Source organism: Methanobrevibacter sp. YE315 (assembly GCF_001548675.1).
GTDB lineage: Archaea > Methanobacteriota > Methanobacteria > Methanobacteriales > Methanobacteriaceae > Methanocatella.
The window spans coordinates 2,159,290-2,216,960 of record NZ_CP010834.1 but is presented as its reverse complement, the minus strand read 5'-3'; the positions used below and the strand labels follow the sequence as shown (position 1 = coordinate 2,216,960).

56 protein-coding genes and 1 tRNA gene (2 of these 57 only partly in view) are annotated in these 57,671 nt (G+C 35.1%); 32 read left to right on the top strand and 25 right to left on the bottom strand.

Annotated elements, in window-relative coordinates:
* From TL18_RS10320 to TL18_RS10310, 3 genes are all read right to left on the bottom strand, one after another.
* A protein-coding gene (locus TL18_RS10320; protein ID WP_067045192.1) for a phosphoserine phosphatase crosses the window boundary here: on the bottom strand, positions 1–62 show its 5' end (the start). Its footprint begins 793 nt before the window's first position; 62 of the gene's 855 nt are visible here — the first part of the coding sequence; the start codon lies at positions 60–62; its stop codon lies off the left edge, out of view.
* 96 nt (positions 63–158) lie between these two features.
* The gene (locus tag TL18_RS10315; protein ID WP_067045190.1) at positions 159–647 is read right to left on the bottom strand and encodes a hypothetical protein; all 489 of its coding nucleotides are present in this window, start codon (positions 645–647) and stop codon (positions 159–161) included.
* An 8-nt stretch (positions 648–655) separates the two neighbouring features.
* Positions 656–1,279, bottom strand: coding sequence for an energy-coupling factor ABC transporter permease (locus tag TL18_RS10310; RefSeq protein ID WP_067045188.1), 624 nt, complete (start codon positions 1,277–1,279; stop codon positions 656–658).
* Between the two features lie 853 nt (positions 1,280–2,132).
* Here TL18_RS10310 and TL18_RS10305 point away from each other — a divergent pair.
* The 10 genes from TL18_RS10305 (at position 2,133) to hisB (ending at position 11,301) form a co-directional block, all read left to right on the top strand.
* Positions 2,133–5,135, top strand: coding sequence for an FmdE family protein (locus TL18_RS10305; RefSeq protein ID WP_067045185.1), 3,003 nt, complete (start codon positions 2,133–2,135; stop codon positions 5,133–5,135).
* Positions 5,136–5,258: 123 nt separating this feature from the next.
* Positions 5,259–5,768, top strand: coding sequence for a hypothetical protein (locus tag TL18_RS10300; RefSeq protein WP_067045183.1), 510 nt, complete (start codon positions 5,259–5,261; stop codon positions 5,766–5,768).
* Between the two features lie 11 nt (positions 5,769–5,779).
* Positions 5,780–6,454 (top strand): DUF2162 family putative transporter, encoded by a 675-nt coding sequence (locus TL18_RS10295; RefSeq protein WP_082706469.1) that lies wholly within the window; start codon positions 5,780–5,782, stop codon positions 6,452–6,454.
* Positions 6,455–6,467: 13 nt separating this feature from the next.
* On the top strand, positions 6,468–7,109 hold the full coding sequence (locus TL18_RS10290) for a MotA/TolQ/ExbB proton channel family protein (protein WP_067045178.1): 642 nt from the start codon (positions 6,468–6,470) through the stop codon (positions 7,107–7,109).
* 10 nt (positions 7,110–7,119) lie between these two features.
* Complete coding sequence (locus TL18_RS10285) at positions 7,120–7,458, top strand: DUF2149 domain-containing protein (protein WP_067045175.1); 339 nt, start codon at positions 7,120–7,122, stop codon at positions 7,456–7,458.
* Between the two features lie 62 nt (positions 7,459–7,520).
* A complete protein-coding gene (locus tag TL18_RS10280; RefSeq protein ID WP_067045172.1) occupies positions 7,521–8,105 on the top strand; it encodes a flavodoxin family protein in 585 nt (194 codons plus the stop codon).
* Positions 8,106–8,154: 49 nt separating this feature from the next.
* Positions 8,155–9,714, top strand: coding sequence for a flippase (locus TL18_RS10275; protein WP_067045170.1), 1,560 nt, complete (start codon positions 8,155–8,157; stop codon positions 9,712–9,714).
* A 61-nt stretch (positions 9,715–9,775) separates the two neighbouring features.
* Positions 9,776–10,468, top strand: a complete 693-nt coding sequence (locus TL18_RS10270) for a TOBE domain-containing protein (protein WP_067045168.1) — start codon at positions 9,776–9,778, stop codon at positions 10,466–10,468.
* Between the two features lie 14 nt (positions 10,469–10,482).
* Positions 10,483–10,683 (top strand): 4Fe-4S binding protein, encoded by a 201-nt coding sequence (locus TL18_RS10265; protein ID WP_067045165.1) that lies wholly within the window; start codon positions 10,483–10,485, stop codon positions 10,681–10,683.
* Between the two features lie 39 nt (positions 10,684–10,722).
* Positions 10,723–11,301 carry an imidazoleglycerol-phosphate dehydratase HisB gene (gene hisB / locus TL18_RS10260; RefSeq protein ID WP_067045162.1) on the top strand — a complete coding sequence of 193 codons (579 nt, stop codon included), beginning with the start codon at positions 10,723–10,725 and terminating at the stop codon, positions 11,299–11,301.
* A 128-nt stretch (positions 11,302–11,429) separates the two neighbouring features.
* On the opposite strand, the gene TL18_RS10255 is transcribed toward hisB, so the two are convergent.
* Both TL18_RS10255 and TL18_RS10250 read right to left on the bottom strand, forming a co-directional pair.
* A complete protein-coding gene (locus tag TL18_RS10255) occupies positions 11,430–12,260 on the bottom strand; it encodes a F420-dependent methylenetetrahydromethanopterin dehydrogenase (RefSeq protein WP_067045158.1) in 831 nt (276 codons plus the stop codon).
* Positions 12,261–12,526: 266 nt separating this feature from the next.
* Positions 12,527–12,598: transfer RNA gene (locus tag TL18_RS10250), tRNA-Val, on the bottom strand.
* A gap of 123 nt (positions 12,599–12,721) precedes the next feature.
* On the opposite strand from TL18_RS10250, the gene TL18_RS10245 reads away from it, so the two are divergent.
* Together TL18_RS10245 and uppP are read left to right on the top strand one after the other, a co-directional pair.
* Positions 12,722–13,645: a branched-chain amino acid transaminase gene (locus tag TL18_RS10245; protein WP_067045156.1), complete on the top strand. Its 924-nt coding sequence runs from the start codon at positions 12,722–12,724 to the stop codon at positions 13,643–13,645.
* A gap of 12 nt (positions 13,646–13,657) precedes the next feature.
* On the top strand, positions 13,658–14,491 hold the full coding sequence (gene uppP, locus TL18_RS10240; RefSeq protein WP_067045153.1) for an undecaprenyl-diphosphatase UppP: 834 nt from the start codon (positions 13,658–13,660) through the stop codon (positions 14,489–14,491).
* 29 nt (positions 14,492–14,520) lie between these two features.
* Here uppP and cobT read toward each other — a convergent pair whose 3' ends face one another.
* Both cobT and TL18_RS10230 read right to left on the bottom strand, forming a co-directional pair.
* On the bottom strand, positions 14,521–15,588 hold the full coding sequence (gene cobT, locus TL18_RS10235; protein ID WP_067045150.1) for a nicotinate mononucleotide-dependent phosphoribosyltransferase CobT: 1,068 nt from the start codon (positions 15,586–15,588) through the stop codon (positions 14,521–14,523).
* Positions 15,581–16,174 carry a hypothetical protein gene (locus TL18_RS10230; protein WP_156064681.1) on the bottom strand — a complete coding sequence of 198 codons (594 nt, stop codon included), beginning with the start codon at positions 16,172–16,174 and terminating at the stop codon, positions 15,581–15,583. Before TL18_RS10230 ends, cobT begins: the two co-directional genes overlap by 8 nt.
* 79 nt (positions 16,175–16,253) lie before the next feature.
* Here TL18_RS10230 and TL18_RS10225 point away from each other — a divergent pair, with 79 nt between their 5' ends.
* From TL18_RS10225 to TL18_RS10190, 8 genes are all read left to right on the top strand, one after another.
* The gene (locus tag TL18_RS10225; protein ID WP_082706468.1) at positions 16,254–17,852 is read left to right on the top strand and encodes a bifunctional N(6)-L-threonylcarbamoyladenine synthase/serine/threonine protein kinase; all 1,599 of its coding nucleotides are present in this window, start codon (positions 16,254–16,256) and stop codon (positions 17,850–17,852) included.
* A gap of 46 nt (positions 17,853–17,898) precedes the next feature.
* Complete coding sequence (locus TL18_RS10220; RefSeq protein ID WP_067045141.1) at positions 17,899–18,450, top strand: XTP/dITP diphosphatase; 552 nt, start codon at positions 17,899–17,901, stop codon at positions 18,448–18,450.
* A gap of 66 nt (positions 18,451–18,516) precedes the next feature.
* Complete coding sequence (locus TL18_RS10215; RefSeq protein WP_067045138.1) at positions 18,517–18,915, top strand: 30S ribosomal protein S15; 399 nt, start codon at positions 18,517–18,519, stop codon at positions 18,913–18,915.
* On the top strand, positions 18,905–20,239 hold the full coding sequence (locus TL18_RS10210; protein WP_067045135.1) for a DHH family phosphoesterase: 1,335 nt from the start codon (positions 18,905–18,907) through the stop codon (positions 20,237–20,239). The genes TL18_RS10215 and TL18_RS10210 overlap by 11 nt, the downstream gene beginning before the upstream one ends.
* Position 20,240: 1 nt before the next feature.
* Entirely contained in the window at positions 20,241–21,428 is a 1,188-nt protein-coding gene (locus TL18_RS10205) for an aconitase X catalytic domain-containing protein (protein ID WP_304438197.1), read from the top strand.
* 90 nt (positions 21,429–21,518) lie between these two features.
* Positions 21,519–22,904, top strand: a complete 1,386-nt coding sequence (locus tag TL18_RS10200) for a Mur ligase family protein (protein ID WP_067045129.1) — start codon at positions 21,519–21,521, stop codon at positions 22,902–22,904.
* Positions 22,897–24,405: a Mur ligase family protein gene (locus TL18_RS10195; RefSeq protein WP_067045126.1), complete on the top strand. Its 1,509-nt coding sequence runs from the start codon at positions 22,897–22,899 to the stop codon at positions 24,403–24,405. The genes TL18_RS10200 and TL18_RS10195 overlap by 8 nt, the downstream gene beginning before the upstream one ends.
* A 111-nt stretch (positions 24,406–24,516) precedes the next feature.
* Positions 24,517–26,838 carry a DEAD/DEAH box helicase gene (locus tag TL18_RS10190; RefSeq protein WP_067045123.1) on the top strand — a complete coding sequence of 774 codons (2,322 nt, stop codon included), beginning with the start codon at positions 24,517–24,519 and terminating at the stop codon, positions 26,836–26,838.
* On the opposite strand, the gene TL18_RS10185 is transcribed toward TL18_RS10190, so the two are convergent.
* From TL18_RS10185 to hisS, 4 genes are read right to left on the bottom strand one after another with little or no spacing between them, the layout of a single operon-like run.
* Positions 26,835–27,584, bottom strand: coding sequence for a sugar phosphate isomerase/epimerase (locus tag TL18_RS10185; RefSeq protein WP_067045120.1), 750 nt, complete (start codon positions 27,582–27,584; stop codon positions 26,835–26,837). The two genes, TL18_RS10190 and TL18_RS10185, sit on opposite strands and share 4 nt — an antisense overlap.
* 5 nt (positions 27,585–27,589) lie before the next feature.
* Entirely contained in the window at positions 27,590–29,434 is a 1,845-nt protein-coding gene (locus tag TL18_RS10180) for a PINc/VapC family ATPase (RefSeq protein WP_067045117.1), read from the bottom strand.
* Position 29,435: 1 nt separating this feature from the next.
* Positions 29,436–29,843, bottom strand: coding sequence for a phosphoribosyl-AMP cyclohydrolase (gene hisI / locus TL18_RS10175; protein ID WP_067045115.1), 408 nt, complete (start codon positions 29,841–29,843; stop codon positions 29,436–29,438).
* Between the two features lie 2 nt (positions 29,844–29,845).
* Entirely contained in the window at positions 29,846–31,141 is a 1,296-nt protein-coding gene (hisS, locus tag TL18_RS10170) for a histidine--tRNA ligase (protein WP_067045112.1), read from the bottom strand.
* Positions 31,142–31,226: 85 nt separating this feature from the next.
* Between hisS and TL18_RS10165 the strand changes: the two genes are divergently transcribed.
* The gene (locus tag TL18_RS10165) at positions 31,227–32,078 is read left to right on the top strand and encodes a shikimate dehydrogenase (protein WP_067045109.1); all 852 of its coding nucleotides are present in this window, start codon (positions 31,227–31,229) and stop codon (positions 32,076–32,078) included.
* A 4-nt stretch (positions 32,079–32,082) separates the two neighbouring features.
* The gene (locus TL18_RS10160; protein ID WP_067045106.1) at positions 32,083–32,769 is read left to right on the top strand and encodes an ATPase; all 687 of its coding nucleotides are present in this window, start codon (positions 32,083–32,085) and stop codon (positions 32,767–32,769) included.
* Here TL18_RS10160 and TL18_RS10155 read toward each other — a convergent pair.
* Together TL18_RS10155 and TL18_RS10150 are read right to left on the bottom strand one after the other, a co-directional pair.
* The gene (locus tag TL18_RS10155; protein ID WP_067045103.1) at positions 32,755–34,275 is read right to left on the bottom strand and encodes a replication factor C large subunit; all 1,521 of its coding nucleotides are present in this window, start codon (positions 34,273–34,275) and stop codon (positions 32,755–32,757) included. The genes TL18_RS10160 and TL18_RS10155 overlap by 15 nt on opposite strands.
* A 9-nt stretch (positions 34,276–34,284) precedes the next feature.
* Entirely contained in the window at positions 34,285–35,232 is a 948-nt protein-coding gene (locus TL18_RS10150) for a replication factor C small subunit (protein WP_067045100.1), read from the bottom strand.
* Between the two features lie 150 nt (positions 35,233–35,382).
* Here TL18_RS10150 and TL18_RS10145 point away from each other — a divergent pair, with 150 nt between their 5' ends.
* Positions 35,383–36,348: a zinc metalloprotease HtpX gene (locus TL18_RS10145; RefSeq protein ID WP_067045097.1), complete on the top strand. Its 966-nt coding sequence runs from the start codon at positions 35,383–35,385 to the stop codon at positions 36,346–36,348.
* Positions 36,349–36,350: 2 nt separating this feature from the next.
* Complete coding sequence (locus TL18_RS10140) at positions 36,351–37,082, top strand: tRNA (adenine-N1)-methyltransferase (RefSeq protein ID WP_067045094.1); 732 nt, start codon at positions 36,351–36,353, stop codon at positions 37,080–37,082.
* 74 nt (positions 37,083–37,156) lie between these two features.
* Here the strand turns inward: TL18_RS10140 and TL18_RS10135 are convergent, their stop codons facing one another.
* The 3 genes from TL18_RS10135 to TL18_RS10125 form a co-directional block, all read right to left on the bottom strand.
* Positions 37,157–37,999, bottom strand: a complete 843-nt coding sequence (locus TL18_RS10135; RefSeq protein WP_067045091.1) for an amino acid ABC transporter substrate-binding protein — start codon at positions 37,997–37,999, stop codon at positions 37,157–37,159.
* A 156-nt stretch (positions 38,000–38,155) separates the two neighbouring features.
* Entirely contained in the window at positions 38,156–41,011 is a 2,856-nt protein-coding gene (gene leuS / locus TL18_RS10130) for a leucine--tRNA ligase (protein WP_067045088.1), read from the bottom strand.
* A gap of 10 nt (positions 41,012–41,021) precedes the next feature.
* Complete coding sequence (locus tag TL18_RS10125; protein ID WP_067045085.1) at positions 41,022–41,810, bottom strand: NAD+ synthase; 789 nt, start codon at positions 41,808–41,810, stop codon at positions 41,022–41,024.
* A gap of 180 nt (positions 41,811–41,990) precedes the next feature.
* Between TL18_RS10125 and TL18_RS10120 the strand changes: the two genes are divergently transcribed.
* On the top strand, positions 41,991–42,821 hold the full coding sequence (locus TL18_RS10120; RefSeq protein WP_156064678.1) for a DUF389 domain-containing protein: 831 nt from the start codon (positions 41,991–41,993) through the stop codon (positions 42,819–42,821).
* A 112-nt stretch (positions 42,822–42,933) separates the two neighbouring features.
* The gene (locus TL18_RS10115) at positions 42,934–43,428 is read left to right on the top strand and encodes a dCMP deaminase family protein (protein WP_231483614.1); all 495 of its coding nucleotides are present in this window, start codon (positions 42,934–42,936) and stop codon (positions 43,426–43,428) included.
* A gap of 58 nt (positions 43,429–43,486) precedes the next feature.
* Here the strand turns inward: TL18_RS10115 and TL18_RS10110 are convergent, their stop codons facing one another.
* Together TL18_RS10110 and TL18_RS10105 are read right to left on the bottom strand one after the other, a co-directional pair.
* Entirely contained in the window at positions 43,487–43,942 is a 456-nt protein-coding gene (locus TL18_RS10110) for a hypothetical protein (protein WP_067045080.1), read from the bottom strand.
* 154 nt (positions 43,943–44,096) lie between these two features.
* Entirely contained in the window at positions 44,097–44,831 is a 735-nt protein-coding gene (locus TL18_RS10105; protein ID WP_067045077.1) for an ATP-grasp domain-containing protein, read from the bottom strand.
* Positions 44,832–45,377: 546 nt separating this feature from the next.
* On the opposite strand from TL18_RS10105, the gene TL18_RS10100 reads away from it, so the two are divergent.
* On the top strand, positions 45,378–46,391 hold the full coding sequence (locus tag TL18_RS10100; protein ID WP_067045075.1) for an ArsA family ATPase: 1,014 nt from the start codon (positions 45,378–45,380) through the stop codon (positions 46,389–46,391).
* A 37-nt stretch (positions 46,392–46,428) separates the two neighbouring features.
* Here TL18_RS10100 and TL18_RS10095 read toward each other — a convergent pair whose 3' ends face one another.
* The 5 genes from TL18_RS10095 to TL18_RS10075 all read right to left on the bottom strand — a co-directional run bounded on the left by TL18_RS10095 (position 46,429) and on the right by TL18_RS10075 (position 53,304).
* Positions 46,429–46,611 (bottom strand): hypothetical protein, encoded by a 183-nt coding sequence (locus TL18_RS10095; RefSeq protein ID WP_067045072.1) that lies wholly within the window; start codon positions 46,609–46,611, stop codon positions 46,429–46,431.
* Positions 46,611–49,484 carry an Ig-like domain-containing protein gene (locus TL18_RS10090; protein WP_067045069.1) on the bottom strand — a complete coding sequence of 958 codons (2,874 nt, stop codon included), beginning with the start codon at positions 49,482–49,484 and terminating at the stop codon, positions 46,611–46,613. The genes TL18_RS10095 and TL18_RS10090 overlap by 1 nt, the downstream gene beginning before the upstream one ends.
* A gap of 125 nt (positions 49,485–49,609) precedes the next feature.
* Positions 49,610–50,248: a cobalt-precorrin-7 (C(5))-methyltransferase gene (locus TL18_RS10085; RefSeq protein ID WP_067045065.1), complete on the bottom strand. Its 639-nt coding sequence runs from the start codon at positions 50,246–50,248 to the stop codon at positions 49,610–49,612.
* Between the two features lie 66 nt (positions 50,249–50,314).
* Positions 50,315–52,438, bottom strand: a complete 2,124-nt coding sequence (locus TL18_RS10080) for a phage holin family protein (RefSeq protein ID WP_067045062.1) — start codon at positions 52,436–52,438, stop codon at positions 50,315–50,317.
* The gene (locus tag TL18_RS10075) at positions 52,435–53,304 is read right to left on the bottom strand and encodes a metallophosphoesterase (RefSeq protein WP_067045058.1); all 870 of its coding nucleotides are present in this window, start codon (positions 53,302–53,304) and stop codon (positions 52,435–52,437) included. Before TL18_RS10075 ends, TL18_RS10080 begins: the two co-directional genes overlap by 4 nt.
* Before the next feature lie 79 nt (positions 53,305–53,383).
* On the opposite strand from TL18_RS10075, the gene TL18_RS10070 reads away from it, so the two are divergent.
* Genes TL18_RS10070 through TL18_RS10055 form a run of 4 tightly spaced genes read left to right on the top strand, consistent with a single transcriptional unit; the run spans position 53,384 to position 56,554 of the window.
* Positions 53,384–54,574 (top strand): redox-regulated ATPase YchF, encoded by a 1,191-nt coding sequence (locus TL18_RS10070; RefSeq protein WP_067045055.1) that lies wholly within the window; start codon positions 53,384–53,386, stop codon positions 54,572–54,574.
* A 32-nt stretch (positions 54,575–54,606) separates the two neighbouring features.
* Positions 54,607–55,164, top strand: coding sequence for a DUF6434 domain-containing protein (locus tag TL18_RS10065; protein ID WP_067045052.1), 558 nt, complete (start codon positions 54,607–54,609; stop codon positions 55,162–55,164).
* Positions 55,161–55,475, top strand: a complete 315-nt coding sequence (locus TL18_RS10060) for a TIGR04076 family protein (protein ID WP_067045049.1) — start codon at positions 55,161–55,163, stop codon at positions 55,473–55,475. Before TL18_RS10065 ends, TL18_RS10060 begins: the two co-directional genes overlap by 4 nt.
* Before the next feature lie 56 nt (positions 55,476–55,531).
* Positions 55,532–56,554, top strand: a complete 1,023-nt coding sequence (locus TL18_RS10055) for an SLC13 family permease (protein ID WP_067045046.1) — start codon at positions 55,532–55,534, stop codon at positions 56,552–56,554.
* Here the strand turns inward: TL18_RS10055 and TL18_RS10050 are convergent.
* A complete protein-coding gene (locus tag TL18_RS10050; protein WP_067045043.1) occupies positions 56,541–57,080 on the bottom strand; it encodes a zinc ribbon domain-containing protein in 540 nt (179 codons plus the stop codon). The genes TL18_RS10055 and TL18_RS10050 overlap by 14 nt on opposite strands.
* 27 nt (positions 57,081–57,107) lie before the next feature.
* Positions 57,108–57,506, bottom strand: a complete 399-nt coding sequence (locus TL18_RS10045) for a C-GCAxxG-C-C family protein (RefSeq protein ID WP_067045040.1) — start codon at positions 57,504–57,506, stop codon at positions 57,108–57,110.
* A 90-nt stretch (positions 57,507–57,596) separates the two neighbouring features.
* On the opposite strand from TL18_RS10045, the gene cfbD reads away from it, so the two are divergent.
* On the top strand, positions 57,597–57,671 hold the beginning of the coding sequence (cfbD, locus tag TL18_RS10040; protein WP_067045555.1) for a Ni-sirohydrochlorin a,c-diamide reductive cyclase catalytic subunit. It continues 999 nt past the right edge of the window; only the first 75 of its 1,074 coding nucleotides appear in the window; its start codon is at positions 57,597–57,599; its stop codon lies beyond the right edge, outside the window.

Below are 57,671 nucleotides of genomic sequence, written 5' to 3'. Positions count from 1 at the left end.
TTCTTTAATGTCCTATTATACTCCCTAGAATATTTTTTTACAATCCCTTTTCCAAATTTCATAATCATCCCGTTATTATACAATAATATTTGTATTTAGGTATTATAAATATTATGTAGTATTTTTAAAAAAAGAGTGGAAGAATTTAAGTAAAAAACTTAATTCTTCTTTTTCATTATATAGATTCCACAGCCGATTCCTATTAAGGTACCTATTATAATGCCTATTATCAGCGGTAATCCGAAGCTGTTTTCGTTAGATGCGTTTCCAATTGGCGCATCCATAATATTGTGAATCCCTTCTAGGATAGTGTCATTGTTCACGTCGTCAACAACGATTATTCTTTTTGACATGTCGGGATGTTCTTTTAGAAAATCGTTAGCAGTATTTTGATATGCAGTAAATAGTATTCTCTTGTTTGTGTTGTTTATGCTATGTTCTAGGATGTGTGCAACTTCATCTTCGGATGTGAATTTATAAACACTGATGTTGAGATTGTTTGTATCTGCGATATTTTTAACAATCTGTCCATTGGTGTCATTAGCAACAACCATTGTATCGGCAGTTACATCTACTCCATGTGAAGATACGGCTGTTATTCCTAAAAGGAAAATTAATAACAATATTGTAATTTTGAAATATTTCATTTTATCACCTAAATTTTATTTATTTCTATTATTTCCGGTTTTATTTTTTTAATAGCGGTTATAATGATTACATTTGCAAATCCCTCGATAAATGAGATGAATAGGTAAAATGGAACTAATGTTGATAATAATATATCGAAGTTCATTGCTCCTGAAATAACTAAGATGGCTACCTGTCCAAATGTAGCAAAGATAATGCCAATAATTGTTGATCCAAATATTGCAAGCTTTTCATTTATATTTAGGAACAGTTTATAAAATCCATATGTGACTATGGATAATATGAATCCCATTACTAAAAAATTTGCACCTAAGGAAGTTATTCCACCCATATTCAATGCCAATGCCTGCATAATTAAGGTGACAAAGGATACTATTGTGCTGGAAAGAGGTCCAAGCAATATGGCTATTAATGGTATCAAAAAGAAATGGATTGGCACGCCAAGAGGTGATGGAATCGATAATGAGGTAACCACTATTGTAAAAACGCTGAATAGGGCTATTGATATAATCCTCTTTTCTTTATTTTCATCTTTAGAGAATTTGTAGAAGAATATTGAAACGATTATTAATGTAATAATCCAGTAAATCATGGCTTGTTCAAAACTTATTATTCCGTCTGGCAAATGCATTTTATCACCTTATTTGGTTTCATCATAAGTTTTGAAGTAATACCATATAATATCATTTCGTATTACTTTTTTCATTATTTCTTGATAAAATTATTACTTATTGAACAGGCATCTTATTTTTATAATATTTTTTAGATATTTTTTAATCATTTTTTTTAGGTAATAATTTTATATTTCTTCTTAAATTAACTTTTTTGATTAAAGGGCTTTATTCTTATTTTTATATCAAAAAATAGCATAGGTATTACTTTTCAATTTTGTAATATTTCTATTAAAATAATATAACAGTGTTAATATACTTATTTTGTATCGATTGTTATTATTTTATCATATTTCAAAAAAAATAGGCCGGTAATTTTTATTATTGTGTTAAACTAGAATCTTCTGTTCTAATTTAACACTTTTCAAATTTTGAAGGCGATTTTTAGGTTTACCTAAAAAAAGCTTTCGTATTTATATTGTTCTTAAAATTATATAAATGTTTTTATGGGAGGTACCAGATTTTTTAGGGTTTGCTTTTTTTCGTATTTGATTCCCTTAATTTAATAATTATTTTGAAATGTCAGAACTGATTATATTGTATTATTTGTTAAAAAAATATGTCTTTACAGTAAAATTATATAACAATGTTAATTATTATGTTGCATATTATTAACATATTAATTTTAGTTTCCATTCGAATAGATGGTATAAAATTTGTTTTTAGCTTAATGGAGAATTAAAATAAAGTATATCCTATTTTTATAAAATTAATACTAATATAAAAAGTATTACTTTTTACTAATTTTTTATAATTATTGTAATAATTATATTTATATATGTATTACTAAATACTACTAATTGGTATTCTCACATGAATATCTTTTCAAATTTTGGAGGCGATATTATTAAAAAACAGGTTGTTTTGTTTATCACGCTAATTGCTTGTCTAATGCTTGTAATTGGTGCGGTATCTGCAAGCGATACAGATGCCCTTTTTGATTCTCAAAATGGTCTTCTTATAGGTAATGGTATCTCAGATATCCAAGCTGATGGTTCAAATGCAGTAGAGGCTGCTTCTAATTCTGCTTCAGTAAGTGTAAAAGTTAATTACGAATATGCTGATGATGCATATGAATTAGTTCCAGATTTCTATTTAATTTCAAATAATACCTATCTTAATTTTACTAAGACATACGATGTAAACAACAGAAATTATGTTCTTAGTTTAGATAACTTTAATGGGGGTAAATTGAATATTACCGCCATGACTGCAGGTTATGGCAGCCAAGCAAAAATCATTAATGGTGCTGATTTATCCAAAATCGTTACCTTTGATTTAAAAGCTAGTGAAGCTTATAAATTAGGAAGAACTGTTACTGAAATTGCTGATAACAAATTAGATTTTAAAAATGCAGATGATGTTCTTGCAATTACCACCGCAGGAGTTGCAAAATATAACGGTAAACTTAGTGAAGACGCGATGGAGGCAATTGTTAATTACGGAAGCATCCACAATTGCATAGCTTACAGCAATGTAATAATGCTACGTCAAAGTGCTACTGATCCGGTTGACTTTGCTTTTATTGCTAGAAATGGAAAAGAATTGAACGCTATTGTTTTCCAAAACGGATCTACTAGTTATTCCTATTTAGGAACTATATCTGAAGATATGTCCAAAGCAGATTGGAATAAGTATTATAATGCTGTTGTTGGTGAAAACGCATGGTCATTTGCAAGTTTGGCAAATGGTTGGTCTGCGGGTGTTTCTAGAGAAATTCTCCAAGAAGCTGCTTTCCATGGCCATATTTGTGAAGGTACTTTAGGCGGATACAGCATCATTCAAGCTTTATTGAAATACTACCCTCCTGAGCAAGAAACTAACCCTGGTGGAGTAGGTTCCCCTGCTGATGTTACTGCTTATAAAGTACTTGGTGTCCCTGGCGGGTCTGATGATGATGCAGCAATATTCTTTTTAGATGATACAATTGGTAAAACTGGTTATACTGGTATGAACACTACCAATACCGGTGCTACCGAAAACATGATTGGTTTTATTAGATGGTATAGTGCTACTAAAACAGGTGATCTAATCATCATGACCTTTAATTCAACCAATCTTAAAAACATGTTCACTAAAGAAACCGGAATCAATCCTGATGATGGTAGTTTAGAAGAATTAAAATACTGTTCCTGGTGGATTGACCAAATAAATAAGAATCCTGAAAAATTAGTCGATATATTATATGAATTTACAGGATTGAATCAAGAACAATACAATTGGTTAATGGGAACTACTGAAAACGTAACTTATGATGGTGAACCAGCAGAATATGGTCTTGACGGACATGGTCTAGATTTAGAATATATTTTATCTTTAGGTCTTGATAAAGCTACAAGAGCCACTCCTGCTGATACTCAAGCAAAATTATCCGATGCTGAAATAAAACAAATAGGTATCGATGCAGCAAACGAAGCTAAAAAAATATTCAACGAAGAATTGGGCATCGATATTGATAGAGACGATGTTGATTTCCTTGCTTTAACTGATGCAGGTTATGCTTTCTTAAACGGTCAAGATACTGTAATTGCACGTGATGGTCTTTATGAAGTATTCGGTGGAACATTATACAGTCAAAACGTATTAAGTCTTCACCAAGCCGTATGGAAACCATTATGGTTTGCATTTGCACTCCGTTATCCTGACTCTGATGCAGTAAATATGGTCTATTTAAGATATAATCCGGATACTAAAGACTTCTTTGTTGGAGAACTTGACGGTGATAGGGTTGTTGATATTGGATTTGATACATTAAATAACGCTACTAAATTAAGAGCTATTGAAAAATCATTTGTTCCTGATGGAAATTGGTTTAATGTACAGACTATTGTCAATGCATGGAATGAACACCCTATATTTGATCAAATGGCAACATTCCTATACCATGCACACGTATGTCCAGGTGTACAGCCAGGATTCTTCATAACTGATTATATCCAAGAAAAATATCCGTTAGGCGAAAATGAATCATACACATACATTGCATCCAACATCTTTTGTAAAGATGACAGTTTAACCTATTTATTAGATTTATCTCCAGGTTTAGGTACTTTTTATGTACAAAAATTACCTTCCAATGAGACAATATCTCCATATATTGAAGGTGGAAACTATCAAGGTGTTCTTGTTGTATGGGATGACAATCTTAAAGTAGGTAAAGCATCTACTGTTAGTTTCAAATGGGCAACTATCGACAACAGTATGTATAGTACCTCTGAAGCTGCACGTGCTAACCAAATCAGAGCATATATTAATATGTATGCTGGTATTGAAGATGAACATATTAAAGCAATGCCTGTTGTTTCAACAGATGATGAAAGATGGATTACTGAAGAACAATTTAACATGTTAAAACAAGGTGCTGGCGATGACTTTAATGCTATAACTTACTTGAAGAGTTTAGATGACATCTCTAAAGAAGATTTATTAAAATCCATGCAAGGAGATGCTAGTGGTGAATCTAACTCTAATTCCACTAATACTAACTCTAATAGCAATTCTAACTCTAATAGTAATTCCAATAGTAATTCATATGCTCCAGCATCCCGTTCAACAAGTAGTTATTCATCTTCCAGTAGTGTTGGAACTTCCAGTCCAGTAGTTGCTAGCGCTCAAACTGCTGAAGAGGCTGTTGATGAATCCGCTGATGATAAATCTAAAGATTCAAAAGATAGTCCAAGCGCTGCAAAATCATATGAAGTTTCAAAATCTCCTGCAACCAAATCTGCAGATTCTAACAGCTTAATTTATGCTTTAGTTGGTGTTTTAGCTATTGGTGCAGTACTTGGTGTTGGATATATGAAACGTAAAAAATAGTTTTGATTAATAACTCTTTTTGAGTTATTATTTTTTATTTTTTTAAGTTAAATTTAATTAAATAAGTTTCTAGTGATTTATTTAATTAAATTTAATTTATTAAAATGTTTTAATGGTGATTTGATGGAGTATAAAAAATTAGCTTTATTTATTTCAATAATTTTCATAATATCTTTTGCCGCTACGGCGGTATGTGCCCATCCGGGGCACGGTTCAGAATATGTTGAAGAAGTGACATCTGAAGTCCCATCTTCTTCAAGTGGTTCTGGTTCATCTGGTGGTTCAAGTTATTCTAGTGAATCTAGTTCCAGTTCTGGTTCCAGTTCCTCTGGTGGTTCAAGTTATTCTAGTGGTTCTGGTTCCACTTCGTCTAGTTCAGGATCTTCAGATTCATCTTCAGGTTCTGCTAGTGCAAATCCCTCTTCAGATTCATCTTCAGTATCTGAAGTAAGCGGCAATTCTACTAAAAATGTAAATAGTACAAATAGCAGCGTTAATAATACAAATGTTTCAGATGATGGGAATAATCAAAATGAGTTATTTAGCGTAAATAACATCATATTGTTATTGGTTGCATTGGCCTGCGGATTTTCCATACCTGTTGTTCTGTCAAAAATATTCTCTAAAAAATAAATGGCGATATCATGGCTTTTAGTTTATTGTGGTCTTTAGGATTTATTATTTCAATAATGATATTTTCTGTTGCAATCGGTTTAATCATCAGTTATGAAAATATTTCCAAAATTGATTTGGCTAAATTTTCCATTGTTTCCCTTATATTTACATTCATATTGATTTATGCGATTAATATTTTTAAGGTTCAATTAATTTCAGCTATAGGTAGTTATAGTTTTCTTTTATTGTTTGTGATTTCTCTGCTTTTGATGTTTAGCGGATATTTATTTAACAATGGGAAAAATAATACTAAAAAAGTTATTTTATTATCCTATTTGTCTTTCATGCTGTTGGCTTTGATTTGCATATGTTCAAAAGAATCTTTATTGGGACTAAATTCTTTATTTATCAGTTTATTTACAGCAATCTTATTCAATTTAATCATAATTGGAGTATTTTACTTTTGTAAAAGATCTAATTTGATAAATATTACCAATAACTCCTTAGGAAGCATGTATTTCATATTGGGAATTTATTCATTAATGGTTTCATTACTGCTTCCGAATATTATATCTTTGAACATGAAAGACATGAAACCGATTAATATCGTTTCAATTGAATATATTTTGGCAACTATTGCTTTGTTGATAGTAGTTATTGTTTTAGGTTTATTATATTATAAAAAAAATACTTTATTAAAATGATGTGGTGATATATGTGGTAGCTATTCCAGGTAGTGAGTTTTTAACTGCGGCTTTGAATGTTGTATCTCAGAGTTTGCAGATTCCCGTAATTATATTCTTGCTTATATTTGCGGTTTTCGCAGTATTTGCTTTTGGAGGTCTTATTTCAGATTATAAGACTCGTATTAAATTGACTAGGGATTACAAGGAAAAATTGATTTTTTCCCTGGTTAATGCCAATGGCGTTGGTGAACTTACAAATATTGTTAATGATTCAAAAATTTATGATAATCAAAAAGAAGTTTTGTTAAAGATAATTAATGCACATTCACTGTCCGGTGAATCTCGTGAAGCTTGGGCATTGAATTTAATTGAAGAGGAAGAAGTGGAGATGGCTAAATCTCTTGAAAAAGTTGATATTGTTACCCGTATAGGCCCTACTTTAGGATTGATGGGTACATTGATTCCGATGGGTCCTGGCCTTGCAGCATTAGGCGCAGGTGATGTCACAACTTTGGCTAATGCGATTATTGTAGCATTTGACACAACCGTTGTAGGGATTGGATCTGGCGCTGTTGCATATGTAATTTCTAAAGTCAGGCGCAGATGGTATGAGGAGTATTCTTCAAATCTCCAATTGTTTGTGAATGCTGTATTGGAGAACTTAGCTGAATAGGAGGTTTTTTATGATTCGCAGAAGAAAAGGAAAATTTCTTAATCAGGGTGAAGAAGACCCTATGGCCGGAACATCCAATTTGGTTGATGCAATGTTAGTGATTGCAGTGGGGTTATTGGTATTTCTAGTTATTTCATGGAATATGCAGAATATCGTATTTAATGAAAATATGGATGAACAACAAAGACAAAAAGTTAAAAATGCAATTAATGAAGTTTCACAGCTAGACCAAGGTCAGGAATTAAACGATACTCCGGATATAAGTCAGTCTTCAGGTAGCGGGTTCACTGAAATGGGTAAGGTGTATCGTGATACCGAGACGGGCAAATTGATTATGGTTGAAGGTTAATGCCTTCAATATTTTTTTTATTTTTCTAAAACTATTTTAATTAAAGCAAATATACTATTTTTATGAAAGTTTTTGGTATTTGTGCTAGCCCAAGAAACAATACAACAGAATATGTTTTGTCATATGCTCTTGATGAACTCAATAAGGATGGTTTTGAAACTGAAATTTTCACATGCCAAGGTAAGGATATTAAGCCGTGCATGCATTGTGACTATTGTTTGGAAAACAAAAGATGTATTATTGATGATGACATGGGATATGTTTATGAAGGTCTTCAAAGCGCTGATGGAATTATACTGGCAACTCCTATTCAAAGCGGAGGCATAAGCAGCAATTTATCATCTATTATGGATAGAACTAGAGCTTTGGAGGCAATAGATTATAATCTGTTAAGAGGTAAAATCGGAATGAGCATCGCCGTCGGTGGCGACAGAACCGGAGGTCAGGACTTCGCTCATCTGAAAAATGTAACATATTTCATGATTCATGGAATTATCCCTGTAAGTGGAGGGCCGTTCGGTTCTAATTTAGGAGCTTCTTTTTGGTCTAATGATTCTTTAGATGATATAAAAAATGATGATTATGGAATGGAGTCATTAAATAGGACTTTATTCGAATTTAAAAATTTCCTAAATAAATATATTTAAATATCAAAATCAAGTTAAATTAATAATAGTTAATTTTTAAGGGTATATTATGGCGAATAAGTTAGTAAGAGGTAGTTTGATAATATTCATTGGAAATATAATCTTCCGTATTGGAGGATATTTATATCGTTTTTTAATGGCTACCTTATTGGGTCCTACTGCAAATGGTATTCTTGGAACAACCTTATCATACCAAGGTATTTTCCAAACCCTTGCATCAGGAGGACTTCCGCCGGCTATAGCCAAATACATTGCTGAATATGAGGCTGTCGGTAATCATGATATGGCTAGGCAGACAATTTATACGGCTTTAAAAATCATGGTCTTTTTGGGATTGTTCTTAGGGGTCCTGATGATTTTTGTCATTGCTCCGTATATTGCTATCGAGTATATGGGAAAACCTGAAGTGATGGTTCCATTACAGATTATTGGTCTCATTACCCCTTTTAGTGTTGTTTTAGGCGCGTTTAGAGGGGCATTTCAGGGAGTATATAAAATGGAATATATCATCTATACCCGTGCTATTGAGCAGGTATTCATGATTTTATGTGCAACAGCATTTGTTTTAATGGGTTTGTCAGTTGTTGGTGCATTATGGGGTACTGTCATCGGTTATTCTCTTGCCGCATTTTCTGCGGTGTTGATATTCAAGTTTTTAATGCCGAAATACATTCCTGAACCTAGCGAAGACTTTGAATTTTCCCATCTCGATGAATTGAAATTGGCCGTAACTTTAGTAAGATTCTCCATTCCTGTAATTATAACAGCTATTGCGGAAATGCTCATATATAATATCTGTACTATTGTAATGGGTAAATTTTTAACATTGACTGATATTGGTTTTTTCACAGCGGCCGATCCGATTGCAAGGTTGCCTTTAATGATTTCCATTTCTGTTGCAACTACAATTTTGCCTGCTTCTTCTGAAGCTTTTAAGGTTAAGGACATTCCTACTCTTCAAAAATATGTAAGTCAGGCATATAAGATATCATTATTATTTGTAGTGCCGATGTGCATTGGACTTGCATTGTTTTCTGCACCTACTTTACGTTTACTTTATTTCAAGAATCCCGCTTATGTTGCAGGTGCTACAGCTTTGGCAATTTTATCCATAGGCATGACATTTTATTCAATATTTGCAATATCCACCAGTATCGTTCAAGGTATTGGAAATCCTAAGATTCCAATGTATATTTTGATACTCGGTTCCATTACTACCGCAAGTCTCTGTTGGTATCTTGTTCCTTTTTTAGGTATTGCAGGGGGAGCTACCGCAACCACCATTGCCTGCTTTTTAATGATGGTTCCGTGCGTTTATTTTGTATTTAAACTAACAAAAACTAAAGCTCCTAAGGTGCCGGTTTTAAAAATATTGGCTGCAACTGCAATAATGGGAGTATTCGGTTATTTCATACCAAAAACAACATTATGGCTATTTCCAGGAATCATACTCTGTATGATAGTCTATTTCTTTGCATTGATTTTACTTAAGTTCTTCACAAAAGAAGACATTGAAACATTGAGGGATTATGGTTCTAAATTAGGTCCTTTAGCAAAAATTGTAAACAAATTAATGGACTTTGTCGAAAAAATGGAATTTAGGAATTAATGGAAAAATTATTTAATATTAAACTATATAAATATGTATATTATAATTCGGGGGATTTATAATGGCTGATGTAAAAGCGGGTGTTGAATATAAAATCAATGTAGATGGCAACTCTTTTTTACTCGACAGTAAGAAATATCAATTGTTAGAATCAATTTTAGTTACTGGTTCTTTAACAAATGCCGCCAAAGAAATTAAGGTTTCATATAGAACCGCATTAAATTACATTGAAAAAATGGAATCAACACTTGATGTAAAAATTGTAAATACGACTAAAGGGGGAAAAGGTGGAGGCGGAGGAACTTCACTCACAGAAGAAGGTTACTCCATCTTGAAGGAATGTAAGAAAATAAATGCTATTATGGAGCTTCACAAAGACGTAAATGAAATTGAAGCCGAAATTGTCGACATTAATGATGTTAAAGGTGTAATGACAATTAAGATGAATCAATTTGAAATCAATGCTCCATTAAATAGGAAATATAAAATTGGAGATAGAATACTGGCTTTAATCAGTTATGATAATATCTTTTTAATGTTAGAACCTCAAACATCCAGCATTCGTAATATACTTAAAGGCCAAATCGTTGAAATGAAACTCAAAAACGAAATAATCCGCGTTAAGGTCAATGTTGGTAATGTTGTTTTATGTTCTGATATTACAGTATCTGCTGAAAAGGAATTAAATCTCAATATTGGCAAGGAAATATATGTTGGATTTAAGGCAATGTCTGTTGCAACATTGAAATTATAATTTGGAGTGATGATATGTTACAAATTTTAGTCGATGAGGATAAATGTATTGCTTGCGGTAACTGCTATGAGATTTGTCCAAAAGCAGCTAAAATTTGGAAGATAACCAATGTTGCACATATATTGGATTTAAGATATTGTCATGTCTGCACATTATGTGCAATGGAATGCCCTACACAATGTATTAAAATTATTCGTCCTGGCGAAGAAGGTTGAATACTTTAAGCTTAAATTAATTATTTTATAGGTTAAATCATGACTAGAAATGCAAACGTTTCAAGAAAAACAACAGAAACTGACATCAACATTAAAATGGATCTGGATGGAACAGGCAAATACGATATTTCCACCGGTGTGAATTTCTTTAATCACATGCTGGAATCATTTTCAAAGCACAGTATGGTTGACTTGGATGTTCAAGCTGCAGGGGATGTTGAAATTGACGACCACCACACAATTGAAGATGTTGGAATACTGCTTGGTGAAGCATTCAGCGAAGCTATCGGCGATAAGAAAGGAATAAAAAGAATGGCTCATGCAATCGTTCCTATGGACGAATCAGTAGCTACAGTCGCAATAGATATTGGCGGGCGTAGTTATTGTAATATGAATATTGATTTTAAAAATGAAAAGATAGGGGATATGACCTCTGATGTTGTCATTCACTTCTTCGAATCATTCTCTTCAAGCGCTAAACTAAACATTTATGCTACCGCTGAAGGTGCAAATGACCATCATAAATGTGAAGCTATTTTTAAGGCATTTGCCAAATCTTTAAAAGAAGCCGTTAAAATAGAGCACGATCAGATTCCTTCTACAAAAGGAGTATTATAGCTAATTATTAGCTATCTTATTTTATTTTTTTATAGTCATGTCGGGTTATATTTTATAAACTCTTGTAAAAAATATATTACATTATCTTCGTAAAAAAAAATAAAAAATGAAAGTAGCAATTAAGCTACTTATTGTGGTTTTGAGATTAATTCTGTTTTACAACCAGGGTTTCCTTCTTTCATGTGAGGGGTTCTTAAAACAGTATCATTTGCTTTTTCGATTTCTCTTGCTTCTTGTGCTAATTTAGCAGCACATGCAGCAATTTCGTGAGCAGCAGCTACTAATGGGATGAAGTTTTCGAAACCTTTGGTCATGAAACAACCTTTCATGTCTAAGTTTGCAACGGATCCAGCCATTTCGTATGCAGCAATAGCTTTTGCTTTTGCGTATGCGTTTGCGAATCCACCAGCTTCTGCAGCTTTTTCAGCGGTAACGATGAGTTTAGGTAATTCGATTTCTTCTCCAGCATCTGCTTGAGCGATTACACCGTCAATAGTTTTTTGTACTAATCTTAATGCTCCGGTTTCAGCTAATACTTTTAAGATGTCGGAGTTGAAAATAGCCATTTCAGTTGGGTCTAACCATTCTCTTTTTGCACCAATCATTGGGTCAGACATAACAATGATGTAACCTAAGCCTTGTTCATCCATTTCATCTTTCTTACCTTTACCAGGTGCGTCACCGATAATAATAGCAGGAACATCTTTTTCAGATAATAATTCTCTTGCTCTTGCTGGTCCAGGTGCTCCTGGGTTAGGGCTAATGAAGATTGCGAAGTCAGGTTCGAAAGCGTCTATTTTAGGTACGACGTCTTCTACTTGTTCAGGGTTCATTTTAGCTCCAGATCCAAAGGTTCTTACGTCGATGTTTGGTCTGTCTGCTCTTTCGTCTAACAATAGGTCAATTACTGGTGAAGTACCAATATTACCACTTTTAATAATAGCAATTTTTACTACCATAATTTAGTCTCCTTTTTCGATAGTTATAACTTTAATTAAGAAACTATTTAAATTTTATTATTTAAGGTTTTTAATCATCGATTAATAATTTATCTGAATGTCACTTCGAATTTCAATTTAATTATTAAAATGTTGTACAATTCACTATTAATCTGAATTTTTTTGAGAAAAAATAAAGTTAGATTTGCCAAAATTTAGCAAAAAATTGGTATTTAAATCATGAAAAAGTAGACTAAATCTAAAAAAAATTTTAAAATTAGAGTGAGTGGTTCCGACGAGATTCGAACTCGTGATCCCCTCCTTGTAAGGGAGGTATCATACCACTAGACCACGGAACCAACAAATATTGTTATGAATTTACTATTATATATATCTTTGCATTATTATGAATTTATGTAATGTAAATGTTATTATATAATAAAAACATATTATTTACCATAGAAAAATTTAGAAGTGATAAAATGGCTTGGGACGACACAGCTAGTAAAATATGGATAGATGGAAACATGGTAGATTGGAAAGATGCAAAAATTCACGTACTCTCACACGTAGTACATTATGGTACAAGTGTTTTTGAAGGTATACGTGCATATAAAAACGATAAAGGTGTTGCAGTTTTCCGTTTAAAAGAACATGTACAACGTTTATTTGATTCTGCAAAAATTTATAAAATCGATATTCCTTACACACAAGAAGAAATCGAAGAAGCAATCTTAGAAACAGTTCGTGTAAATGATTTAGATGGTTGTTACATCCGCCCTATCGCATATAGAGGATACGGCGAATTAGGTGTAAATCCTTTAAATTGTCCTGTTAATGTTGTTATTGCTGCTTGGGAATGGGGATCCTACTTAGGAGAAGAAGGAATGGCAAATGGTGTGGATATTGGTGTTTCTTCATGGAGAAAACCGGCTCCTGATACTTTCCCTGCACTTGCAAAATGTGGTGCTAACTATATGAATTCCCAATTAGCAAAACTTGAAGCTATCGACAACGGTTTTGATGAAGCTATCATGCTTGATTATGAAGGACACGTTTCTGAAGGTAGTGGGGAAAATATATTCTTAGTTGAAGGCGAAAAACTATTCACTCCTGCAATGTCATCATCCAACCTCAAAGGTATTACAAGAGATTCCGTAATGACCATTGCACGTGATTTAGGCTATGAGGTCGTTGAGGAAGTTATTTCAAGAGAAAGACTATATGCTGCTAACGAAGTATTCTTCACTGGAACTGCAGCTGAAGTAACTCCAATTCGTTCAATTGACCACAGAACCATCGGTATTGGTAAAAGAGGTCCAATTTCCGAAAAATTACAAACTGCTTTCTTTGACATCGTAGAAGCTAAAGTGGAAGACAAATACGGTTGGTTATCATACATCTAAGCGGTGTAAATTATGGATATACTTCAAGCAATCATAATTGGTATTGTTCAAGGTTTAACTGAATTTTTACCGGTTAGCAGTTCAGCACATTTAGTTTTTATTCAAAGGATATTGGGTGTTGAAAGCTCTCTTTCATTTAATGTTTTACTTCATTTGGGAACATTAATCGCTGTTTTATGGTTCTTTAGATGGGATATTCTAAAAATGCTTAAATCTTGGTGGTTAAGTATCGGTGATATCTTACAAGGAAGATTTAGGCAAGGATTCCTTGAAGACCCATACAAGAGACTTGCTTGGTATGTTATTTTAGCCACTATTCCTGTTGGTATTGTTGGAGTATTGTTTAATGATTCTGTAGAATCTTTGTTTGCAGGAGCATTATATGTTCCGGCATTCTTCTTATTTGTAACCGGTACAATCCTTTACCTATCCCAAAGAATGGCTAGCGGAAATGTCAATTTGCATAATATTTCTGCAAAGGAATCCCTGTGGATGGGGTTAGGTCAAGCATGTGCAATTCTGCCTGGTCTTTCACGTTCCGGTACAACAATTGCAGCAGGTTTAACAATCGGTCTTGAAAAAGAATTTGCAGCTAAATTCAGCTTTATATTATCCATTCCAGCAATATTTGGAGCATTCCTATTTGAACTTAAGGATATTGGCTCTGCCATGGATTCTAACTTTTTACCAATCTTTTTGGGGTTTGTCGCAGCAATCATAGCAGGATACTTTGCTATCAAATGGATGTTGGATTTAATTCAAAACAAGAGTTTGGACATCTTCGCTTATTATTGTTGGGCAATGGGTATATTGGTGTTCATGGGCTCAATAGCTCATTTATTCTAAAATTAAAAAATATAGAGATTATTAAATCTCTATTTACATACTTTTTCTATTTTTTTTCTTAGTTTTTCAACAGAACTTCCTAAAACGAGTGCTGTAAACATTGCACCTCCAGCTCCGGCGCCTTCCTTAACGAATCCTTTCAGATAATTTTTCAATCCTTCATGTTCGGAATCCTCAAATCTAGGATCCACCACATTAACAGTGATGTTGTCGTCAATTTGCTTTAAAATTCCGAATAGGTCTGCAGTTTCGTCGCCTGCAACGTATACTGTTGTAGCCAAGTTGATTCTTGAAAAATCGAAGTTTGGCTGTAATGATTTTATGATTGCACAGGCGGCAGCCATTTGTGTTCCTCCAGCTAGAATTATAGGAATTTCTGAGCCTAAAACTACTCCGGCTATTGCAGGCAGTGTCGGATCGCCTACGGCAGCTATTGCCTGGAACGCATCAATATCGTCTTTTTCAGGGTCAAGGCCTGCATTTTTCAATCCTTCGTCCACAACTTTTGTTTTCATGTCATGGGGATTGTGAGGCATGCTTCCGCTTACTTTTTCATTGGCATCATATCCGAGTGCTCTCAATACTCCTAAAGCGGTTGTAGTTCCTGCAGCTATGCTTTCACCTATAATGAGCATTTCATGCCTGTTTGATAATTCAGAACCCAAATCCTTTGCGTTTTCAAATATTTCAAGAGGATTCAAAACTCCTTTTCCGGTTCTGATGTCTCTTCCATAATCCTTTCCGAGGTTTACATATTTCACATCAGGTTTGATTTTAGAACCGGCATCAACAACGACAAAAGGGATGTTTGCAAGTTGAAGTGATGCTTTTGTAAGTCTTGCAGGTGTTGGTGCAGCCGCATCCCCCACTACGGTTTCAGCCGGTGCTTCACAGCATCTCACTTCGCCTAAAACCATAAATTCAACATCTGAAGCGGGAGTGTATTCAGTCAAATCCGCTGACGGACCGGCACCTGAAATTCCATCTATCAATGAGGTTTCGGTTGTTCCTATTGTAATCAAAAATACGGAATTGTCGCTTTCTTTTAATTTTTCCAGCAATTCAGTTGATCCGTATGTGGTTATTCCATCAATCATCTTTTTCACCTAATTTTTTCAACTGTTCTATTATGATTTTGTTTTGATTAATAATCTTTTTATTTTGAAGCATTATTTTCTTTAAGAGTTCCCTGTCCGGCAACTCATCATCTGTATAGAATTTTTTGCCGTCTCTTGCTCTTGGTGGAATTTTTATCTGATCTTTAGGTGGAAGAGGCATTACCTTTTCTTCTTCAGTTTCCTTTTGTGGAGATGGTGTTTTTTCCTCTTCTTTTGGAGTCATATTGATTTGATTTTGTGGAAGTGATGCTCCGCCATCGCTTCTTGGAGGGATTACGCCTCTTGAAGCACTGTCTTCATTTGATACAAAATCAACATATCTGTGTTGAACTTCAATTTTTCCTTTCTCATCAAGCAATTCCATTAGTCTTTCATCTACTTTATCGACACCAACCAGCTGTTCTTCCTCCACTTCATGAATCAATCTTTTTTGAATGTTGTACGCATTGTAAATAGCGATTCCTCTTATCTTACATTCGTTTTTAAACATGTCATGAATGTTGATGTCTCCTGTTAATTTTTTAATCCTTTTTTGTTCTGGAGTATTTGCACTATAAAATCCCATAATCATATTATGTTTTTCAAATTTAAAAAATATTTTTATATTTCCAAAATGTAATATAATAATTAATTAATTTTTTTGGTTGATTATTTTGATAAGCTTAGGAATTGAAGGAACTGCAGAAAAGACCGGTGTAGGCATTGTCGACAGCGAAGGAAATATTTTGGCCATGGCTGGAAAACAATTGTTTCCAGAAGAAGGAGGCATTCATCCTAGATTGGCTGCAGAACACCATGCCGAATGGATTCCTAAATTGATTCCACAAGCTATTGAAGAATCAGGCATTTCTTATGAGGACATTGATTTGATTTCATTTTCTCAGGGTCCCGGTTTGGGGCCTGCCTTGAGGATTGTTGCAACTTCAGCAAGGAGTCTGGCTTTATCACTTAAAAAGCCAATCATCGGTGTCAATCACTGCATTGGACATGTTGAAGTAGGTAAACTTGATACAGGTGCTGTAAATCCAGTATCTCTTTATGTAAGTGGAGGTAACAGTCAGGTTATAGCATATGAAAGCGGACGATATAGGATTTTTGGCGAAACATTGGACATAGCAATTGGAAACTGCCTTGATCACTTTGGCCGTGAAACCGGTCTGGGACATCCTGGAGGCCCTGTAATCGAAAAGCTGGCCAAGCAGGGAAGTTATATTGATTTGCCATATGTTGTAAAGGGAATGGACTTCTCATTTTCAGGATTGTTGTCTGCAGCACTAAGGCAAGCCGAAAAAGGAACTCCAATGGAGGATATTTGCTTTTCACTTCAGGAAACAGCTTTTGCAATGCTTGTTGAGGTTACTGAACGTGCACTCTCTCACACCCAAAAGGATGAGGTGATGTTGTGCGGCGGTGTTTCCGCCAATTCAAGACTGAGGGAAATGCTTAAGACAATGTCTGAAGAGCACGGAGCCAAATTTTACATGCCTGAAATGAGGCTCTGCGGAGATAATGGAGTGATGATTGCATGGTTAGGTCTTCTAATGTGTAAGGAATTCGGGCCGATGGACTTGTCCGAAACAGGCATTATACAGAAATTCAGGACTGACGAAGTTGACATCCCATGGATTGACAATATCAAATCCTATCTGAAGTTAAGCGATGATTTGATAGCAAAAGGTGCAGAATCCAACATTGTCAAATCCAGCTATCTGGGCGAAAAGGCGGTCTTGAAAGATAGGATTCCTAAAAATTACAGAATACCTGAAATCGACAACAAGATTAGAAAGGCAAGAACCAAAGAGGAAGCCAAACTTTTATCCGATGCCAAAAAGGCAGGCGTTAAAACTCCTGTGTTGTATGATGTTAATCTAGAGGACAAATCCATTCTAATGGAAGAGATTGAAGGTGAAATGGTCAAGGATATTCTTGACGAGGAATTGGCATTCAGAATCGGTGAGGAAATTGCCAAGCTTCACTCAGCCGATATAATTCATGGTGACATTACCACATCGAATATCATGCTTCAGGATGACAAGTTGGTTTTCATTGATTTCGGTCTTGGAAGATACTCTCATATGGATGAGGATAAGGCAGTTGATTTGCTAGTTCTTAAAAAGGCCCTTCAAAGCATTGACTATAATTTGGCCGTGAAATACTTTGATTGTGTCTTGAAAGGATATGGCGATGAATCTATCTTGAATAAAATATCCGACATTGAATCTAGGGGAAGGTATACCCACTAATTTTTTGGATTAAATTTATAATAAAAATGAAATCATAATTAAAAATATGATAACATTTATAACTGGTAACGAACATAAAGTTAAAGAAGCAGAGAATATTTTCAAGGATTATGACATTAACTTGGAGCATATTGATTTAGGTTACGAAGAACCCCAAGGAACTCTTGAGGAAGTGGCCATATCAGGCGCAAAATATGCTTGTCGTAAACTTGACAAACCTGTGATTGTTGAAGATGCTGGTTTATTCATTAAAGCTTTAAATGGATTTCCTGGAACATATTCACATTATGTTCAAGATACTATAGGTAATCAGGGAATTTTAAAGTTATTAGCAGATACTGATGACCGTTATGCCGAATTCAGGTCAGTTATTGGGTACTGTGCCCCCAATTCTGAGCCCAAGATCTTTTTAGGCAAGGTGTCAGGTGAAATCGCAGTTGAAGAAAAAGGAAATTTAGGATTTGCTTTTGATCCATTGTTTTATGTGCCTAGTTTAGGCAAGACATTCGGAGAACTTACAACTGATGAAAAAAACCAATTTTCACATAGAAAAAACTCTTTAGAAAAATTCATTAAATGGTATTCTAGTCAAGAGTAGCATTGTTTTTCTAATTATACTAATTGGGCTTATTTAAGATTTAAAAAATTTAAAGAGGTTTATATTATGGCAAGACCAGAATGGGTAACTTATAGTGACGAAGAAATTGAAGAAATGATTTTAAAATTTAACAAAGAAGGTAAAAGTACTTCTCAAATCGGTATTATTTTAAGAGACCAATACGGAATACCTTCCGTTAAAGACGTAACCGGTGAAAGAATCACCCAAATTTTAAAAAGAAACGGTCAAGCTGGAGAATACCCAGAAGACTTATTAAACTTAATCAGAAGAGCAGTTAATATCAGAGACCACTTAGAAGAAAATCCTAAAGATTTACACTCTAAAAGAGGTTTAACTATTATTGAATCAAGAATCAGAAAATTAGCATCTTACTATGTAAGTGAAGGTGTATTACCAGAAGGATGGAGATATAATCCAAAAGAAGCAGCACTCCTTGTTAAATAGAGCTAAGGAAGCTACTGATGTGCTTAAGGAGCACATCGAAAAGGACAGTGTTATAAGAATAATTTCTCATAACGATGCTGATGGAATTTCAGCAGCAGCTGTTATAGCGAATGCTTTGGCTGAAGAGAATGTTCAGTTCCACACTACAATTATCCCTCGCCTTAAGGAGGATATTGTAAATCAGCTAAGGCATGAAAAATATGACTTGTTCGTATTTTCAGATATGGGCAGTCCGTTCATTAAGCAATTCAATACCTACAAGCATGACGTAATTGTTGCAGACCACCATCAGGTGGACGATACTGCTTCCGAAAGCAATGTTGTCCATGTCAATCCGCATTTGTTTGGAATTGATGGAAGTAAGGATTTGTGTGGTGCAGGTTCAAGCTATCTGACTGTGCGTGAACTTGATAAAAAGCATTTGGCTTACTTTGCATTGATTGGTGCGTTTGGTGATATGCAAGGCCAAGATGGATTTACCGGTGTAAACAAGTTGATTGTTGATGATGCATTGGAAAGCGGTACTCTGGAAGTTCATGAGGACTTGAAAATTGTTTCAAAAGCTTCCGAACCGATTTTTAAATCTTTGGCTTACACTTTTTCACCACCACTTCCAAAAATCAGTGGAGATTTGGATGGTGCTCGTGAATTTTTAGAACGTAGGGATTTATCCTACGGAATCAAATTCACAGATATGGAAGACGAAGAAAAGGATTTGCTTAAAGAAGCTCTTATTTCCATTAACCCGGATATTTTCGGGGACTGTTATACTGTTCCTAAGGAAGTTCCGCTCTTGCGTGATTTGGAGGAATATTCCTATATTCTCGATGCATGTGGTAAAAACAAAAAGCAAGGTCTTGGATTAAGCATTGCACTTGGTGAAAGGGACAAGGCCCTTGATGCGGCATTAAAACTGCAACGCCAATACCGCGATCAAATAGTTAAAGGCCTTGAATGGGTTAAAAAGGAAGGTGCTCAACAATTGAATAGTATCCAATACTTGTATTCTGAAGATAAAGTTCTCAAATCAGTAATGGGAACTATTGCAAGCATTGGTTTATCAGTTGAGCTATTGGATGACTCCAAACCGGTACTTGGATTGTCAAGACTTCATAAGGATATTAAGATTTCCGGAAGAACCACTCGTGAAATGGTTGCAAAAGGCGTTAATTTAGGCAAGGCCTTACAGGATTCATCAAATAATTTTGGTGGAACCGGAGGCGGACATGACATTGCTGCAGGCGCTATGATTCCTTATGAAAGCAAAGACAATTTCTTGCACTTGGTTGATGAGATGGTTGAATATCAATTAGCAAATGATTAGTATGTTTTTAACAAAAGAAGAAGAACAAATGTGTGATGGGGAGTTCGGGGAAACCATCAGAAAAAGCATGGATATTCTCGTTGCATTAGGAGATATCTATGGTGCTTCTAAATTGGTTGACATAACTTCCGCACAGGTATCCGGTGTCTCATATAAGACTATTGGGGATGCTGGTTTAGAGTATCTTGAAGACTTGGCTCGTGATGGATCAGGTAAAGCTACTATTAATGCTTCTTTAAATCCACCGGGAACCGATTTGGACAATTGGGAGGAATTGGGATTTCCTCGTGAATTTGCAATAAAGCAAAACCAAATTGTTGACGCATATGCAAATCTCGGAATTTCTAAAACATGTACCTGCACTCCATATTTGGTAGGTAATGTTCCAAGATTTAGAGACCATGTATCCTGGTCTGAATCATCTGCAGTTGCATTTGTTAATTCTGTAATCGGCGCTAGAACCAATCGTGAAGGAGGTCCGGCAGCATTGGCCGCAGCTATTGTTGGAAAAACTCCATTGTACGGGTTCCACTTGGAACGCAATAGAAAAGCAAATTTAGTTGTCAATGTTGATTGTGAACTTAGGGGTGCTGATTTTGGTGCATTAGGTTATATTATTGGAAAATTTGTTGGTGGAGGTGTGCCTTACTTTAAGCTACAGAATACTCCTAACAACAATGATTTGAAGACCTTGGGCGCTGCACTTGCATCATCCGGTTCAGTTGCACTTTATCATATGGAGGATGTCACACCCGAATATGATGTCGCTGGAAAGGATGACGTTGAAGACATAATGATTATATCTGAAAATGAGATTTTAGAAACCCGCCAGAAATTATCCACTACTGGCAGGGAACCTGATTTGATATGTTTAGGTTGTCCTCATGCATCTTTAGAGGAAATTAAGCAGGTAGCTAATATTGTTCAAGGAAAAACTATTAAAAATAAATTATGGATTTGCACTTCAGTCAGCGTAAAGGCAACCGCTGACAGAATGGGCTACACTGAAGCCATTGAAAAGGCAGGCGGAAATGTCGTATGTGACACCTGCATGGTTGTGGCTCCTATTGAGGACATGGGCTTTGAAGTGATTGGTGTAAATTCAGCAAAAGCAGCAAATTACGTTCCATCAATGTGTGGACTTGATGTTGTTTATAACGATGTAGAAAATTTAATTCAATTTGAATGAATTTTCTAAAATTCTTTTTTTTATCCTATTAAGATTTAAATTTAATAAAATTCAAATATTAAACTAATTAAAAAATGAGGAAGACTTTTTATGAATTATTTAGTTGTTGGTGCTGGAAATGCAAGTAGGCCTGTTGCAAGATTATTGAATCATCTGGGTCATGATGTTGTTGTAACAGATTTAAAGGATATTTCAGAATTTAAAATAGAATTTCAAAGAAGTTTAAATCAAATGGAAGAAGAAGGTGTTGTCTTGGACATGCCTAACAAAGACCCTTCCGTAGATGGCTTTGATGCAGTCTATATGCCTCCTACTTTACCTAGTTCTGCTCCAATAGCTCAAAAAATAGCAAACTCTGATTTAAAGATTTTAACCAATGAAGAATTTTCCAAAATTGTCAACGATTTGATTCCAATTGATATCATTGGAATAACCGGAACTATGGGAAAGACCACAACAACATTCATTACAACCAGCCTATTCAAACAGGCGGGATATAAGGTATGGTCATGTTCTTCCCTTGTAAATAACCTGGTTTCAGAAGCAATCATTGATGGAATTGTTAAAGGAAAGGCTGATGAATCCGACATAGCAATATTTGAACTTCCTCATGGTACAATTGGCCTTTTGAATAGACTCGATGTCAAGATTGGACTTTTGACAAATATAGCCGAAGACCATTTATCAGAATTCGGAGGATCACTTGAAAAATACCAGCAAAGGAAATTGGTCCTGCAAGCTATGAGCGACAAATTCATAGCCAACAATTCCTGCAGGGAAATAATTGAAAAAGTCAGAGACGATGCAATATATTATGCATTGGATGAGGATGTTGACTTTAAGGGAACTGTTGGAGACAAGTCCCTGACTATCAAATATGATGATAACGAGTTTACCACTCCATTTTATATGATGAGCTATTTCTTTGAAAACTCTGTTGCGGCTTCCGCTGCAGCATTGACATATGGAGTTCAACCAAAAGACATTATTGATGCATTGACTGAATTCAAAGGCCTGCCAGCACACATGGAGGATGTCGGCGATTACAACGGCAGAAAAGTAATTTTGGATTCAGCGTTTCTGTATGATGGAATGAAGATTACATTGGATTACTTTAAAGATGAAAGTGTTGTCTTGTTCCTTGATCATTTTGATACATTATCCGTAAGGGATAAGGCAGAAGTCGGTCAACTAGTAAGTGGATATGACATTAAGGTTGTCATTGCCAGTGGATTTAATGAAGTCACACAAGAGGTGGAAATGGAAGCCGCCCAGGAGATTTTGGACGCGATTGACAATCCGAAAATCGAAAAAGTTGCCGTTGAAAATATTGAAAAGGCAGCAGAATTGACTTTTAAATATTCCGAACCTGGCGATATTATCTTACATATGGGTCCGCTCATAGCATATGACAGATTGACTACTGTAGAGAAAATTATGAAAGGATTAGAGATAGGGAGCAAAAAATATGAATAAGAACAAAACCTTCGGTGTTATAGGTGTTTGCGGACCAAACGGTAACTTGATAGCTAGAATCCTTAAGCAAAGAGGATATGACGTTATAGGAAACGATTTGTTATTTAAAAAAGACTGCAAATTTGCAAAGACCCTGGAAGGTTACGACATCGAAGTTTTTTATGGAAATCCTCCAGAAACATTCTTTAAAAAGGCCGATTATATAGTGCCTCCAGCTAGCCTATCCAAGGATTCAGATTTATTTAAGCAAATCGACAATCCCATTTTCGAATTATGCGATGTCATTGAATTGATTCAGCCTGAAAAACCTGTATTTGGAGTAACCGGTACAAATGGTAAAACAACTACAACCACACTGCTTAAGCACATTGCTTACGATAATGGAATTAAACCATGTGAACATGATCTCGAAGGAATGCAGGGAAATGCAGAATTCATTCCTATTCTTCAATCAAGATTGGATGGGGATGTTGGAATTCTTGAAGTTGGAACCTTTGGTGTTTCAGGCACAATCGGAAGAATTGTCAAGAATACTTCAATGTCTTCCGGAATAATAACAAATATCACTCCAGACCATTTGAATGACCTTGGAAGCTTCATGGATTACGCTCATGTTAAAGGTGAATTCATTTCTGAATTGGGTCTCGGACAGTTGATTGTCAACGGTCAGGATCCGACAATTATGGGTCTTCTAAGGGAACTTGACTTTAAAGGAGAAGTCATCACCTTTGGAGTTGATGAGCTTCCGGATTCAGTCGGTATGAAGGAATGCGTCTGCGGCAATGAAATTGCTGTTAAGGAAATCATTTCAGGTTGCGGCTATTATTTCTGCAAATGCGGTTTGACAACCCCTCAAGTTGATTATATTGCTACAAATGTCGATTTGAAAAACAGGACTTTTGATTTGCACACTCCTACCGAGAAATTGACAGTAAAAATGGGTGTTGATGGACTTCACAATGTTTATAATTTGACTGGTGTAATCATTGCAGCTCATAAATTCCTGGATCTTCCATATGATAAGATTTTACCTACAATCGCCAATTTCACTGGTGTAAGCGGAAGAATGGAAGAAGTGGCTAACATAAAGGGAAAAGACATCTTTGTTGATTATGCTCACAATCCCGGCGGTGTCGAAACTGTACTGAAAGAGTTCAATAAGTTATATGGTGATTTCACAACTGTTATTACAGTTTCATCCGAATCCGGCTATGTCGGTGATTTGGATATATTTAACAGCGTTTTAAAATTCTCCAAGTTTATAGTTCCTGCTTCTGTTGCATCCCAAAAGATAGCTGTAGAAAAATTAAGGGAAACTCCTGAGTTGAATGATAGGATATTTTTGAACCATATCGATGACTTTGAAAAAACCGGAACTCTTGGAGCTTCCAAAGAGGAAGTTATAGACGGATTGAAAAAAGCTTTAAACTTGGATTGTGAAATGGTAATAGCCATTGGAGAAGCGGCCATCAAATTCAAATCCGTAATATTCGATTTATGATTTTCGCTGATTTTTCAAATCAGCCATTAAATATTAATTTCACAAACTTATTTTACTTTTCAAATGCTCTCTTAAAACATTTATAAGTATTTAAATACAAAATTTGTAACTATGACTAGCTATATTAATCATCCTTTATTGAAAAAAGATGCAATTGAATCAAGGCTATATCAACAGATTCTTGCAGGGGATGTTTTAAAAAAAGGAAATACAATGGTTGTTGCACCTACAGCTTTAGGTAAGACAATCGTTGCTATTTTGGTTGCTGCTGATAGGTTGCATAAGGTTAAAAATTCAAAAGTACTTGTTTTAGCCCCATCCAAACCTTTGGCAATTCAGCATGAAGCTAGTTTTAAGGAATTCATCAATCTTCCCTGCACTTCAATAACAGGTGCAGTCAAAACCGATGAGCGTATCAAAAGATGGGAAGAATCCAGAATCATATCTGCAACACCCCAAACCATAGAATCAGACTTGTTAAATGGGCGTTATGATTTAAGTAGCGTTTCTTTAATTGTATTTGATGAATGCCACCATGCTGTCGGATCTTATTCCTATGTATATCTTGCTTCCCGTTATGTTCAGGAATCAAAATATAATTTAGTTTTAGGGCTTACCGCTTCACCGGGTTCAGACAAATTCAAGATTAAGGAAGTCTGTGAAAATCTATACATTCAGAATATCGTTGTTAAAACCGAAGACGATCCTGATGTGAAACCTTACTTTAATCCAGTAGAAATTGAATGGGTTAGGGTTAAAATGAGTTCCGAACTTGAAAAAATCAAAAAGCATGTTGATAAAGCTTTAAAAATAAGGCTTAAGGCATTGAAAAACATGGGCGTTATTAAAACGGTGTCCGTTGGAAAGGTGGATATTTTAAATGCAAGGGGAAGAATTCAAGGTGAAATTGCAAGGTCCGCCAATCCGGATAAGGATCTGTTCCAAGCCATTTCCATATTGAGTGCTGTTATTAACATTCAGCATGCGCAGGAATTAATTGAAACCCAAGGTGTTCAAACATTCAACAAGTATGTTGCAAGGCTTCGAAAAAAGAAAACCAAAGCAGCAAAATCATTGATGTGGGATGATAACTTTAGTCGAGCAGTTAAAATGGCTAGAGATGCTGAAAAGCATGGTTGGGAACACCCTAAACTTAGAGAAATCACAAAGATTCTTAAAAAGGAATTGGGTGAAAGCGATGGTCAAACCAAATTAAAAACATCTCGTTTCGATGATAAAAGTGATGAAAATTCTTCAAAAATCATGGTATTCACACAATATAGGGATACTTTGGAAATGATTCATCAGAAACTGGAAAAAGAAGGAATAAAATCTGCAAAATTCTTTGGCCAAGCACAGAAAGATGGTGAAAAAGGGTTAACTCAAAAAGAACAGAAAGCCATCATCAAATCCTTTAGAAAAGGCGAGTATGATGTGCTGATTTCAACAAGTGTTGCTGAAGAGGGTATTGACATACCTGCTGTTGATTTGGTTGTTTTATATGAACCTGTTCCGTCCGAAGTCAGAATGATTCAAAGGCGTGGAAGGACTGGCCGTAAAAGAACAGGTCGTGTTAAAGTTTTAGTCACTAATGGAACACGCGATGAGGCTTATTTCTGGTCATCAATTAGAAAAGAGGATAGAATGAAAAACCAACTTATTGATCCTGACGTATTGGAGGAGTTGAATGCATCTGCAACTGAGAGAATGGAGAATGAAAAACATATTAAGGTAATTGACAGGCCTAAACAGGAAAATGATTTCCCTATTGTTTATGCAGACTCTCGTGAAGGCAATTCAAAAGTCATAAGGCATTTGACTGAAATGGAGATTGATGTTAAAGTGCAGTCCATGGCGGTTGCCGATTATCAGGTCAGTGATGAAGTGGCTATTGAAAGAAAAACTGCAAAGGATTTTGTTGATTCAATAATTGATAAAAGATTATTCAAACAAGCCCAGGAGTTATCTGAAGAGTTCAAACGTCCTTTAATGATTCTGGAAGGTGATGATTTATACTCTGGAATGATTAATCCGAATGCGATTAGGGGATCACTAGCGTCAATTGCAATTGATTTTGGCATAAGCATCATTCCTACAAGAAATGCGCAGGATACTGCTGCTATGATTAAAAGAATTGCAGTGAGGGAACAAAACGGTGAAAGAACTCCTATTCAGATTAGGACTGATAAAAAACCTGTCAGCTTGCTGGAGCAGCAATTGTTCATTGTCGAATCATTGCCTAATATTGGTCCGGTCAATGCTAAAAATCTATTGCAGCATTTTGGATCTGTTGCCAATGTCTTCAATGCTTCTGAAAGCGAACTTCAGGAGGTTGAGGGAATCGGTAAAAAAACAGCTGAAAATATCAGGAAAGTAATAGATTCGAAATATTTGTATTTCCAAAAAGAAATTAAGGAGAAAAAACTTCTTTAGAAGTTCTTTTTCATATATTCATAACTTTTTTTGATAGAATCGTAGTCATTTACTTCAATGATGTAGATGCCATCATAATTTTTATTCTCTAAAGTGTCTACTATATGATTTAAATCAATAGAGCCTTCACCTAATGCAAGGTGTGCATCATCATCACCATAATTATCGTGGATATGTATGTGTTTAATGGAATCAAAAATCATGCCCTCTGCGGAATATCCTGCATGGTTTGCATGGCCGATGTCTAATGTCATTGCCATATCCAAAGATGTTAGAAGTTCATCTAAATCTTCAATATTCTGATAAATCATCCCATCAAATGTGGGCATATTTTCAATAGTGGTCAAAACCCCTAAATCTTTACCATACTCGCCAAGTTCCTTGATGGATTCATTTGATAATTCATAGACCTTATCTAAAAAATACTTATTGGCCAAAAAAGTAGCTAATCCCGGATGAACGACAACCGCTTCGGCGTTGATTTCATTGGCCAAATCAATAGAATCCTTAATCTGCCTTATTGAATTCAATCTGCTTTTGTCCTGTAGGGCTGCAATGTTAACATCCATAAATGGTGCATGGATGGAATATTTCAGATTAAAGCTTTCCAGCAAATCCGCATCAATGTCTTCACATGGAAATTGGTGGACTAGTTCAGCATATTCAATTCCCAGGTTTTCAATAAATTCCAATGTATGTTCCAACGTGTTGTCTATTCCTGCAAGTGTTGATGCTCCTATTTTCATAATTATCACATTTTCTGAACGGCAGTAATTGTCAATCCCATTTCAATAGCTTCAATAATGAGATCAGATAACTCTATTCCTCTTTTAATTTTTATTTCACCTTTTTTGGATGTGGTTGCTGTTAGCAAGTATTCGTTTTCAATATAAACATCAAAGTTTTTTCCGCCGTTGTCTTTTCCCAATTCTAAAATCAGCTGTTTTTTAGTATGGATTATATCCACTTCAAGGGGAGTTTTATTGATTGGTTTGTCTTCTATGACTTCAACTCCAAGACTTATTCCGATGGACTCTTCGATTTCCGCGATTCTTTTACCGTTTTTACCGATAATTTTCGCAACATATTCATCTGGGATGTAGATATTTGCTCTTTCGGGGGATATTACTTCAACCTCAACTTTAGCCTTTTTAGGAAGGATCTTTTTAATCTTTCTCAAGATTTCCTTTTCGGCAATCTTGTCAACGGATGATTTGTAATGTTCATCTTGGGAGCTTCCATTGACCAAATCCATGTCCATTACAATTGTTTGCTCACCATATGTGTAAATCTCATTTTTAAGCTCGCCAGTTTCAAAGTCCCTTACTTCTATAACCGGCCTTGCAAGGTCGGCTTCCTTCATTCCAGTCGGAACTTTAACGGTCATTTTAGTTTCATAAACGCTTGTGACTTTCCCGTCTTCAATGTAAATGCTTGTGTCTACAATTGAAGGTATTACACCCAATTCCACTCTTGAAGCAATCCTTTGTATTGCGTCTATCGGGCGTGTTGCGTGGACTACCCCTATCATTCCGACACCGGCCAATCTCATATCTGCAAATATATTGAAATCGCTGTTTTTTCTAAGCTCGTCATAGATTGTATAGTCTGGCCTTACAAGCAGCAGAACGTCAGCGGTATTTTCCATGCTTCCCTCTAATGGTGAGTATTGTGTAATTTCATCAGGCAGTTGCAAATCCCTAGGGGATTCCATGGTCTTTACAATTTTATTTAGTTTAGATGAGTAGTATTTTGCAATTGCTTGAACAAATGTGGATTTACCTGCTCCTGGAGAACCTGAAATCAATATTCCTTCTGCGCTGGTTCTGATTCTGTCGAGCAATTTATCAGATAAATGGTATTCGTTTAGATTGATGTTTGCCACAGGCCTTACAATTGTGATTTCCAAAGCCTCTGAAAATGGCGGATAAGCTATTGAAATTCTGTATTCTCTGGACTGGACAACAAATGAGCCTTCCTTTTCACTTTCGAGATATGTTTTTGGATCGCTTTTGGCTTTGTCAAGTATTTCATCAACAATCTCTTTAAGTTCCTTGTGGGAATAGCGCTTTTCATTCAAGACTTCAAAGTCAATGTGTCCGGGGGTTCCCTTTTTAGCCATTGGAACTACGTTTTCCTTTAAATGTATGGACATTGTGTTTTCATCAAAGAATTTTTCAATGGAAAGTGGCTTTTCCTGATATTCCTGTTTGAAATAGTAGACTGGAATGCCTTGAGCCTTAGCGGTTTCTGCCTGCACCTTGTCATTTGTAAGAAGTGTTCCCATTTCACTTCTGGCCAAGTCTCTTATAATGCTGTCGATTTCACCGCTTTTAGCATATCTGATGTCATAATTGGTAGGTCTTTTTCCTTTAAAGCTGATGGACAGTTCTCCTTCATATTGGAGGTCCTGCAGCTTCTGCAGTTCTTTTAATCCTCTGCGACCTTCTGATCTGTTAGCGTTAGCCTGGTGTTCAAGTTCACAAACGACTGCTTCTGGCACAATAATCTCTGGATAATCCAAGTCTTCCTTTTCAAGCAGTTGGCTTATTGCGCCTATGATTACAGCACTTGTGTCAGGTATTATGCATTTCATTTCAATACACGTCTTCCGGGTTTACTAGTCTTTCTAAAATAATTTCTAAATCTTCGTCTTTTAGGTCTTCAATGTCAACTTCGTCTTCAGTGTTCAATTTCCTGAAGAAACATGAACGATATCCTTCATGGCAAGCCGCTCCGGTCTGTTCAATTTTCAATACAATGGCATCCATATCACAGTCTACAAGGATTTCCTTAACGTCCTGAAAATGACCTGAACTTTCACCTTTAAGCCATAACTTGTTTCTTGAAGTGCTCCAATAGTGGGCTTTGCCGGTTTCGATTGTTTTCATCAATGCTTCTTTGTTCATGTTAGCCAACATTAGAATTTGATTTGTTTTAGCATCTTGTGCAATGGCAGTAATCACTTTAACGCCATTGATTTCATGTCTGAAGTTTATTTCCATTTTCATTCCTCTTTTAAGTATCCGACAATATTGTCAACATCAACCAGGTTCTGTTCACCGCTAATCATATTCTTAACGGTAACTTTTCCGTCAGCCAAATCGTTGGCACCAATGATGACCATCTTTTCAACCTTTATCTTGTCTGCATAGTTCATCAATTTCTTGAACTTTTTGCCGTTCAAGTCAACATCTGTTTTAAAGCCGTTCTTTCTCAATTGTTGTGTGATTTCAAAGGCTTTTGGTCTGACATCTTTTGAAATTGGAGCTACATAAACGTCCAGATGTGAAGGCAATTCCTCTTTATCGGTTAGCTCTTCAATAGCGTTCATTAATCTATCAAAACCTAAAGCAAAACCGGTGGATTCCACTTCTTGACCTCCGAAGAGTTTCACTAGGCTGTATGATCCTCCGCCACAAATCTGCTTTTGGGCGCCCAGTTCAGGAACGTAAATCTCAAAGACGATTCCTGTATAGTAGTCAAGTCCTCTTGCAACGCCTAGGTTTAGGGTATAATTTTCAACTTGGAAAGCTTCCAATAGTGAAATCAATTCCTTAAGCTCTTCCAATGATTCTTTCGGTTCGTCGTAAGGGGCAATCAATTCTTCAACATCTGGAATAATGGATTTATCTCCAACAAGGTCAATCAGTTTCAATAATATTTGGTTTAGTTCGTCATTGTCGATAATCGGTTCGTCACCGCTCAATGATTCGATAAGCAAATCTTTATCTCCTTTGTCAATGACAACCATGATTTCGCTTTGGGTTTCAGTTGAAATGTCGAAGTGTGAGAATAGTCCTCTGATGATTCCAAGGTGGTTTATGTTAACGTCAGCGGTGGTAATTCCTAAGGAATTTATAGCATCTGTACATAGCGCAATAACTTCCGCTTCGCCTTGAGGTGTTTTTGCACCAATCAATTCACAGCCGAACTGCCAGAATTGTCTGAATCTTCCTTTTTGAGGCCTTTCATATCTAAAGCAGCTTCCATAATAATAAAGCTTAATTGGTTTTGCAGCTGTTTTTTCAAGTTCATTTAAGTATAATCTTGCAACTGGAGCTGTTATTTCAGGTCTTAATGTTAATTCTCTATCTGATTTGTCTTTAAAATTGTATAGTTGATTTACAATTTCATCTCCAGATTTTGTTGTAAATAATTTTAATTCTTCAAATAATGGAGTTTTGATTTCTTGATAACCGTAACTTTCGAATACTTTTCTTAAGGTACTTTCTGCTTTTTTTCTTTCTCTCATCTCTTCAAATAAGAAATCTCTAGTACCTCTTGGTCTTGTAAATTCCATGTTTACTCTCCTTGTATGTGATATATTATAGTTAAAATTTGTATATCCAAATTTATATAATCTTTGTTAATCAATAAAATATTATATGAATATTAAAGGTAGTACAAATATTGTCGGATTAATCGGCCATCCTGTTGAACACAGCTTTTCACCGCCGATGCACAATGCCGCATTTGATGAATTGGAAATGGATTATGCCTATGTCGCATTTGATGTCAATCCCTCTGATTTAAAATCAGCTATTGACGGTGCCAAATCACTAAATATAAAGGGATTCAATGTCACAATCCCCCATAAGATTGAAGTTATGCAGTTTTTGGATGAAATCGATGAGGTTGCAGGCTTGATAGGGGCGGTAAATACAATTGACTTTAAAGACATGAAAGGTTATAATACCGATGGAATCGGTGCTGTAAAAGCGATAGAGGAAGTAACAGATATCAAAAACAGGAGTGTAGTGGTTGCAGGTGCAGGAGGAGCATCAAGGGCCATTTCATTTTATCTTGCAAAATATGGTGCGGATTCAATAACAATATTAAACCGGAATGTTGAAAGAGCCCAAAGCTTGGCAAGGGATGTGGCAGGTTCCGGTCTGATTAGTGAAGTCATTGCAGATTCAATCTCCGAAATCGGTTCATGTTTAAGTAATGCGGATATCCTGGTGGATACAACACCTATCGGAATGCATCCCAACATCAATGACGAACCTATTGCCCTGGCTAAGGATATGCATGAAGATTTGGTCGTATTCGATGCTGTTTACAATCCTAATGAAACAGTATTGTTAAAAGAAGCTATTAAGGCAGGGGCAACTCCGGTTTATGGAATCAAAATGTTATTGTATCAGGGCGCTGAAAGCTTTAAAATATGGACAGGCAGGGACGCTCCAGTTGATGCAATGGAAAAGGCATTGAAAGATACGCTTAATTTAGAATGATAATATGGATTTAATGTTTAATGTTTCAGGATTCAATGAAGAAAAAGAGGAATTTTCAACTTCTAAAAAGGACGTATTGAAGTTTTTGAAAATCATAGGGGTTGATAGTCGCTTTATTTCATATACTCCTCAAAAAATCTACATTAACAATCTGAGGTTTTCGAAGTTTTCAAGAACAAGGCAGGCTACCTTCAATAAGCAGTATCCCGACATCGAAGTCGTGAGAAATTCTCTATTCCAGAAAATATGTTCAAAGTCATCAAAGCATCTTGCATTGGAAATTGAACCAAATTCATCCATCCTAATGCCTGATGACAATTTCATCATCGAATTGATTATGGAACCATATACCCGCAAATATGGCGTTAAGCTAGTTTATGAAGGGGATTATGACCTAAAGGTAAATCCTTTGATTTTGGATGATCAGGTCAATGATATCTTTGAAGGCATATTTTCAGGCGATGGCTTGAATTTCAGTAAAAAATCCGATGAGATTTATCCTTTAATTAACGTTCCTTTGGATTGGATTAATTCATTTTTAGAAATGGACAATCAGGAATTGATAGAAAATAAAAATAAAAATGAATTGGCTATTTCCTTCAGCGAATTTTTAGAGGATGTAGCTCCCCAATACAAAGAAAATGTTGTAAAGGCAGCCCAATTCATCGAGGAAAAATTAGAAACTGAATAATGATACCTGTTTATCGGTTTTCTTTTTATCCTTTTTCTCTTCAGCTTTTTCTTCCTGAGGTTCTTCTTCAACAGGTTCCGGTTCTTCAATGATTTCTTCTTCTGCTTCTTGTGGTGGTTCTTCTTCAACTTTTGCCCCATCAAGACCTGGAATTTCAAATGGAAGTTCATCTTCTGGTTCTTGTTCAACTTCAGGAATAACATTCATCATTTGATTCTTAAGCTCTTCAGCACGTCTGTCACGTTCTTCAACTCTCATTTGAGCTTTTTGTTTTTCCATTTTTGTAACAACTTTTTTAGGAATCTTTTTGGATCTGAATCGTTTGATTTCATTATCTTCAAGTTCCAGGTAGTCGGAAATTTCCCAGGCAAGTTCATCATTTTTAAACATTATTTCAAGGTACGGAAACATGGAGATGGCTATAGCATGTGAGATATGTAATTTATCAGACATTTTTTGAGCTATATCGTCCCTTAAATTTCTTTTTCCTCTATTGCGGCTCATTAATGTGAAAATGGTTGGTGTCTGTATTTTTGTGAACTTCTTATAGGTTTCATCCTTTGAATTGCTTACCCCGATTCCCATAAAGTCAGTTGCATACTTCCAATAGCCATAGTTTCTGCTGGTTATTGTTCTTCCAAAGAACAAATCGGCTTTTGAAATATAGTCATATGCTTTTTTAATTTCATGTTTTTTCTTGTATTCCCTTGGAATGTTTTCTGCAATATATTCCATTACAAGTGTCGGGTCTTCTTCAATCCAAAGCGCTTCCTTGACATGGGCGGGAGTCTTACTTTTCAAAACGCCTGTAATTGCATTGAAAATATCTGAACGGGTATCCTTGGTAACCATATCCTTTACATCATCAACTTCCAGTGTGGAATCCTTATCGGATAATGCCTGCAATGTATTGATTGCTGATCTGACGTCCCCTTGGGACTTCACAGCTATTTCTTTTAAAGCCTGAGGATTTGCATCCACTCCTTCAGCTATTGCAATTTTTCTTAAAAGCGCGGATATGGAATTCCATCTTGCCTTTTTCATTTTGATTACTTGGCATTTTGGCTTGATTGATTGAAGTCTTTTTGAATAGAAATCATTAGCTATTAAAATCATCGGATGTTTGGAACTTTTGATTATCTCGCCAATGGCTTTAACTCCGCCACGGTCATTTGTTCCATGAATACCATCCACTTCATCAAGAATAATTAGCTTGTGCTCTTCTCCAAAAAGTGATCTTGAAGATGAGGATTCCCCAATTGTACTTTTGATAACGTCCTGTGAACGTTTATCACTTGCATTAAGCTCAATATACTCTGAAAATTCTTTTGCAATGATTTGAGCCAAGGTTGTTTTCCCGATTCCTGGCGGGCCAACTAAAAGTAGGGGTATTTGAGGGTTGTTTGATTTCCAAGCATTAACCCAATCTGTGATTATCTTAATCTCTTTCTTGTTACCTACCACTTCACTTAATTCCTGCGGTCGGTATTTGTCCGTCCATAACATTTCTATACCTTATAAGAATTGAGTTAATAATGCTTCAAGCTGTATTCTTGGATTGGCTCCTTCCCTAATTCTAAAATCACATTCAGCTATTGCTTCAATTAAATCCATATAAATGTTCGCATCCATTTTTCCTTCAATTACTCTTTTGGAAACATCCTGATAAATCTGGGTAACCATGTCCTCTCCACTGGTTCCCTGCAGAACCATGGTTTCCCTTAAGATATTGCGTGCGCCCATGAAATCTCCCATAAGGGCCTTGTTAATCATGTTTCCTATATCTTGCGGTTTGGCTTTTGAAACGACTTCATAAACAGAATCTTCTGTAATTGCTTCTCCTTCTGAAGCTGCAGCCTGCAATACATTTACGGCCTTACGCATATCTCCTTCAGCGAAATATACAATTGTTTCAAGACCTTTGTCTTCTGCCTCAAATCCTTCGCTTTCACAGATAAATTTCAAACGTTCTTTAATGTCCTCTCCCTTGATTGGAGCGAATCTGAATATTGCACATCTGGATTGAATAGGGTCGATAATTTTTGATGAATAGTTACATGAGAGTATAAATGAAGCGGTTTTTGTATACATTTCCATTTCACGACGAAGAGCGTGTTGAGCATCTTTTGTCATGTTGTCTACTTCGTCTAGAAATATTATTCTAAATGGCGCACCAACTGGTTTTAATCTGCAGAAATTCTTAATGCGTTCCCTTACTGTGTCGATTCCTCTTGCATCGGATGCATTTAGTTCTAAGAAATTTTGTCTCCAGTATTCTCCTAAAATTGATTTTACTAAAGCTAAGGCTGTTGTTGTTTTACCAACACCTGCTGGACCTGTAAACATTAAGTTAGGCATGCTTTCTTCGCCTACATATTTTTCCAATCTTGTTACGATTTGCTTTTGTCCTACAATATCTTCTAATTTTTGTGGTCTATATTTTTCTACCCATGGTCCGCTCATTTAATCACCATTTCTTTATAGTAACATTTATGTGTGATGTGGTTAAATTATTTTTTGCTTAACTTTTTTATTATATGAAAATCTATTAATATATAATTAAAGTGAGCATTTGGTAAGTAATGTTTACGGAAAAAAATTAAGGTGTTAATAATGAAAGGCACATGGAAACTTAAGTTAAGAATGTGGATTACATCAATTTTAATGTTTACAATTGTTTATTTCTTCATAATGATGGTGGGACTGTATATGGGAGTAAGCAGTTGGCTTTTGTATATGGTTGCAAGTTTAATAATCGTATTTCTCCAATATTGGTTCGGACCATCTCTTGTTAAACGTTCAATGAATGTAAGGCCATTGTCCGAGGCAGAAGCTCCTCACATTCATCAAATGGTTCAAGAATTGGCTGATGCAGCAGGAATTCCAAAGCCTGAAATAGGTTTGTCCGAGGTCAATATTCCAAATGCATTCGCTTATGGAAGATCAAGAAGAAGTGGTCATATTGCAATAACCCGCCCAATTTTAGGATTGCTGGACCGCGATGAGCTAAAAGCCGTGATTGGTCATGAAATGGGCCATATCAAACATAATGACATGATTGTGACAACAGTCGTAAGTGTCATTCCAATGATTTGTTATTACATTGCATTGTCATTCATGTTTTCAGGTGATAGAGATAACGGCGGAACAATCATTATTGGAATTTTAGGCTATGTATTCTACTTGTTTGGACAACTTTTGGTGCTGTTCATTTCAAGAATAAGGGAATATTATGCCGATGAAGCCAGTGTTGAATTTGGAAACAGACCTGCAGCATTAGTATCCGCATTATATAAATTATCTTATGGTGCTGCAAGATGTGATGAGAAAACAATCGCTGATTTAAATACAAATCGTGCATTTTTCGTCAATGATATAAATAATGCAAAAAATGATATTGTCGACTTCAGACAAATCGACTTTGACGGTGATGGAAGAATTTCCGATGACGAGTTAAGAAGGCTTGCCAATTCCGATGTTAAAATATCTAAGAAAAATGGGGCCATGGAATTGTTATCCACTCACCCGGATTCATTAAAAAGAGTAAAAAGACTTGCTGAATTAGAAGATCAGGTGTAATTATGAAGATGATTTTAGATGAACGTGGTAAGAAGTATGTTTTAAAACCGGGAACCGAGTTTCAAAGTGATTTGGGAATAATCAAGGCAGAAGTCCTTGATAATGCTGAAATTGGTGATGAAGTAAAAAGCCACTTGGACCACTCATTTAAAATTGTAAAACCAAACGTCAACGATTTCATTGATGTAATGGACAGAAGATGTTCCATACTTATCCAAAAGGATATAGGGCAAGTTTTAGTACACACTGGTTTGGGTGCTGGGTCACGTGTAGTCGATGCCGGAACCGGTGCCGGAGCCATTGCACTTAATTTTGGAAATGTCGTTGGTCCTGAAGGTGATGTGTTTACATATGAAATCCGTGAGGACTTTGCTGAAGTGGCCAAGAAAAACATAGACAACTTCGGAATTACCAACATCCATGTCAAAAATCAGAACATTAAAGATGGAATTGATGAAGACAACATTGATTTGATATTTTTAGATTTGCCGAAGCCGTTTGAGATATTTGAAGAGGTAATGGAATCCTTAAATGTTGGCGGATGGCTGGCGGTTTATGCCCCATATATCGATCAGGCTGAAATATCTTACAGGGTTGCCAAAAAATTAGGTTTTTATGATATAGAAATCTTTGAAACCTTAGAGCGTGGTCTGGAAGTTAGGCCTCAGGGCGTAAGGCCGAAAACACGTATGGTGGGTCATAGCGGATATTTAGTATTTGCAAGAAAATTATAGCTGGTTTGCTTTTTTTAGCTATAATTATTTTACTATTTTTTTTAAAAAATAAGTATAAGGATTAATTAAAATCCTTATTTCCCCGGATGGATTACTCCTTCAGGGATTTTATAGTCACTGTATTTTTGAGCAATCTTATCAACGGTTCCATCTTTATACATTTCATCTAAAGTCTTTTGAACTTGGTCTCTTAGCTCAGTATTGCCTTTTTTGAATCCAACACCATATTTCTCGGTCATAAGAGTTTCATTCAATATCTTATATTTGCCAACACAATTTTTTTCGACAATTTTATAATTTGCCAATCCATTGTCTACTATTATTGCATCACAAACGCCGGAATCCAAATCCATAAATGCAGTATCATATCCATCGACTTGACTTATTTCCTTAAAGGAATCTCCCAGACTTCTATTTTCATTCATAAGGCTATCATAAGCAGAAGTTCCTACTTCAACTTCAACTGTTTTGCCTTTTAAATCACTAAGGTTTGAAATATCAGAATCTGATTTTACAAGTATTACTACGGAATTGTTGAAATAAGGTTCAGACCAGGTATACTCATCTTCTCTTCCATCAATACTGAATTCACTCCAAATACAATCAATTTCATTACTGTCTAATTCTAACTTTTTAGTATTCCAGTCTATCATTGGCTGTGTTCTAAATGTCCAATTATTTCTTTTACACACTTCTTTTGCTAAATCAATATCAAAACCTGTGAAGTTTCCATCGTCACCTTTATAGCCGAATGGTGGAAATGCAGCGTTGAAACCGACAATAAATTTATCATCAGTATTTGTGGAATCGGATTCCTCGCTGTTGAAGAAATCAAGCATACTGCCAGCACTCACTGCACCTATCATTAGGGATATTGCCAGGATTATTGTTAAAATAAAAATCAATTTTTTATTCATCTTCAATCACTCTTTATTGAAATTTTTATTAAAGTTCAAATCATCAAAGATTAATCTATAATAATTGATTTATAACTGATAATATATTAAAATTATTAAAAAGTTTACAGGTTTTTTTGTTTTTTTTTAAAATAAAAAGAGTTGGAATAATTAGAATTATTCCATAAAAATAGCAGGTTTATAAGGCATTGCATTTTTAGCCTTGTTCTGTGGGTCATATGAGTCATCAGTATGAATAATAACCTCGTTTCCACATTCTTCCTTAATGTAGTCAAGAGCATCAGTTAAGATTTCCTCTTCATTGATTTTACCGATGTATCTTGTTTTTGTTATTTCCTTACCGATTTTTTTAGCCACCATAGCTATTTCTTTTTTGTCATCGTAAATTTTAGCACCTATAGCTCTTCCCATAATCTGGCCGATATCTGGTTTTCCAACTTCATCAGCTATTTTATATAATTCCCATTTCCAATCAGGAGCAAGGTATATGTGGATTTTTTCAACTTCATCCCCAACCATCTGTTTGATGTGTGCAATATCCTTAATGATATTTTCCACCAATTCCTCTGATTTTTCAATTTCAGGACTCATTGCGCTTTCGTCAGCTTCAGGCCATGCAGCTTCACTGACAAATCCTTTTCCACCATATGTACTCCATAGTTCTTCTGAAGTATGAGGGGTAAATGGTGCTAAAAGCCTAATCCATGCTTCAAGAACTGTTGATAGGACATAGATTACTGCTGGATCTTGAGCATCAATGATATGTTTTACTCTGTATAAGTAGTGGTCAACATCCTTTTTGAGAAGGAACAATGAATTTTGAAGAGCTTGTCTTGTTTGGAAAACTTCCAATGCTTCAGTTGATTTTTTAATGTGCTGATTGAGTTGACTAATCATCCATAAATCAATTGTACGGGTTAATTCAACTTCTTCAATGTTGCTTAAATCAAGTGGTGAACCTTTTATTTCTTCAACTTTAGCTGCAAATTCTCTAAACCATTCAAGTCTTCTTTTTGTTCCAAGCACTTCTTTTTCTCTCCAATCGAAGTCTTGCCATGGTTCAGCTGATGCCATCAGGAAGAGTCTCACGACATCTGCAGTATAATCTTTGATTGCATCCTTAAGCAAAATCACATTACCTTTTGAGGAGGACATTTTATTTCCTTCTAAAAGGCCCATACCGAAAACTACAGTTCCTTTTGGCCATTTTTCTTCAGGATAAATTGCACTGTGTGCAAACATTAAAAAGCTTAAGTGATTTCCTACAAGGTCTTTTGCGGATAATCTCCAATCAAGAGGATACCAATAGTTGAATTCATCTTGGATTTCTTTGACTTTCTCTTCAGGCACTGTAATTTCACCGGAATCCTTGTTCAACAATACTTTATCGAAGAAGGCAAGGTTCAAATCATCAGGATTCATATCCCTTAAGTATTTTGCAATTGTATAATAGGACATGTAAATTGTAGAATCGGTTAGAGGTTCAATCAGCCATTGGTTGTCCCAAGGGAGTCTTGTTCCAAGTCCCACTTTTCTGGAGCAGGCCCAATCATCCAACCAGTTAATGTAGTATTCAAAGTTGTTCTTGAGTTCTTTTGGAATGATTGTTTCGCCTTCAAGAACCTTTAAGGTTTTTTCAGTCCATTCCTCATTACCGTATTTCATGAACCATTGGTCATCCATGATTTTAACTACACAGTTGTTTCCGCATCTACATATGACTGGTCTTTCTGCAAAGTCATACATTATTGTAGCCATATTGTCGGCTATTAATTTCTCTTTTAACTCTTCACGAGCAAAGCGAACTTTCATGCCTCCGAAATCAGGAATGGATTCAATGATGGTACCTTTACTGTGTTGCTGTTTGTACAGTTCATTGGTAGCCTCATGCAATTTTTCATCATTCTGGTCGGTAATTCCAAGTCTTTCGATAATGTCTGCAGCAGGGATTTCCCCATAGCCTTTAAGGGTACATACTGGAATCGGATGAACGTTTTCAATGATGCCCTCTAAGTTGTATTTGGCTATTAGTTCTTCGTTGTTTTTCAAGTCTTGAAGTGCAATGTAGTCTGCCGGTGCATCAGCAGGTTCGGAAAATACAACCCCACTTCCGTAGGATGCACTTACAAAGCTTGCTGGGAAAATAGGCAAATCATCGCCAGTGAATGGATTTTTAGCCATTTTACCAATTAAATCGTTAGGGTCAATTTCAGATATGATGTCCAAATCTTTTATCTGATTGGATAAATTGTAGTGAGCTTCTTTTGTAATGACCCATTTTTCACCTTCAGCATTAACCAAAACATATTCAACATCAGGATTTAGCCAGATGTTGGTTGCTCCGACAATAGTTTCAGGTCTTAAAGTTGCAGTTACAAGGATTTTGTCTTCAATTGGGAATTTTAAAAGAGTCAATTCATTTACTCCGACACCTTCACCTTCAAGCAAATCGTGGTCTCCAACCGGATTGTCACAGTTCGGACAGTATTTTACCGGGTGTTCTCCTTTTGCAACCAATCCTTTTTCGTGCAGTGTTGTAATCTGCCATTCGATGAATTTTTTGTAGGTAGGGTCAATTGTCCTGAATTCCCTTCTCCAATCGATGGAGTATCCCATTTCATCCATTACTTCATGATATTCTGTTGAGAAGTATTTTACAATGTATTCAGGGTCTTCTAATTTTGGAAGTTCCTCTTTAGGAACGCCATGCACTCTGTGGTACAAATCAAGTGTCCATGGATCTTTTCTTTGAATCCTATCTGCTATTCCAATAACCGGCGCGCCGGTTACGTGCCATGCCATTGGGAATAATACATTATACCCTTCCATTCTTTTGAATCTAGCATAAACATCAGGCACAGTATATGTACGGCCGTGACCTATATGCATTGCTCCACTAGGGTATGGAAAAGCAACGGTAAGGTATAACTTTTCTCTTTCATCTGGGTTTGATTCAAATAACTTTGCATCAGCCCATTTTTTCTGCCATTTCTTTTCAATATTTTCGCTCACTAAATCACCATTATAATATTGTTTTTTGAGGACTTTCAGGAACTTTACTTTTGTGTTCGCTCCTGATCATTTTATTAATAATCATATCAACATCATCCGCTGAAATATTTAACTTTTCAGCAATTTCAGTGTTTTTCATATCTCTTTCAGTATTGAGATATAGGATTTGGTCAAGTAAATCATAGCTCATTCCGATTTCCGATTCATCGGTTTGATTATCCCATAATCCTGCACGAGGAGGTTTATCAATAATTTGTTTTGGTATATCTAAGAATCTGCTTAGTTTGAATACGTCAGTCTTATATAAATCTCCAATCGGTTCAATGTCGCATGCGCCATCACCATGCTTTGTAAAGTAACCAATCAGTATTTCACTTTTATTGCCTGTTCCGCAAACGAGGTAATTTTTGTGATTGGCATAATAATAAATGATTGACATTCTGATTCTAGCTTTCAGATTGCCTATGGCTAAATCATCGTTGTCAAACTGAGTAATAGATAAGTATTCATTCAAAATGCTGTCAATAGCTATTTCTTTGTGGTCTATTCCCAATATTTGAGCTATTTCGATTCCATGAATCTTATCTTCTGTTGGTGTTGTAGTGGATGGCATAGTAATTCCAAAAACGTTTTCTTTTCCAACAGCTTCGCAGGCCAAATAAGCTGCAAGTGTTGAATCAATACCTCCGCTTAATCCGATTACAATCCCATCGGTTTTTGCTTCAGATACTTTTGTTTTTATGAATTCAACAAGGTCATTTTTTGTTTTTTCACAGTTTAGTTCTGGAATTTCACTAATATTTTCACCAACCTTATCATTTATACATGAAATAATTTGTATTTATTAATTTATATATTATGTGTAGAATATGGTTTCAGAATTTAGCAATTAGTTTAATTAATATTAACATCAATTATTAAATAAGGAATAATAATTTGACATAAACGTTTTGGATTCGCACAGACAGATGATGTTCAATTGGTTGACCTTCTTTGTGTTCCTATACGTTATCAAAGTTATGGAAATGACAATATGAGTATGGAAAAATATCAAAATGAAACAGTAAAGGATAAACTCAAAAAAGCGTTTTCATTGTCAGAGGATTCAGCATCAAATGAGGAGATTCGTACACGTCTCCTTGATGGTGGAAAGGTTACCGGAACAAATATGTGTGTACTGGTATGTGCAATGGTAATTGCTTCTGTCGGCCTCAATGTTAGCTCAACAGCAGTAATCATCGGTGCTATGCTGATTTCACCAATTATGGGAAGCATCCTTGCTTCAGCATATGCAAGCACATCTGGAAATTACACTTTGCTTCGTAATCATACTATTGGTTTCGGATTGCAGATTGCAATCAGTGTTACTGCAGCAACAATTTATTTTCTTTTCTCTCCGGTTAAGGAGCCGACTGTAGAATTGCTTGCAAGAACATCTCCAACTTTTTTTGATGTGCTCATCGCATTTTTCGGAGGGCTTGCAGGAATTATCGGACAAACAAGAGTAGACAAAACAAACACGGTTATCCCTGGTGTTGCAATTGCAACAGCTCTTATGCCGCCGCTATGTACCTGCGGGTTTTCGATTGCAAACGGTAGATGGGACATGCTCCTTGGAGCAGGATATCTGTTTATCATAAATGCGTATTTCATTTTCCTTTCCGCAAGCGTTATTTTGAGTGTTTTGAAAATCCCGAAAACTAAGGAATTGACAGAAAAACAATGGAAAAGGCATCGTTTAAGAATGATTCGTAATACAATTATCATTGCCGTTCCAAGTATAGTGGCGCTTTATTCAATGTTGCCTTAAGAGGAATTAGTATAGGATTTATTGCATATCTAATGATAAATGTTTTTACAATGTTTGTTCAAAAATAAAATTATAAGACTTAGATTGTATTTTAAATGAAAGGAGATAAGATATGATGGATGAAAATTCCATAAATGAAAATAATGCAAATCGTATGAGCAAAAACGAGTATTATCTTGCAATTGCTCTTGCCGTATCAAAAAGAAGCACATGTTTAAAAAGACGATATGGGGCAGTAATAGTCAATAACGATGAAATAATCAGTACAGGTTATAATGGAAATCCAAGAGGGGAGGAAAACTGTTGTGACAGGGGGAACTGTCAAAGAATGAACCTTCCATCTAATTCAGGAAACTATAATGATTGCTTTTCAGTACATGCCGAACAAAATGCTATGATCAGCGCCAGCAGAAATGAAATGCTTGGCTCAACCATTTATCTAGCTGGAGAAAAGTATGATGAAGGAGCTTGGGTGGAAATAGATGATGCGGAACCTTGTCCGATATGCTTTAGAATGATAAAGAACTCCGGAATTGATAAAATAGTTAGTAAAAAGGGAATTTTAAAACTACGTGATTCAGTTTCAAACGAATGTTGCCAATTATAATCTTTCATCGATGGCATGGCAATAAATTCAACAAAAAATAGAAAAAATGGTAAAAATTTTATGCGATTACTTGACTAATGATGTCTTCACTAACAGCAGTAATCTTAACTATTTTACCGTCTTGTAAGTATTCAAACTCAAATTTGTCTTTGCCGTCATCGGATTCTTTAATAAGGAAACCGTCTTTACCAGCGATATTTTTCTTTTCAGCATTTGCAGGATTAATAGAATCGATTTTCTGATTATCTCTTGTGCCTACTTTAAATTCTAATTCATCGCCAGCGGCATTCTTATATTCAGATGATGCTTCAGTATCAACAGCAGTACCGTCTATATCTTCTGTTTCAGTAAGATTGGCTGCATCAAGTTCTTTTTCAACTGCAGTATATCCTTCTGGAATTTTAAAGTGGATACCGTCTAAAGTTATCTCTTGTGTAGTTTCAGCACTAATGGCGGCCATTGAAACAACTGCAAATAAGAATACTCCAAGAACCAACAATCTTTTCATGTTCATAATGTTACCTCCCGATATTTATATTAATAGATAATTTGATAATTTTATTTAAATTTATAGGATTTTCAAAATTATGTGTTTTTTTATTGTATTTTCATCACATTTGAACTGAGTTGATGAAAAATAATTAAAAATAAATGGATTAATGATGAAATTATTTAATATCGAAGATTTTTTCAATCTCAAATTTTTCCATTCTTCTTATTGTATCGAGATCTTTGAATAATTTGGTTTCATCATTATTGGTGAGGAAAACAAAACCTCCGATGGTAAGTAAATCAATTGTTTTAGGATAAAAATGTTCACCCTTAAATATTGAATCCGCATATTCGAACGATTCTAAATCATCAAAGGCTTCTTCGAAAGTTGGTGTTATAACGTCGATTTCTTCATGAATAATCAGATATTTGATGATATAATTGGTTAAATATTTGAGAGGTTTATTGGATTTTTTTATGCATTCCTCCGGGTCAATATAGGATTCAAGTGATAATGCTGTTGAATGATGTCTCCAAACGCTATCTATTAAAGAATATTTTTGGAAAGGTCCGGGAATTCTGCTGTTCATTTCCATCAAGACAGGCCCGTTTTCATCTATCTTATATTCGCCATGTATTGCACCATACTCTAAACCCAATGCGGAAATGACTTTATCGTTATACTCAACAAGTTCTCTAAAATGAGGGTCTGTTTCATCGATAGCTACTTCATAATCATATATGGCTCCTCTGCCCTCAATTATAATTTTTTCATAATAAAATGCACTTATAATCCTATTGTGTCCTCTACAACAGACTGAATTTATAACATACTCTTTGCCACCGATATATTCCTGTATAACTAATTTATCATCTTCATCACGATTTATGTCAAAAGATATATTTTTCATTTACATTAGAATGGTCAACAATATTTATTCTTGTGCAGAACACACTTACTCCAACAACAAAAATAACAATAATATTAAAAGAATTATTTCCATTTTTCTCCCCCTAAAATAAAAAAACTTCACGTCCCGTGATTAATTGTTTATCTTTGTACATATATAAAGATTTTCGCATGTAAGTGGTTACTTACATTGTAAAATTAAAAAATAAGGTATAATAAAACTTTATTTAGGAAATTAATGTCTAATAATGGAATATGTACAAAATTAGCCATAAAATTAATATTTAAATTTCAATTTTTGGCATTGGTTTTTATAGAGATTTAAGGAACAGGCTAATAAATATGAAAAATCGGCATTGAAATAATGCTATAATAACTAACTTTATATACTATAAAACATTAAATATCATTTAGTAACCAAAAGTAAGTTTAAGTAAAATCATATAGTTGCCAAAATTCATAACTTCACTTGGCAAAAGCACATGAAAGGTAAGTATATGGAATTTAGACCTAGGCTTAAAGTAATTTTATTAAGGAGGTAAATTACATGGCATTTAAAGATTATTTCAAATTTAATAAAGATAAAACAACTTTTATTTTTGTAGGTGGGAAAGGAGGTGTTGGTAAAACTTCCATCTCTTCTGCTACTGCATTATGGTTGGCCGAACAGGGTAAAAAAACTTTAATTGTATCAACCGACCCTGCACATTCTTTGGCAGATTCACTTGAAGTGCCTATCGGCAGTTACCCTCGTGAAATCAAAACCAATTTATTTGCAGTTGAAATTGACCCTGATGAAGCGATGGCTCAAAAACAAGCACAATTGGAGGCTGAAAAGGCAGCAAACCCTAATGCTGATGGCGGTCTATTCGGCATGGACTTCCTATCAGACCAATTGGACATGGTATCCTCATCACCTGGTGCAGATGAGGCTGCTGCGTTTGAAATGTTCATGGCTGTAATGAATTCCGATGAATATGACGTTGTTGTATTTGATACCGCACCAACAGGACACACTTTAAGATTATTGTCCTTCCCTGAAGTAATGGATTCCTGGGTTGGTAAAATGATGATGCTTAAGGCAAAATTAGGTACTGCAACAAATGCATTAAAGAAAATCATGCCATTCATGGATGCAGTTGATGATCCTCAAACTTCTGAAGATTTAAAAAGGACTAAAGAACAAATCGATAAGGCAAAAGAAGTTTTATCCGACCCTGATAGAACCACATTTAAGATGGTTGTAATTCCTGAAGAAATGTCTATATATGAGTCAGAAAGAGCATTAGAGGCACTTGGAAAATATGATATAACAGTTGATAGTGTCATCGTAAACCAAGTAATGCCTGATATCTGTGATTGTGACTTCTGTCATTCAAGACATAAATTACAACAAAAACGCTTGGCTTTAATCGATCAAAAATTCCCAGACCAACACATTGCGGAAATTCCTTTGTTTAAAGATGAAGTTAAAGGTCAAGAAAAATTGTTAAAGTTAGCTCATATTTTATATGAAGGCGAAGACAACGATGAAGTTGTCCAAGAAGCTATACAGCTTTAAAAAATAAAATAAGTTAAAATAAAATCTATTTTAACTTTTAATTTTCTTCTTTTTTAAAAAACCATTGGCAAAATGGGATAAATATTATTAAAAACAATATTGCTAAACTTATTGAAAGTGTTTTCATGGTTACCAGTTCGTAAATTAGAACTAGGATAAACGCAATATCCAAAATCTGCACTATTATATGTTGATTTCTAAATTTGTCAATTATTTTCATTATATCACTTTCCAACTTTCATCCCAGTATTTGCTTGGCATGCTGAAAGGAGTCCAGGTATCTTCACAAAAATACTTGTAGGTTTCCTGCTTTGTTAGTTTTTTTGTTTTTCCATTAGTAATAAGTATTGCATTGTCCCTATCTAAAGTTAGGTCATTGTTGATTTTAACTTCAATATAATCACATCCTCCTTTATTATTGGGAATGTTGTACACTTTTTTTGATTGAAGATAACCCGGCCTTGTAAATGTGACCTTATCCATTGTTGCATGCCAATATTCCTCATCAATCATCCCTTCTCTATATTTGTTTCCGGCATCCTGTATTAAAACCATGGCTGACAATAATCCTAAACTGGCTGCCGATGCGCCTGTAGATAATTTGGTTAATATGAATGTCAGTCCCTTGTAGGCGATTGCAGTAAATGGTTGGATATTGCTTAATTTATCGGTCAATAGATATGTTCCCGGTGCAACAAATTTTATCGCTTCCCGTATTTCTTTTATCACGTCTTTTGGTATATTTGAAATGCTGCAGCAGTCTTCTGTTGTAGAGATGCTTGATCCCTTATAGATTGAATTGTTTCTGTTAAGTATCACGCTGGATACTCCGCTTGTACAATTCAGTATGACTGCAGAAGAATTGTCATGTGAAAAAACATATAATAGGTTTCCCATCTGAACCATGCTGAATTTGCTCTTCGAAACAGAATCAAACATCCTGTTCAGTGAATTGTCACTTTTATCAGAATACCTGCTTGAAATGCTTTTAAGGGAATAATCCTCAAGTTCGGGCAAGTTCAAAGAATTGATCAATCTGAATAATTGGACATTCTTGTTCTTTCCCTGGACATCCATTCCCATATCTGCATTTAAGATATTTAAATATGTATCTTCAAGGTTTATTCCAGCCATTATGGTTAAGGTGTGGTTTCTCTGCCATTTCACTTTAAAATCACTGGCATATTTGTTAGCAAATATATCAGCAAGCCATGTGGTTTCAAGGGATGCCAAATGCATTCCATAAACATTCATCACTCCAAACCTATTCAAGTAACTGGGATTTTTTGAAATCCAGTTTTCCAAAACCCTTTTGGTAATCTTTTCATTTATAATGCTGTATGATTGCAGAACTTCAAATCCCATTGTATTTCTATATTTGTCGCTTAATCCGTAGCTTATTGTTTCTCCTTTTTCAATTTCTTCTTTACCGTCTATCATAAATTTGGTTATTATATCCTCTTTTGATGGATAACCTACAATATAATTCATATAATAGCTGAATTCCACAGGAATTTTTGTATTCGCAAATCTTATTGATTCGAGGTTATGAAGGGTTATCTCATCGTAGGTTTTATAGTTGAAATCATATAGTGCCCTTCCATAAAATTTTGAAATGCTGTATTTTAAACCTAATTCATCATAATTTACTGTTTGAATGTTGATTTTGGCAAGAACCTTATCGTTTTCCATATAATAAAATGTTTCGCCCTGGTCTAAACCTTTACTCGCGTAAAATCCGAATAATGCTGTATTTTCATGGGTTTTGCTCTGATAATCGATTTCAGTATAATCGTGTATTGCTGAAATGACAATTCCGTCTTTTTTCAGATTATTTTTATCCATACTATTTTCGATATCGCTTCCATCTAAAGGAATCAGATAGCTTCTAAGCCCAAGCAATGTTGAATCTATGCCATTGACTCTTGCTGTTGAAAATCTATATGTTTTGCCTCCAACTTCAACGGTAAATAATTCGTTTTTTGGCATTTTTATTATTCCGTCAAATCCGGTTTTCAACGAATAGTAATAGTTTTCATAGACATAGGGGACAGTAACGTTAACGTAATTTGGAATCAATGTCGTATGTTTAAATGCGGTTGTTATCACTTTTTTTACAGTAATCTTGTTGGAATTTTTAATTCCGTCATATTCTGTTGTTATAGTGTATGTTCCGGCTTTCAAATCTATAGTTAAAGATGCAATGCCGTTTTTGTTTGTTGTTTTTGCATATGATTTTCCATTGAGATTTATGGATATTTTTTGATTTGGTGATGCATTTCCGGTGCTGTCTAGAATTTTAACGCTAAATTTTCCGGGGACATTGTCATTGATTGTCAAATCGTTGGTTACAATCAGCGATTTTATCATAATCGTCTTTTCCAGAATTTCAGATGTCTGTGTGTTGATTGATGTAATGCTATATTTGCCGGGTTTTTGGTTTATCACTATTTTTGCAATGCCCTTATTGTTTGTTGTGACATTGTAGATTTTGTTTTTTAACTTAAATGCAACGGATGAACTTTTAAGCAAATTTCCTTTTTTGTCATAAAAAATAGAATAGTATTTATCTGTATTTTTATAGTATTTTGTAAAATCACTGCATTGTATGGTGCTTTTCACCGTTATCGTGCTTTTAATTAATCTTCCGTAGTGAGTGCTGTTTCCCGTAAATTTTGTTTGTATGGTGTAGTTTCCACTTTCCAAATTTATTTTAAGCGAAGCAACACCTTTGCTATTGGTTTCTCTTTTGTATGTGATATTATTTATTGTAAAATCTATTTTTGCCTTGCTTATCGCCTTATTGTTACTGTCTTTTAATGTTGCTGTGAATTTACTTCCGTCTTTGTAGTACATATTCAGGTTAGGTGCATTTATTGTTACTTTCTCTTTAACGGAAGTGCTTGAAGCACCTAACTTTTCTGTTTTCTCATTACTTGTTTCTTGCTCTGGATTCATATTGCACAAATCCTGAGTTGGTTCGTCATGTTCAATAGTCATTATTGTTTCATTTTCATTATCTGTTGCAGATACTGCACTAATCAAAAATAGAAATAATAAAATGAAACATGTGGTGTTTATTTTCCTGTTCATAGTATCTACCTTAAAGTCAATTTTTACAAATCAACGATTAAAGTATGATATATGAGCTATAAGAACTTTATTAAAAAAATTAAATAGTAATTGTTATTTAAAATGAATTTTAAGCATAAATAGTTCTAATAAATGACCATAATGCACATATAAGTAAATTCACTTTGAGCAATTTCTTTTAAGGTGGACTCAACAATTCTTTCATCGGGATAACTTAGTCTTTCGCAGACTACAACTTTCCTGTCTGCTTCAACACCATTATCCAATAAAAATTGTGCCATATCCTTTACTTTTCTTGAAGGAAGTGCAATTGTTGTTTTTCCATTGTTAATCACAGGTAAAATGTCTTCTATATTTTCTCTTCCATGAAATGTCATCACATTGGCATTGTCCCATTGGATATGGCATTTTGCAGCTGCAAGCTGAAGGGAGCTGATTCCCGGGATTACTTCAATATTTTCCTTTGGAAAATCCTTTTCAGCCGAAATTCTTAAAACAGTATTTAAAACGCCAGAAAAACCGGGATCTCCTGTTGACAATATTGAAACTGTATTGCCGTCGCAAGCTAATTGGACTCCTTCTTCAAGTTTATCAAGCAGTTCTTTTACATTAAACGCAATCTTGTTTTGCACATCATCAAACAATTCGATTGCACGAGTGCTTCCAACAGTGTAGTCGCTTGTTTTCACGGTGTCTATTGCTTTTTTAGTCAAATATTCGCTTGCACCAGGCCCGATTCCAATAATATAAATTTTACCAGTCATTTCAATCATCAGTTAAATATTTTCACGGTTAAGATATCTTGTTAAATAATTTGTATTAACTCATTATTAAGATTTTAATTCTTCGATTTCATTTTTCAGGAAGTGATATATTGAGGAAGCTCCGATTAGCTCTCCAGGGTCTTTCCAATCATAAGGATATAATATGAACGGTTTTGTTTGGTCTCCTCCAAGACCTCCATGAGAGCCGATTAACTCTTCAAATGCGCAAACTTCATCAAGCTTTTCATCATAAAAACTGTTTACAAGGAGGTCAGGCATGTTGTCAAATGAATTTTCGCGTTTTAAATGCATGGCGGCATTTTCACCAAAGCCTTCGAGAGGGTTTTTACCAACAACTTCATCGTTATCCAAATAGTAGATTCCTTCTTGACCTATCACCATTCCTCCATTGGAAATTGAATTAACAAGTATAAATCCGATTCCCGGATGCTTAACAAGTCCTGGAATCAAATCAGGAAATAGCAAAACGATTTCTTCATAATTCAGTCGCTGTTTCCATTGTGTTAAGTAGATTAAACCTAAATTCCCTGAACCTAATACTATTAATTCTGAATCTTCTGCCTTTTTTGTAGTTAGTTCGGTGCTTTCATACCCTTCAATGTAGTCCAAACTATTTGTGTATTTTTTTCTTAGGTTCAAGTATTGTTCATTTTCAAATATTAGTTTAGGTTTCCTTTTTGCGAGTCCTCCTTTAATGTTCTGTAATGGCTCATTATCTTCAAACAATTCGTCGCGAATATCTCCTACTTTTTCTTTTATGCTTTTTATTTGCTTGTTTTCAGGAATGACTGCGTCTCTGAAGTGGTCAATATTATATTTTGTCTTAAAGATTTTCAAATCTTCAGGAAGCAATCTTCTAACGTAGTCTCCCAAGGTTATTCCGTATCTCTGTTTGAATGTTGCGCCATTTGACTGGCCATGATCTGATAAGATTACCATTTCATAATCCCTATCACTCATTTCTATAGCTGATTTGATTTTTGAAAATTGTGAATCGATTCTTTTTAATGTGCCCCAAACGTCTTCATCGCGAACCCCTGAATGGTGAGCTATCTCATCATATCCCATAAATGTTGCATATGCGGTATCAATATCTCCGGTGAGTATTTCACTTGTTAAAACATCAGTTGTAACTTCCCTTAAAACTACATTAGCTCCAGCTCTAACTGCAGCATAGACGATTGTTCTTCTCATACGAGGGCGTATGTTTTTCAGATAATGTTTTATTTGTGATGAAATTTCAAGAATTATATCCCATAAAAACAATATGAATAATCTTTGGAAGTTATAGGAATCCAGAAAAACGGCATTCAATGTTTTATTGTAGATGTTGGATAATCCGTTTAATTTGGAAGATGTCAATGTAGGGATTTTACTGTCTCCGGAAAACATGTTTGCAACACTAATCCCGTTTACAAGCAAACCTTCGCCGTTGCTGATTTTTTCTTCGAGTTCTGGTGCGTCGCTTAATTTTCCGGAAACAACAATCTTGTTGTTGTTTTCTTTTTCAACCCATCTGTATGCAATGATGTTTTTGTTGTTTCCATGCAGTATTCCTGCCTGGCTTGCACCGGTTTGTGAAGACAAATCTGTTTCCCAGCCCTTTAATGTGTGGCTTTTTTCATCTAACCATCTTTTAATATTGGGCATCACGCCCTTATCGATAGCCATCTTCAAGGTATTTATTGATAGGCCGTCTATTTCAAGCATAATCAATCCAGGATACCTTTTTTTATATGGTGTTTTTTGTTTAAGGGCATAATTAAGGATGGTTTTCATGTATCTGTCATAGTAACTTGTGTTTGTAATGTTTGTAACTAGTGTTGTGGATATTGCAATTACAATCGGAACCTGTAGCATTCCGTAGATTCCAGTATAAACGCCAGGAACAAACAATGAGGTTATATAAAAAATAATGGAATTTATAAACAGTGATGCAATCCCAAAGGTAAATATGATAATCTTCATGAAAAACCTTCTGAAAATTGGCCATAATAATGCACTTGCAATTGCAAAGGCAATTACAATAATGATTGCATTGTACCATGGGCCTATTGTGAAATCCTCGCTGATAAAATCTACTGCATAGATTGCAATTACGTTTGCAAGAAATATTAATGCGCCTGTAATTATTGTTTTTAAGGATGAAATTAATCTGTTCTTTATCATTCTATCTTTATCTTTTGTCGTTTATTAGTTTTTAAGGTAATTACTGTTATTTCTGGTTTGCAGTTTATTCTTATTCTAAAAGAGTTTGTTCCAAGGCCTTTGCTTGTGTATTGAGTCATGTTTCCAACTTTATACAATCCGACAGGATACATTGTTGAATTTGGGCCTCTAAGTGGTGTTGTTTCAAATTTTGGAATAATGAACTGCCCACCATGTGAATGGCCTGAAATCTGAAGGTCGAACATGTTGGTTTGTGAGGATTCTTTTGCAAAATCGGGTTCGTGTACAAGCAGGATGCTTGGCACATTTTTAGGCATTTTGGCTATTACCTTATCTAGATTGTCGGCACATACAGTGCAGCTGTCAACGCCACAGATATTTAGAAAATCACCATTTCTTTCAAGCGTATAAACATCATTGCTTAAATCAACGACATCGGAATTCTTGAAAATTTCCCTGATTTCATCGGCATCCATCCAATGGTCATGATTTCCCAGTACTCCAAATTTACCGTATTTCGCTTTTAGTTTTTTCAAGGAATTCTGCAGGGACTTTTCGTAACCCTTAATGATATATGAGAAATAATCTCCAGTTAATGTGATTAGGTCAATGTTTAGTGTATTCACGTAGTCAACAAGTTCATCCAGATATTCGGGATTGATCCATTGGCCTAAATGGATATCTGTCAAGTTCAATATTCTGAAATTATTAAAATTCCATCCTAGGTTTTTTAATCCGATATCCACTTCTACCAGATCAATTTCATCTGGTGAAAACTTCTTGTCCGGAAGGGAATGTGTCATTGCATCTTGAATTCCTTGACGAATTATCATGGCTTGGGGTCGTTCAACATCTTCATCTTTCATTAGTATTACTATGATTTCTGAAACTATTTATAATTTTAAAAACAAAGATTTAGATGTTATTAGAAATTAAGTGATTATTATGCTTCAAATTGCAGTTTGTGGAAAACCAAATGTAGGAAAATCCTCTTTTTTCAATTCAGCAACAGCATCTACTGTAGAAATGGCAAATTATCCATTTACAACTATTGATGCGAATAAGGCTGTTGCTCATGTAATTAAGGATTGTCCATGTAAAGAGTTAGGTGTTACTTGTAATCCTCACAATTCAATATGCATTGACGGGAAAAGATTGCTCCCAATTGAATTGATAGATGTTGCAGGATTGGTTCCTGGAGCGCATGAAGGAAAAGGATTGGGTAACAAATTTTTAGATGATTTAATGCAAGCTAAAGTATTTATAAACGTTATTGATGCTTCAGGTTCAACAGACCTTGAAGGAAACCCGGTTGATCCCGGAAGCCATGACCCGCTTGAGGATCTGGAATTTCTAGAAAACGAAATTGTAATGTGGATGTATGGAATATTATCTAAGAATTGGGTAAGGCTTGTAAGAAAGGTTGGCGCTGAACATTTGGACATTTCAAAAGTATTGTTTGATCAATTGTCAGGTACCGGAATAGCTATTGAAGACATTATTGAAGCTAAAAGAACTATCGAACCTGATTATAACAAGTGGGAAGAGGAAGATTTGATTGAATTAACAAGAAATATCCTACATATTGCCAAACCGATGATGATTATTGCAAATAAGGCGGACCTGCCGACATCTGCTGCAAACATTGAAAGAATTAAGGAAAAATATCCTAATGTAATTCCAACTTCAGCAGAATCTGAAATAGCCCTTGTCAGAGCAGCGGAAGCCGGTTTGATTTCATATGTTTCAGGCGAAGACCACTTTGAAATATTGAAGGCAGACGAATTAAATCCAAATCAGGTAAAAGCACTTGAATACATCCAAACCAATATTTTGGACAAATACGGAAGTACTGGTGTTCAAGATGCCTTAAATTATGGCATTTTTGACTTACTTGATAGGATTGTTGTTTATCCTGTTCAGGATGAACATAAATACACAGACCAAAAGGGTAATGTGTTGCCAGATGGATTTTTAGTCAAAAGGGGCACAACCCCTCGTGAACTGGCTTATATTGTCCACACTGATATCGGTGATAAGTTCATGCATGCTGTTGATGCAAGGACACATATGCGCGTAGCCAGTGATTATGAGCTGAAAGATGGTGACATTATAAGTATTGTAACTAGAGGATAATCCTCTACTTTTTTTTATTTTTAAAGATTTTCATGGTTCAATTAACTCGAAACTTAAAAGCGGAAGATTTTAAGCAGTATTATTTCTTGAAAGATGAATTAAAGGATTTTTGCAGGTCTGAAGGTTTAAAGGTCAGTGGAAGTAAAGAGGACTTGGAAAATAGGATAATTCATTATCTATCCACTGGTGAAGCGTTAACAGAACCTAACATTAAACAATTTTCAAATGAAGCATCATCTGAAATTACCTTGGATTCAAGATTGGGTGAAAATTTCAGATGCAGCGAGGACAAAAGAGAATTTTTTGAAAAGGAAATAGGTTCCACTTTCAAATTTAAAGTTAAGTTTCAAAAATGGTTAAAGTCAAATCCTGATAAAACTTATAGGGATGCAATCGATGCATATCGGGAGCTCCAGAATTCAAAAGAAAAAACTGAAATAGGCAAGCAGTTCCAATACAACCAATATATCAGGGATTTCTTTGAAGATAATGATGATAAGTCATTAGATGATGCAATTAGGTGTTGGAAATATAAAAAGGGTCTTAAAGGCCATAACCGTTATGAAAAAAGTGATTTGGAGATATTATGAAAAAAGTTAAAATTACAGTCATGAAAAAAGTCAGACATGATGATTTGATTGAAGAATATGAAAATCCCCTTGAGCATGAATGTGATGTTGAAGTGGGTGATGTTTTTGTAGCTAATGGTTGGGTTAAACCGGATAATTTTTGTGATAGTGCATGGGAAAGTCTTTCACCTTTTGTAATGGCTTTAGCTAATGGGGCCAGTGATTTCTACGGTGGATGGATGAAAAATAAAAAATCTGCAATGATATCATGCAATGATGGCTTTAGGCCTGTAAGTTTTCTTTTGGAAACATTGGATGATGATGCGGATTAATTATTTTTTTCCACCTTTGAAAATCTATTAATAATTCATTGACTAAAACAAATAGTATGGCTAAATTAATAGATAAAGGAGTTAATTTTTTTAAAAAAGAAATAATCTTTTCCATATCATTAATATTAGCTATTATTTCTTGTTTTTTTGTAAAACCCTCTATTGATTATTTCAATTATATTAATTGGGAAACAATCATCTTGCTTTTTGTGATAATGCTTATTGTAGAGGTTCTTAAAAATTTAGCTGTTTTTGAGATATTGGTTAGGAAATTGTTAACTAAAATAGGGGATGCTCGAGGGCTTGTTTTGGTATTGGTTTCTATCTGCTTTTTTAGCTCAATATTCATCACCAATGATGTTTCTTTAATCATTTTTGTACCGTTTGCAATATTGGCTTTGAATAAAGTTGGTCGAGTTGATTTAATAATATTTACAGTGTCTTTACAGACCATTGCGGCTAATGTCGGTTGCATGGTGCTTCCTATTGGTGCTCCCCACAATATTGTCATGTATACTGTTTCCAAAATACCATTCTTGTCATTTTTCCTGCTGCTTTTACCTTATGTCGTTGTATCCTTGATATTTTTGACAGCAATGTTGTTTTTTGTTAAAAATGATCCAATAACTTTACCTAAAATGAGTAAAATCCAGGTTGATAAAAAAGATTTCTTTAAAAGGGTCTTTATTGGTGTTGATTACTATTTGCTTTTGACTTTCATTGCCCTGTTTATTCTGATTGGCAATCTTGAGAATATCCCATTTTTCACTTCATTGTTTGAGAAATGGATAATCGGCAATGAGGTTGTTTGGGGTATTGTTGCATCTCAGTTTATTTCCAATGTTCCTGCTGCAATGTTGCTCAGTGGTTTCAGTACCAATTATGAAGCCATTATTGTCGGAATCAACATTGGCGGTTTGGGCACTCTTATTGCATCAATGGCCAATCTTATTTCTTATAAGATTCTTGTTCATGAGCATGATGAATTTAAAATGAGATATTTGGGCGTATTCACTGTTTTAAATGTTATTCTGATGGTTATTTTGTGTGGCGTTTATATTTTAACTACTCTTCACTGATTACTTTAATGTCCTTAAATGCATCGTAATCAGATACGTAAACCATGCACACCTTGTCTTTCAATCCAAATACAAAGGTATAACTTTCATTATCGTATTTTTGATAGTATCCTGAATAACCAAGCATTTTGGTTGGTGATCCGCCCACATTGGCTGCGGCTTCCTGGCTATTGAAACCTGAACCGGGGGTTCTTGCGACTCCAATTTCTATATATGTGTCCTTATTGCTCCAGCCCATTGCACTTGATTTTACATTTTCATCGTAGCTGACCTCAGTTCTGGAGGGGTCATTGACATAATCGGCCGGAATTTCAAATTCGACATCGTCAACTTTGACAATTTGGGTTTGAGGCGTCAAGACAACAAATGAAATTAAGATAATTGCCGCTACTGCAGCAATTATTAATGGAATTTTATATTTGCTTAAAAAACTTTCATCTGGATAAACAGCTTTTTCACCGCAATTTGGGCAGAATATAGCTTCATTTTTAAGTTTGGCACCGCATTTTCTACAGTATCTCTCCATTTTCCAACCTGCTATGATAAGCGTTAGCTATTCATCCCATAAATCAGCAACTTTTTTTGCAATGAATACGCAACAGTCAACGCAAGGTGACTTATCTTCGCCGTTGTTGGTTATTACACCACAGCATACGCTTCCGTATTCTTCTTTAAAAGTGTTGAAAATTTCTTTGGCGTTTGCTTTGATTTTGCCGACATCATCCAAAACAATACCATTGGCCATTAAAGCGCCTGTTACGGCACCGCAGGTTCCTTCATCAAAGGTTCCACCCATTCCACCTGCAAATCCGCAGGCTAGCTTGGTCATTTCTTCAGAGGTAATGTCGGCATCAGCAGTTTCACAAAGGCCCATTAAGGTTGACTCGGAACAGCTTTTTGATTTTCTGTATTCTCTGATTTTTTCCTCTAAAATTTTTTCATCAAGTTTCATAATACAATCTCCCAATTGTTCAATTGTATAATTATATTAATTAAGAATTTAAAATATTTATTTGTTAATTTAATTTAGGTGATAAAAATTATACATCCGAGACCAAGTCCAATTGCAGCTACTCTTTATACATTAAGGGATATGAATGTTGATGTTATTATTATG

Bases quoted from the DNA above. Each gene is read 5' to 3' on its own strand.
- TL18_RS10265 (WP_067045165.1), top strand. From the start codon at position 10,483: ATGTTACAAATTTTAGTCGATGAGGATAAATGTATTGCTTGCGGTAAC.
- TL18_RS10160 (WP_067045106.1), top strand. From the start codon at position 32,083: ATGGATTTAATGTTTAATGTTTCAGGATTCAATGAAGAAAAAGAGGAA.
- TL18_RS10205 (WP_304438197.1), top strand. From the start codon at position 20,241: ATGTTTTTAACAAAAGAAGAAGAACAAATGTGTGATGGGGAGTTCGGG.
- TL18_RS10105 (WP_067045077.1), bottom strand. From the start codon at position 44,831: ATGAAAAATATATCTTTTGACATAAATCGTGATGAAGATGATAAATTA.
- TL18_RS10045 (WP_067045040.1), bottom strand. From the start codon at position 57,506: ATGAAACTTGATGAAAAAATTTTAGAGGAAAAAATCAGAGAATACAGA.
- TL18_RS10255 (WP_067045158.1), bottom strand. From the start codon at position 12,260: ATGGTAGTAAAAATTGCTATTATTAAAAGTGGTAATATTGGTACTTCA.
- TL18_RS10155 (WP_067045103.1), bottom strand. From the start codon at position 34,275: ATGTTATGGACGGACAAATACCGACCGCAGGAATTAAGTGAAGTGGTA.
- TL18_RS10220 (WP_067045141.1), top strand. From the start codon at position 17,899: ATGATAACATTTATAACTGGTAACGAACATAAAGTTAAAGAAGCAGAG.
- TL18_RS10190 (WP_067045123.1), top strand. From the start codon at position 24,517: ATGACTAGCTATATTAATCATCCTTTATTGAAAAAAGATGCAATTGAA.
- TL18_RS10080 (WP_067045062.1), bottom strand. From the start codon at position 52,438: ATGATAAAGAACAGATTAATTTCATCCTTAAAAACAATAATTACAGGC.
- TL18_RS10050 (WP_067045043.1), bottom strand. From the start codon at position 57,080: ATGGAGAGATACTGTAGAAAATGCGGTGCCAAACTTAAAAATGAAGCT.
- TL18_RS10185 (WP_067045120.1), bottom strand. From the start codon at position 27,584: ATGAAAATAGGAGCATCAACACTTGCAGGAATAGACAACACGTTGGAA.
- TL18_RS10215 (WP_067045138.1), top strand. From the start codon at position 18,517: ATGGCAAGACCAGAATGGGTAACTTATAGTGACGAAGAAATTGAAGAA.
- TL18_RS10305 (WP_067045185.1), top strand. From the start codon at position 2,133: ATGAATATCTTTTCAAATTTTGGAGGCGATATTATTAAAAAACAGGTT.
- TL18_RS10115 (WP_231483614.1), top strand. From the start codon at position 42,934: ATGATGGATGAAAATTCCATAAATGAAAATAATGCAAATCGTATGAGC.
- TL18_RS10075 (WP_067045058.1), bottom strand. From the start codon at position 53,304: ATGAAAGATGAAGATGTTGAACGACCCCAAGCCATGATAATTCGTCAA.
- hisB (WP_067045162.1), top strand. From the start codon at position 10,723: ATGACTAGAAATGCAAACGTTTCAAGAAAAACAACAGAAACTGACATC.
- TL18_RS10055 (WP_067045046.1), top strand. From the start codon at position 55,532: ATGGCTAAATTAATAGATAAAGGAGTTAATTTTTTTAAAAAAGAAATA.
- uppP (WP_067045153.1), top strand. From the start codon at position 13,658: ATGGATATACTTCAAGCAATCATAATTGGTATTGTTCAAGGTTTAACT.
- TL18_RS10300 (WP_067045183.1), top strand. From the start codon at position 5,259: ATGGAGTATAAAAAATTAGCTTTATTTATTTCAATAATTTTCATAATA.
- TL18_RS10110 (WP_067045080.1), bottom strand. From the start codon at position 43,942: ATGAACATGAAAAGATTGTTGGTTCTTGGAGTATTCTTATTTGCAGTT.
- TL18_RS10275 (WP_067045170.1), top strand. From the start codon at position 8,155: ATGGCGAATAAGTTAGTAAGAGGTAGTTTGATAATATTCATTGGAAAT.
- hisI (WP_067045115.1), bottom strand. From the start codon at position 29,843: ATGGAAATAAACTTCAGACATGAAATCAATGGCGTTAAAGTGATTACT.
- TL18_RS10150 (WP_067045100.1), bottom strand. From the start codon at position 35,232: ATGAGCGGACCATGGGTAGAAAAATATAGACCACAAAAATTAGAAGAT.
- TL18_RS10070 (WP_067045055.1), top strand. From the start codon at position 53,384: ATGCTTCAAATTGCAGTTTGTGGAAAACCAAATGTAGGAAAATCCTCT.
- TL18_RS10295 (WP_082706469.1), top strand. From the start codon at position 5,780: ATGGCTTTTAGTTTATTGTGGTCTTTAGGATTTATTATTTCAATAATG.
- TL18_RS10230 (WP_156064681.1), bottom strand. From the start codon at position 16,174: ATGGGATTTTATAGTGCAAATACTCCAGAACAAAAAAGGATTAAAAAA.
- TL18_RS10245 (WP_067045156.1), top strand. From the start codon at position 12,722: ATGGCTTGGGACGACACAGCTAGTAAAATATGGATAGATGGAAACATG.
- TL18_RS10270 (WP_067045168.1), top strand. From the start codon at position 9,776: ATGGCTGATGTAAAAGCGGGTGTTGAATATAAAATCAATGTAGATGGC.
- TL18_RS10090 (WP_067045069.1), bottom strand. From the start codon at position 49,484: ATGAACAGGAAAATAAACACCACATGTTTCATTTTATTATTTCTATTT.
- TL18_RS10165 (WP_067045109.1), top strand. From the start codon at position 31,227: ATGAATATTAAAGGTAGTACAAATATTGTCGGATTAATCGGCCATCCT.
- TL18_RS10140 (WP_067045094.1), top strand. From the start codon at position 36,351: ATGAAGATGATTTTAGATGAACGTGGTAAGAAGTATGTTTTAAAACCG.
- TL18_RS10060 (WP_067045049.1), top strand. From the start codon at position 55,161: ATGAAAAAAGTTAAAATTACAGTCATGAAAAAAGTCAGACATGATGAT.
- hisS (WP_067045112.1), bottom strand. From the start codon at position 31,141: ATGGAATTTACAAGACCAAGAGGTACTAGAGATTTCTTATTTGAAGAG.
- TL18_RS10145 (WP_067045097.1), top strand. From the start codon at position 35,383: ATGAAAGGCACATGGAAACTTAAGTTAAGAATGTGGATTACATCAATT.
- TL18_RS10095 (WP_067045072.1), bottom strand. From the start codon at position 46,611: ATGAAAATAATTGACAAATTTAGAAATCAACATATAATAGTGCAGATT.
- TL18_RS10085 (WP_067045065.1), bottom strand. From the start codon at position 50,248: ATGACTGGTAAAATTTATATTATTGGAATCGGGCCTGGTGCAAGCGAA.
- TL18_RS10310 (WP_067045188.1), bottom strand. From the start codon at position 1,279: ATGCATTTGCCAGACGGAATAATAAGTTTTGAACAAGCCATGATTTAC.
- TL18_RS10065 (WP_067045052.1), top strand. From the start codon at position 54,607: ATGGTTCAATTAACTCGAAACTTAAAAGCGGAAGATTTTAAGCAGTAT.
- TL18_RS10195 (WP_067045126.1), top strand. From the start codon at position 22,897: ATGAATAAGAACAAAACCTTCGGTGTTATAGGTGTTTGCGGACCAAAC.
- TL18_RS10135 (WP_067045091.1), bottom strand. From the start codon at position 37,999: ATGAATAAAAAATTGATTTTTATTTTAACAATAATCCTGGCAATATCC.
- TL18_RS10100 (WP_067045075.1), top strand. From the start codon at position 45,378: ATGGCATTTAAAGATTATTTCAAATTTAATAAAGATAAAACAACTTTT.
- TL18_RS10280 (WP_067045172.1), top strand. From the start codon at position 7,521: ATGAAAGTTTTTGGTATTTGTGCTAGCCCAAGAAACAATACAACAGAA.
- TL18_RS10180 (WP_067045117.1), bottom strand. From the start codon at position 29,434: ATGAAATGCATAATACCTGACACAAGTGCTGTAATCATAGGCGCAATA.
- TL18_RS10285 (WP_067045175.1), top strand. From the start codon at position 7,120: ATGATTCGCAGAAGAAAAGGAAAATTTCTTAATCAGGGTGAAGAAGAC.
- TL18_RS10200 (WP_067045129.1), top strand. From the start codon at position 21,519: ATGAATTATTTAGTTGTTGGTGCTGGAAATGCAAGTAGGCCTGTTGCA.
- TL18_RS10315 (WP_067045190.1), bottom strand. From the start codon at position 647: ATGAAATATTTCAAAATTACAATATTGTTATTAATTTTCCTTTTAGGA.
- cobT (WP_067045150.1), bottom strand. From the start codon at position 15,588: ATGATTGATGGAATAACCACATACGGATCAACTGAATTGCTGGAAAAA.